Source organism: Lactobacillus sp. UMNPBX19, assembly GCF_002553805.1.
Classification (GTDB): Bacteria; Bacillota; Bacilli; order Lactobacillales; family Lactobacillaceae; genus Lactobacillus.
The window spans coordinates 57672-115342 of the sequence record NZ_PCYR01000001.1 but is presented as its reverse complement, the minus strand read 5'-3'; the positions used below and the strand labels follow the sequence as shown (position 1 = coordinate 115342).

The 57671-nt window shown below is 34.8% G+C and carries 58 protein-coding genes, 2 tRNA genes, 1 pseudogene and 1 other annotated feature (2 of these 62 cut by a window edge); of the genes and pseudogenes, 53 read left to right on the top strand and 8 right to left on the bottom strand.

Annotated features, from left to right (window positions below):
* Positions 1–833, top strand: the 3' portion of a protein-coding gene (locus CP370_RS00600; protein WP_087284064.1) for a HAMP domain-containing sensor histidine kinase. It extends 619 nt beyond the left edge of the window; only the last 833 of its 1452 coding nucleotides appear in the window; its start codon lies off the left edge, out of view; its stop codon occupies positions 831–833.
* Between the two features lie 41 nt (positions 834–874).
* Here CP370_RS00600 and CP370_RS00595 read toward each other — a convergent pair whose 3' ends face one another.
* Positions 875–3067, bottom strand: coding sequence for an LTA synthase family protein (locus CP370_RS00595; protein WP_004897657.1), 2193 nt, complete (start codon positions 3065–3067; stop codon positions 875–877).
* Between the two features lie 159 nt (positions 3068–3226).
* Between CP370_RS00595 and CP370_RS00590 the strand changes: the two genes are divergently transcribed.
* The 7 genes and pseudogenes from CP370_RS00590 to CP370_RS00560 all read left to right on the top strand — a co-directional run bounded on the left by CP370_RS00590 (position 3227) and on the right by CP370_RS00560 (position 8550).
* Positions 3227–3829 carry a VanZ family protein gene (locus CP370_RS00590; protein ID WP_087712846.1) on the top strand — a complete coding sequence of 201 codons (603 nt, stop codon included), beginning with the start codon at positions 3227–3229 and terminating at the stop codon, positions 3827–3829.
* A gap of 83 nt (positions 3830–3912) precedes the next feature.
* Positions 3913–5256, top strand: a complete 1344-nt coding sequence (locus tag CP370_RS00585; protein WP_004897655.1) for a glucose-6-phosphate isomerase — start codon at positions 3913–3915, stop codon at positions 5254–5256.
* Between the two features lie 150 nt (positions 5257–5406).
* Positions 5407–6738: pseudogene (locus CP370_RS00580) on the top strand (MFS transporter).
* The gene (locus CP370_RS00575; RefSeq protein WP_087712847.1) at positions 6731–7171 is read left to right on the top strand and encodes a hypothetical protein; all 441 of its coding nucleotides are present in this window, start codon (positions 6731–6733) and stop codon (positions 7169–7171) included. The pseudogene CP370_RS00580 and the gene CP370_RS00575 overlap by 8 nt, the downstream one beginning before the upstream one ends.
* Positions 7172–7323: 152 nt before the next feature.
* Positions 7324–7395, top strand: a tRNA-Glu gene (locus CP370_RS00570).
* Between the two features lie 5 nt (positions 7396–7400).
* A tRNA-Gln gene (locus CP370_RS00565) sits at positions 7401–7473 on the top strand.
* Between the two features lie 57 nt (positions 7474–7530).
* Positions 7531–8550: a serine hydrolase gene (locus CP370_RS00560; RefSeq protein WP_087712848.1), complete on the top strand. Its 1020-nt coding sequence runs from the start codon at positions 7531–7533 to the stop codon at positions 8548–8550.
* 37 nt (positions 8551–8587) lie between these two features.
* Here CP370_RS00560 and CP370_RS00555 read toward each other — a convergent pair whose 3' ends face one another.
* Positions 8588–9940, bottom strand: a complete 1353-nt coding sequence (locus CP370_RS00555) for a Mur ligase family protein (protein WP_087712849.1) — start codon at positions 9938–9940, stop codon at positions 8588–8590.
* A 159-nt stretch (positions 9941–10099) separates the two neighbouring features.
* Between CP370_RS00555 and CP370_RS00550 the strand changes: the two genes are divergently transcribed.
* The 19 genes from CP370_RS00550 (at position 10100) to CP370_RS00460 (ending at position 24260) form a co-directional block, all read left to right on the top strand.
* The gene (locus CP370_RS00550) at positions 10100–10699 is read left to right on the top strand and encodes a thymidine kinase (RefSeq protein ID WP_061400771.1); all 600 of its coding nucleotides are present in this window, start codon (positions 10100–10102) and stop codon (positions 10697–10699) included.
* 31 nt (positions 10700–10730) lie between these two features.
* Positions 10731–11819, top strand: coding sequence for a peptide chain release factor 1 (gene prfA / locus CP370_RS00545; RefSeq protein WP_087712850.1), 1089 nt, complete (start codon positions 10731–10733; stop codon positions 11817–11819).
* A complete protein-coding gene (gene prmC, locus CP370_RS00540) occupies positions 11812–12654 on the top strand; it encodes a peptide chain release factor N(5)-glutamine methyltransferase (RefSeq protein WP_087712851.1) in 843 nt (280 codons plus the stop codon). Before prfA ends, prmC begins: the two co-directional genes overlap by 8 nt.
* Positions 12654–13646: an L-threonylcarbamoyladenylate synthase gene (locus CP370_RS00535; protein WP_087712852.1), complete on the top strand. Its 993-nt coding sequence runs from the start codon at positions 12654–12656 to the stop codon at positions 13644–13646. The genes prmC and CP370_RS00535 overlap by 1 nt, the downstream gene beginning before the upstream one ends.
* A 113-nt stretch (positions 13647–13759) precedes the next feature.
* A complete protein-coding gene (gene upp, locus CP370_RS00530; RefSeq protein ID WP_004894147.1) occupies positions 13760–14389 on the top strand; it encodes a uracil phosphoribosyltransferase in 630 nt (209 codons plus the stop codon).
* Positions 14390–14480: 91 nt separating this feature from the next.
* The gene (atpB, locus tag CP370_RS00525) at positions 14481–15197 is read left to right on the top strand and encodes a F0F1 ATP synthase subunit A (protein ID WP_004894150.1); all 717 of its coding nucleotides are present in this window, start codon (positions 14481–14483) and stop codon (positions 15195–15197) included.
* Between the two features lie 18 nt (positions 15198–15215).
* Positions 15216–15428: a F0F1 ATP synthase subunit C gene (gene atpE / locus CP370_RS00520; protein ID WP_004894153.1), complete on the top strand. Its 213-nt coding sequence runs from the start codon at positions 15216–15218 to the stop codon at positions 15426–15428.
* 49 nt (positions 15429–15477) lie between these two features.
* Positions 15478–15978 carry a F0F1 ATP synthase subunit B gene (gene atpF, locus CP370_RS00515; protein WP_004894154.1) on the top strand — a complete coding sequence of 167 codons (501 nt, stop codon included), beginning with the start codon at positions 15478–15480 and terminating at the stop codon, positions 15976–15978.
* Positions 15978–16526 (top strand): F0F1 ATP synthase subunit delta, encoded by a 549-nt coding sequence (locus CP370_RS00510; RefSeq protein WP_012846388.1) that lies wholly within the window; start codon positions 15978–15980, stop codon positions 16524–16526. Before atpF ends, CP370_RS00510 begins: the two co-directional genes overlap by 1 nt.
* A gap of 14 nt (positions 16527–16540) precedes the next feature.
* Positions 16541–18052 (top strand): F0F1 ATP synthase subunit alpha, encoded by a 1512-nt coding sequence (gene atpA / locus CP370_RS00505; RefSeq protein WP_004897610.1) that lies wholly within the window; start codon positions 16541–16543, stop codon positions 18050–18052.
* Between the two features lie 17 nt (positions 18053–18069).
* Positions 18070–19026: a F0F1 ATP synthase subunit gamma gene (locus tag CP370_RS00500; protein ID WP_004894163.1), complete on the top strand. Its 957-nt coding sequence runs from the start codon at positions 18070–18072 to the stop codon at positions 19024–19026.
* Positions 19027–19048: 22 nt separating this feature from the next.
* A complete protein-coding gene (gene atpD, locus CP370_RS00495; RefSeq protein ID WP_012846387.1) occupies positions 19049–20491 on the top strand; it encodes a F0F1 ATP synthase subunit beta in 1443 nt (480 codons plus the stop codon).
* An 11-nt stretch (positions 20492–20502) separates the two neighbouring features.
* The gene (locus tag CP370_RS00490; protein WP_004897606.1) at positions 20503–20943 is read left to right on the top strand and encodes a F0F1 ATP synthase subunit epsilon; all 441 of its coding nucleotides are present in this window, start codon (positions 20503–20505) and stop codon (positions 20941–20943) included.
* 50 nt (positions 20944–20993) lie between these two features.
* A complete protein-coding gene (locus tag CP370_RS00485) occupies positions 20994–21227 on the top strand; it encodes a DUF1146 family protein (RefSeq protein WP_012846386.1) in 234 nt (77 codons plus the stop codon).
* 107 nt (positions 21228–21334) lie between these two features.
* Positions 21335–22324 carry a rod shape-determining protein gene (locus tag CP370_RS00480; protein WP_004894172.1) on the top strand — a complete coding sequence of 330 codons (990 nt, stop codon included), beginning with the start codon at positions 21335–21337 and terminating at the stop codon, positions 22322–22324.
* Between the two features lie 2 nt (positions 22325–22326).
* Positions 22327–22512, top strand: a complete 186-nt coding sequence (locus CP370_RS00475) for a DNA-directed RNA polymerase subunit beta (RefSeq protein WP_004894174.1) — start codon at positions 22327–22329, stop codon at positions 22510–22512.
* Between the two features lies 1 nt (position 22513).
* Positions 22514–22807, top strand: a complete 294-nt coding sequence (gene yidD / locus CP370_RS00470) for a membrane protein insertion efficiency factor YidD (protein ID WP_012846385.1) — start codon at positions 22514–22516, stop codon at positions 22805–22807.
* A 10-nt stretch (positions 22808–22817) separates the two neighbouring features.
* Complete coding sequence (locus tag CP370_RS00465) at positions 22818–23045, top strand: DUF2969 domain-containing protein (protein ID WP_004894179.1); 228 nt, start codon at positions 22818–22820, stop codon at positions 23043–23045.
* Positions 23046–23063: 18 nt separating this feature from the next.
* Positions 23064–24260, top strand: a complete 1197-nt coding sequence (locus tag CP370_RS00460) for an FtsW/RodA/SpoVE family cell cycle protein (RefSeq protein WP_087712853.1) — start codon at positions 23064–23066, stop codon at positions 24258–24260.
* A gap of 48 nt (positions 24261–24308) precedes the next feature.
* Here CP370_RS00460 and CP370_RS00455 read toward each other — a convergent pair whose 3' ends face one another.
* The 5 genes from CP370_RS00455 to rpsD form a co-directional block, all read right to left on the bottom strand.
* Positions 24309–24788, bottom strand: a complete 480-nt coding sequence (locus CP370_RS00455) for a universal stress protein (RefSeq protein WP_004897600.1) — start codon at positions 24786–24788, stop codon at positions 24309–24311.
* A 60-nt stretch (positions 24789–24848) separates the two neighbouring features.
* A complete protein-coding gene (locus tag CP370_RS00450; RefSeq protein ID WP_011161826.1) occupies positions 24849–25133 on the bottom strand; it encodes a hypothetical protein in 285 nt (94 codons plus the stop codon).
* Positions 25134–25417: 284 nt separating this feature from the next.
* On the bottom strand, positions 25418–26713 hold the full coding sequence (locus tag CP370_RS00445) for a replication-associated recombination protein A (RefSeq protein WP_087712854.1): 1296 nt from the start codon (positions 26711–26713) through the stop codon (positions 25418–25420).
* Positions 26714–26715: 2 nt separating this feature from the next.
* Positions 26716–27180: a YueI family protein gene (locus CP370_RS00440; RefSeq protein ID WP_087284088.1), complete on the bottom strand. Its 465-nt coding sequence runs from the start codon at positions 27178–27180 to the stop codon at positions 26716–26718.
* Between the two features lie 117 nt (positions 27181–27297).
* Positions 27298–27909 carry a 30S ribosomal protein S4 gene (gene rpsD / locus CP370_RS00435; protein ID WP_003647084.1) on the bottom strand — a complete coding sequence of 204 codons (612 nt, stop codon included), beginning with the start codon at positions 27907–27909 and terminating at the stop codon, positions 27298–27300.
* 278 nt (positions 27910–28187) lie between these two features.
* On the opposite strand from rpsD, the gene ezrA reads away from it, so the two are divergent.
* The 13 genes from ezrA to mreD all read left to right on the top strand — a co-directional run bounded on the left by ezrA (position 28188) and on the right by mreD (position 45197).
* Complete coding sequence (gene ezrA / locus CP370_RS00430) at positions 28188–29912, top strand: septation ring formation regulator EzrA (protein ID WP_087712855.1); 1725 nt, start codon at positions 28188–28190, stop codon at positions 29910–29912.
* A 90-nt stretch (positions 29913–30002) separates the two neighbouring features.
* Entirely contained in the window at positions 30003–31157 is a 1155-nt protein-coding gene (locus CP370_RS00425; protein ID WP_087712856.1) for a cysteine desulfurase family protein, read from the top strand.
* Between the two features lie 9 nt (positions 31158–31166).
* Complete coding sequence (gene thiI / locus CP370_RS00420; RefSeq protein WP_012846378.1) at positions 31167–32384, top strand: tRNA uracil 4-sulfurtransferase ThiI; 1218 nt, start codon at positions 31167–31169, stop codon at positions 32382–32384.
* 50 nt (positions 32385–32434) lie between these two features.
* Positions 32435–33136, top strand: a complete 702-nt coding sequence (locus tag CP370_RS00415; protein WP_012846377.1) for a pseudouridine synthase — start codon at positions 32435–32437, stop codon at positions 33134–33136.
* A gap of 12 nt (positions 33137–33148) precedes the next feature.
* A complete protein-coding gene (locus CP370_RS00410) occupies positions 33149–34243 on the top strand; it encodes a glycerophosphodiester phosphodiesterase family protein (RefSeq protein WP_232457431.1) in 1095 nt (364 codons plus the stop codon).
* 218 nt (positions 34244–34461) lie between these two features.
* On the top strand, positions 34462–37089 hold the full coding sequence (locus CP370_RS00405; protein WP_087712857.1) for a cation-translocating P-type ATPase: 2628 nt from the start codon (positions 34462–34464) through the stop codon (positions 37087–37089).
* A gap of 41 nt (positions 37090–37130) precedes the next feature.
* Positions 37131–37343 (top strand) — a binding site (T-box leader).
* Positions 37344–37381: 38 nt separating this feature from the next.
* Positions 37382–40021 carry a valine--tRNA ligase gene (locus tag CP370_RS00400; RefSeq protein WP_087712858.1) on the top strand — a complete coding sequence of 880 codons (2640 nt, stop codon included), beginning with the start codon at positions 37382–37384 and terminating at the stop codon, positions 40019–40021.
* A gap of 2 nt (positions 40022–40023) precedes the next feature.
* The gene (locus CP370_RS00395; protein WP_087284107.1) at positions 40024–41289 is read left to right on the top strand and encodes a folylpolyglutamate synthase/dihydrofolate synthase family protein; all 1266 of its coding nucleotides are present in this window, start codon (positions 40024–40026) and stop codon (positions 41287–41289) included.
* Positions 41279–41959, top strand: a complete 681-nt coding sequence (locus tag CP370_RS00390; protein WP_087712859.1) for an HAD family phosphatase — start codon at positions 41279–41281, stop codon at positions 41957–41959. Before CP370_RS00395 ends, CP370_RS00390 begins: the two co-directional genes overlap by 11 nt.
* A gap of 38 nt (positions 41960–41997) precedes the next feature.
* Positions 41998–42609, top strand: a complete 612-nt coding sequence (locus CP370_RS00385; RefSeq protein WP_087284112.1) for a RadC family protein — start codon at positions 41998–42000, stop codon at positions 42607–42609.
* Between the two features lie 137 nt (positions 42610–42746).
* A complete protein-coding gene (locus tag CP370_RS00380) occupies positions 42747–43748 on the top strand; it encodes a rod shape-determining protein (protein WP_004897587.1) in 1002 nt (333 codons plus the stop codon).
* A gap of 64 nt (positions 43749–43812) precedes the next feature.
* Positions 43813–44664 (top strand): rod shape-determining protein MreC, encoded by an 852-nt coding sequence (gene mreC, locus CP370_RS00375; RefSeq protein ID WP_087284114.1) that lies wholly within the window; start codon positions 43813–43815, stop codon positions 44662–44664.
* On the top strand, positions 44664–45197 hold the full coding sequence (gene mreD / locus CP370_RS00370) for a rod shape-determining protein MreD (protein ID WP_087284117.1): 534 nt from the start codon (positions 44664–44666) through the stop codon (positions 45195–45197). Before mreC ends, mreD begins: the two co-directional genes overlap by 1 nt.
* Before the next feature lie 48 nt (positions 45198–45245).
* Here the strand turns inward: mreD and CP370_RS00365 are convergent, their stop codons facing one another.
* Positions 45246–45374, bottom strand: coding sequence for a DUF4044 domain-containing protein (locus tag CP370_RS00365; RefSeq protein WP_087284121.1), 129 nt, complete (start codon positions 45372–45374; stop codon positions 45246–45248).
* Between the two features lie 97 nt (positions 45375–45471).
* On the opposite strand from CP370_RS00365, the gene CP370_RS00360 reads away from it, so the two are divergent.
* The 13 genes from CP370_RS00360 to CP370_RS00300 all read left to right on the top strand — a co-directional run.
* Positions 45472–45807: a DUF3397 domain-containing protein gene (locus CP370_RS00360; RefSeq protein WP_087712860.1), complete on the top strand. Its 336-nt coding sequence runs from the start codon at positions 45472–45474 to the stop codon at positions 45805–45807.
* Between the two features lie 180 nt (positions 45808–45987).
* A complete protein-coding gene (gene mraZ, locus CP370_RS00355) occupies positions 45988–46419 on the top strand; it encodes a division/cell wall cluster transcriptional repressor MraZ (RefSeq protein WP_011161838.1) in 432 nt (143 codons plus the stop codon).
* A 4-nt stretch (positions 46420–46423) separates the two neighbouring features.
* The gene (gene rsmH, locus CP370_RS00350; protein WP_087284240.1) at positions 46424–47371 is read left to right on the top strand and encodes a 16S rRNA (cytosine(1402)-N(4))-methyltransferase RsmH; all 948 of its coding nucleotides are present in this window, start codon (positions 46424–46426) and stop codon (positions 47369–47371) included.
* Positions 47372–47399: 28 nt separating this feature from the next.
* Entirely contained in the window at positions 47400–47762 is a 363-nt protein-coding gene (gene ftsL, locus CP370_RS00345) for a cell division protein FtsL (protein WP_004897582.1), read from the top strand.
* Positions 47762–49912: a penicillin-binding protein gene (locus CP370_RS00340; protein ID WP_012846365.1), complete on the top strand. Its 2151-nt coding sequence runs from the start codon at positions 47762–47764 to the stop codon at positions 49910–49912. Before ftsL ends, CP370_RS00340 begins: the two co-directional genes overlap by 1 nt.
* A gap of 24 nt (positions 49913–49936) precedes the next feature.
* Complete coding sequence (mraY, locus tag CP370_RS00335; RefSeq protein ID WP_012846364.1) at positions 49937–50896, top strand: phospho-N-acetylmuramoyl-pentapeptide-transferase; 960 nt, start codon at positions 49937–49939, stop codon at positions 50894–50896.
* Between the two features lie 7 nt (positions 50897–50903).
* Entirely contained in the window at positions 50904–52286 is a 1383-nt protein-coding gene (murD, locus tag CP370_RS00330) for a UDP-N-acetylmuramoyl-L-alanine--D-glutamate ligase (RefSeq protein ID WP_087712861.1), read from the top strand.
* Between the two features lie 2 nt (positions 52287–52288).
* Positions 52289–53401 carry an undecaprenyldiphospho-muramoylpentapeptide beta-N-acetylglucosaminyltransferase gene (murG, locus tag CP370_RS00325; RefSeq protein WP_087712862.1) on the top strand — a complete coding sequence of 371 codons (1113 nt, stop codon included), beginning with the start codon at positions 52289–52291 and terminating at the stop codon, positions 53399–53401.
* A gap of 18 nt (positions 53402–53419) precedes the next feature.
* A complete protein-coding gene (locus tag CP370_RS00320) occupies positions 53420–54268 on the top strand; it encodes a cell division protein FtsQ/DivIB (RefSeq protein WP_087712863.1) in 849 nt (282 codons plus the stop codon).
* Between the two features lie 64 nt (positions 54269–54332).
* Complete coding sequence (ftsA, locus tag CP370_RS00315; RefSeq protein ID WP_004897577.1) at positions 54333–55703, top strand: cell division protein FtsA; 1371 nt, start codon at positions 54333–54335, stop codon at positions 55701–55703.
* Positions 55704–55720: 17 nt separating this feature from the next.
* Complete coding sequence (gene ftsZ / locus CP370_RS00310) at positions 55721–57097, top strand: cell division protein FtsZ (RefSeq protein WP_087284134.1); 1377 nt, start codon at positions 55721–55723, stop codon at positions 57095–57097.
* Between the two features lie 18 nt (positions 57098–57115).
* A complete protein-coding gene (locus tag CP370_RS00305) occupies positions 57116–57550 on the top strand; it encodes a cell division protein SepF (protein WP_004897575.1) in 435 nt (144 codons plus the stop codon).
* On the top strand, positions 57550–57671 hold the 5' end (the start) of the coding sequence (locus CP370_RS00300; RefSeq protein ID WP_004894252.1) for a YggT family protein. It continues 175 nt past the right edge of the window; the window shows 122 of its 297 coding nt (coding positions 1–122); it begins with the start codon at positions 57550–57552; its stop codon lies beyond the right edge, outside the window. Before CP370_RS00305 ends, CP370_RS00300 begins: the two co-directional genes overlap by 1 nt.

Sequence of the window (57671 nt, the reverse complement as noted above, 5' to 3'; positions counted from 1 at the left end):
AAAAAGTCGCACAGGGAGACTTTAATGTCCATCTAAAACACAAGGATACTGATGAGATTGATGATTTAGCACGTAATTTTAATATTATGGTTAATGCTTTAAAAGAATCAAACGATGAAATTAAGGCACAAGAAAAGCGACGAGAGCAATTTATGGCTGATGCTGCTCATGAAATGCGAACTCCGCTTACTACAATTAACGGTTTGTTAGAAGGGTTTGAATATGATGCTATTCCTGAAGAAGCCAAACCTAAGTCTATTGCTTTAATGCACAGTGAAACAAAACGATTAATTAGATTAGTAAATGAAAACTTAGATTACGAAAAAATTAGAAATAATAAAATTAGTCTGATTCAATCAAAATTCAATGCAACTGAAGTTTTAGCAAATTTATTAACACAAATGAAGCAAAAAGCTGCTCAAAAGAATGATGAGTTGATTTTAAATTGTCCGCAGCAAGTTGAAGTTTATGCAGATAAAGACCGTTTCACTCAGATAATGGTTAATCTAGTTCAAAATGCATTACAATTTACTGAAAATGGAAAGATTACAATTTCTGCTAAGAGGATTGAGCATGGCGCCCAATTTAAAATAGCCGATACAGGAATTGGAATGAATAAGAAACAAATGAAATACATTTTTGAAAGATTCTATAAGGCAGATCCATCGAGAGCGAAAATTGGCTCGGGAGAATCTGGCTTAGGACTTTCGATTGTTTTATCTCTTATTAAACAGCATGGCGGTAAGATTAACGTCGATTCAGAACCTGGAAAGGGTGCAACGTTTACGGTAACCTTATATGATAAGGGTTATAAGGAATTTATTAAAGACTAACAAAAAGGGTAGTACTTAAAAATATAAGTACTACCCTTTTTCTATTTATCGAGATTATCTTTTCCTGGAGAACTGTTTTGATTATTTTTATTTTTTTCACTTGTAGCTGATTGAATATTCTCAGGAATATTATTGATTTCATCCTTATCAATTTCTGAAGCATCAGTTGTATAGAGCTCAGTAGTTGTCCCCTTGTGCTGAGAATAAAGAGAAGTAGATTTGTTACCTAATTCTTTTCTTAATTGCAACATTTTTTGATAGTTAATTTTGTAGTCGAATTCGTTCGGATTAGTTGGAATAAAGCCAGCTGGAGTGTAGAACCGTAGCAGATTATGATTATTTAACAAATCGGAATAGTGAAGAGAGGTGCGTCCATACTCAACTAATTTAGCAATTTCAGCTTTTTGCTTTTTATTAAATTTAGTGATCTTTTCCCCAGTTTGATGATTGTAAATTGTTCCCTTAATACCTTTACCGCCAATAATTATATATTTCGGAGTAACAATAGTACCGTTTCTAAACACAATTACTTGTCGATATTGTTTGGAGAATAAATCCTGACCAAATTGAATATAATTTTTATTTGAAATTCCTAAAAGATGAAGTAACGTTGGGAGAACATCAATTTCACCGCTGAGCTTGTTATCAATTATCCCCTTAATTCCATTCATATGGATCATGAAAGGAACTTTTTGAAGTTCTGTTGTGTCATAAGATGTCCATTTACTAAAATCTTTACCTAATACTGGTGCAAGAGCAGATAATTCATCATCTGAACTACCAACACCATAATGGTCTCCATAAAGGATAACCATCGTATTTTTATCAAGGCCACTCTTTTTTAGATAATCAAAGAATTCTTTAACTGATTGGTCAAGATAATGCGCTGTTTCAAAGTAATTATTGATGGTTGTATTTGAAGTATTTGTAGTAGTAAAGTTATTATCTTTATCTTCTTGATCAAGTTGAAATGGAATATGATTAGTAACAGTCAAATACTTAACATAGAATGGTTGCTGAATCTGTTCAAGATACTTAATACTTTCACTAAACAATAGCTTATCTTTTAGGCCATACCCGATTTTGTCGTTCTTTTTTTGAGAGAAATAATTTGCATCGAAGAAATAGTTATATCCTAAATTTTTATATACTTCATTTCGATTCCAAAAAGTTCCTGTATTACCGTGAAAAACAGCCGAAGTATATCCAGTCTGACGAAGAATTTGAGGTGCACCTTGGAAAGTATTTTCAGATCCTAATGATGAAAATAGGGAACCATCTGAAATGCCGTATGTGCCAGTTTCAAGCATATTTTCTGCATCACTGGTTCGTCCCAAGCCTACTTGATGATAAAAGTTACTAAAGCTAACGGTGTCTTTATTATGATAGAGTGAGTTAAGAAATGGAGTAACTTCTTGTCCATTAACTTTTAATCCAATTAGAAATTGTTGAAAACTTTCTAGATGTAGGACAATGACATTTTTCCCCTTGGCTTTACCAAAATATTCCGGATTTGCTTTTGCATAATGCTTTTTAGTAAAGTCGAGTACTTGATTAATATCTTCTGCATTAGCATTTTTCTTAACTTGGTTTGATTGTGCACTTTTTAAGAGATCATATACTGAATAAGTATCAAGCCCAAGATATTTAACTACGTAAGAGCGATCGAATGTATTTCTTAATAATCGTGGACGTGAGGTTTCAGCTAAAAACATATTTAAAGTTAACATGAAAACGCCAAATGATGAGACAGCAAATGGACGTTTAAATCCATACTTACGTGGATCAATTTTGATAACTTTAATAATCAATAAGATAATGATAATTATGAGATCCAGCCAAAGAAAAATATCGCTGGGATGCAGTAAAGCAACCGTACTCTTTCCTAGTCCCTGTGATACTTTTCCGGTATTTTGAATAGTTTTACTAGTTAAAAAGTCTGAAAACTGACGATAATAAATGACATTTGCAAAAAGCAAAATCGTATTTATTGTGTCTAAAACTAGCATTGCAATATAAGAGACTAATGGCTTAGAGAAATAGAGCCCTAAACTAAGAATAATAATGCATGTGCCTAAAGGCGTTAACCAGACGATGAAGTGCTGGTATGGGTCACTTAAGCCAAGCTTAAAGTCAAAGTAAGCCGCATACATATATTTTGCCCAAAAACAAAGTGTTAGGATTGTTAAGAAACCAATTCTAGTTTGCCAGAAATTACGTTTTGTTTTATTCACGCTTCACTACTCCTTTTAATAAGGAATATTTTACTGGTAATTTCAAAAAACGACAAACTTTTGTTAAAGGTTTGCGATTTTTTAATATTTTGAAAAAAATCATCTTTCATGGAGATCTTTACGTTATAATTAAGCCAAAATTACGGAGTCGGTTAGGTTATGCTTTTTTTACAACCCTTATATGAATATGTTTTTCACCATTATGCAGCGCATATTAATCACTTTGCCTTAATTAAGTTGATTTTGTATAGCTTAGATAAGACACTTTTTTACTTTATTATTTTTGTAATTATTCGATTGTGCTGGCTACTATTGGTGAGACATAGAAGAACCTTAAAGTCAGAAGCTTGTGTATGGGTTTTTAGTTTTTATATCATTTTGCTCTTAATGCTGACAGTATTTAGAGATACATATTTTCCATGGCAGTTGACATTTAACTTCCATCGTAGTCTAAACGATATAAACTTAGTATTTATGAAAGAAACGCTGAAATTGACTCATGGTCAGAGTTTACTTGACTTTTTTTATAATTCGCTTGGAAATGTTTTATGGTTCATCCCGTTTGGTTTCTTATTTCCTACAGTTATTCAGAAAGAAAGTATGGTGGGAACCATTTTGGCTGGGGGATGTTTATCCGTAATTATTGAATCTTTGCAATTTGTTTTAGAAACTGGTGTAAGCGATATAGATGACGTATTTTTTAATGTTTGCGGGACTATAATTGGATTTATATTATATCGAATTATTTATAGATTCTTATAAGAAAAAACTCTAGTTTTATGAAGAAGTAACTGCTAAAATAAAGTTTGTATGTGAAAAAGTTACAAAAAAAGGAAGTTTAAATAATGAGTAAAGTTGTTCACTTTGATGCAAGTAAATTAACTCCTTTTGTTCATGAAAATGAATTAAAGGAAATGCAAGCAATGGTAACTGCTGCAGATCAAGAATTACGCGAAGGTACTGGCGCAGGTAGTGACTTCCGTGGTTGGATTGATTTGCCAATTAATTATGATAAAGACGAATTTGATCGTATTAAAAAAGCAGCTAAAAAGATTCAAAATGATTCAGAAGTTTTAGTTGGTATTGGTATTGGTGGCTCATACCTTGGTGCCCAAGCTTCAATTGAGTTCTTAAATAGCTCTTTCTACGGTAGAGAAAAAGAAAAGTACCCAACTGTAGTATTTTGTGGTAATTCTCTTTCAGGTTCATACCTTTACGATTTGCTTGAATGGTTAGGAGATAAGGACTTTTCAATTAATATTATTTCTAAGTCTGGTACTACTACTGAACCTTCAATTGCTTTCCGTGTATTGAAGGATAAGTTAATCAAGAAATATGGTAAAGAAGAAGCTGCTAAGAGAATTTACGCAACTACTGACCGTGCTAAGGGTGCTTTGAAGACTGAAGCAGATGCAGAAGGTTACGAAGAATTCGTAGTTCCAGATGATATTGGTGGTCGTTTCTCAGTATTGTCAGCTGTTGGTTTGCTTCCAATTGCCGTAGCTGGTGGTGACATCGATGCTATGATGAAGGGTGCTGCAGATGCACGTGCTGCTTACACTGATCCAGATGTTTTAAAGGACAGTCCTTATCAATATGCAGCAATGCGTAATATCCTTTACCGTAAAGGTTACACTACTGAATTACTTGAAAACTATGAACCATCATTAAGAATGTTTGGTGAATGGTGGAAGCAATTAATGGGTGAATCAGAAGGTAAAGATCAAAAAGGTATTTACCCATCTAGTGCTAACTTCACTACTGATCTTCACTCACTTGGTCAATACATCCAAGAAGGTCGTCGTAACTTAATGGAAACAGTTATTCGTGTTGAACACCCAACACATGATGTAACTATTCCTGACGATAAGGAAAACCTAGATCAATTAAACTTCTTATCAGGTAAAACTATGAATTACGTAAATGATCGTGCTTACGAAGGTGTAGTTCTAGCTCATACTGATGGTGGTGTACCAGTTATGACTGTTGATATTGAAAATCAAACAGCTCATACTTTAGGTTACTTAATCTACTGGTTTGAATTAGCTGTAGGTATCTCAGGCTACTTAAATGGTATTAACCCATTTAACCAACCAGGTGTTGAAAGTTACAAGAGAAACATGTTTGGTCTTTTAAACAAACCTGGTTATGAAGACTTACATGATGATTTAACTAAACGCTTAAAATAAATCTACTTAGCATATTTTTATAGTATGCAGATCGAATATAGCTAGATAATAGTTAAAAAAGGGTAGAGGCTAATTGCCTCCACTCTTTTTTATTGGAGAAAAAATAAAAAAAAGACAGAAAATACATTGGCTGTCCTAGCAACAGCGTTCATGTCTTTTGTTGGAATTTTAACTGAAACAAGTTTAAATGTAATTTTTCCTGCGATGATGAAACAATTTAACGTATCCTTAGATACAATTCAGTGGACTACAACTGGATATCTATTGATGATTGCAATAATTATGATTAGTTCTTCTTATCAAAATGAGCGTTTTACTGCTAAGCAATTGTTTGTAACAGCTGCAATTGCATTTATGGTTGGAAGTATTATTTCAGCATTTGCATTAAACTTTTATATTTTATTGTTAGGGCGTCTGAGGTGTGGGTCTCTGTACACCAATGATGTTTAATTTGATTGTAGAAGTAATGCCGAGAGATGAATGGGGCCTATATATGGGAATTGCTGGTTTGGTAGTAGCAATGGCTCTGACTCTCGGTCCAGCTTTTGGGGAAAGCATTTCTTATTACCTTAATTGGCGGTGGATTTTTATAATTGCTACAATTTTCGCACTATTAGTTTTTATTACTGAAATTTTCGTGATTGAAAGCTACCATCTAGTAAAAAAAGAAATCTTTTAATTGGCTGGCTTACGCAATTTTAAGTGCAGGGATAAATCAATTGAGTAAGGGACTGAAAAATTGGTGTCTATGGGTTTTATTAGTATTAGCCACAATTTTATTCATCATATTTGTCAGAATTTCTAAACGTTCTACTAGTAAGCTACTTGACTTATCAGTTTTTGAAGATAGGGCATTTATTTTTGGAGCATGTGCTTATTTTTTGCTTCAGTTTATTAATATTGGAGTAAGTTTTGTCTTACCTAACTATATCTAAATCGTTAATAAACAAACATCTTTAATTGGGGGACTCGTTTTACTTCCAGGCAGTATTGTTGCTGGACTCCTGAATCCCTATTTTGGTTGACTATATGACCGCCTAGGAGCAAAAGTGCCATTATATGGTGGCGCGTTTTTAATGACGCTAGGGAGCTTTTTATTAGCTAATTGGGGCTTAAGCTTAACCACATGGATGATTATTTGTTTTTATGAAATTTTGATGTTAGGACATCGTATGTCCTTTAGCAATACGATGGCGCAAAGTTTAAAAATAGTCTATAAAAATTTGAAAGCAGATGCAACAGCTGTTTGTCAAACAGCACAACAATTAGCTGGTTCAATGGGGACTGCAGTTTCGGCTGCAATTATAGCAGTGTTTCAAAATAAGCAAACAGAGAGTTATGCTACTTTAACTGCTCAAGGAAGTCGAATCGCATTCTATTTCACTTTTGGTCTTGGAATTTTGATTTTAGTGTGATTGGTTTATGTTTCAACTAGATAAAGAAAAACCTACAAGAGAAGAAAGTGTAACTAAAGATGAATAATAATTTTTTAGCTATGGAAAAGACCATACACGATTTTGCTCAAGAGCTTTATTTTAGAAATGAAGCTGCAACGGATTTATTGGAAAAGGATGAACAAAAAGATTTATTACATTTTGATAGAAGCGGTGTTGAAGAATTACAAGAGATTGCTGGTATTTTGAAAGATTTTTGTCAGCCACAAGTTCGAGCTGTTTTAGAAGTTAGTGAAGATGCAAATAAAACTGACTTAGATCAGAAGTTATTGCAAAATCAATCCCATCAGTTACTTCAAAATTACGCTAACTTAGAAAAGTTAGTTGCTTATGCGGAGAAACAAGCAGAACAAAAAAATAAGAAATTGAGTAAGCAATGGGTGGAGTTAAAAGAAAATCTAGCTAAAATGAATATTAATCAAATAGAAGATATTGAGAAAACTACAAAAAGTATGTCATAAAGAGTGAAAATAAGTGATATAATTGAAAAGCTGCATCATGGTGAGTAAGACGTGATGCAGCTTTTTTTTCACTTTAAATTACTTTTCAAAGAAAAATGGCAATGTAACTTGACAGATTTACAATATTCAATTATATTTACATATGTTGAATTTGCCCGTTGGTCAAATGGTTAAGACGCCACCCTCTCAAGGTGGAGTTACGAGTTCAATTCTCGTACGGGTGATATACTGAGATATAGCCAAATTGGTAAGGCACAGGATTCTGGTTCCTGGATGTTTCGGTTCGAGCCCGAATATCTCAATACGTTACCGTCAGATCACTGATCTGGCGGTTTTATTTTATAATCCAGGTGGTAAGGATGATAGAATTTTTTAAGACTCAACATTTAGTTGAAAGTATGGTTAGTGAGCGGATTATTCCTGGAGTAAATTATGCTTTTATTAAAAAAAAGCAAGTATTTACCTCAACAGTTGGCTTTGCTAGTTTGATACCTAAAGTTGAGCAACTTAGTCCTTTTGCTCTGTATGACTTAGCTAGTTTAACTAAGGTGTTAGGAACAACTAATGTTTTTTTGAAGCTGAAAGAAGAAGGAAAACTTAATTTTACAGAACCTCTTAAAGATTTTATTCCTGAATTTAAAGATGAACGTATTCGCCTTAGTGATTTGTTAACCCATACTAGTGGAATTCGGGGATGGATTCCTAATCGTGATGAATTAGCTGCACCCGATTTATTGAAGGCGATTATAGGCTTACCTGTGACTGATGAATTTAAAACCAAAATGCGATATGCCGATACTAATTTTATTTTATTGGGATTAGTTCTTGAGAAAATCTATGGGCTACCTGTGCAAGATATCATTATGCAGGAGATTATTTTACCTGCCAAATTGAAAGAGACAACTTTTCATCCTAAGGCGAATGAGTGCGTTCCTACCGCTTTAACTGAAAGTGGAAAAATGTTACGAGGTATTGTGCATGATCCTAAAGCTCGCGTACTAGGAAAGGATTGTGGCTCTGCAGGCTTGTTTGCAAATCTGGAGGATTTAATAAAGATAACCCAAGCTTATTTAGGACTGCGTGATGATGCCTTACCTCTAGAGCAGGCTACACTAGCTAATTTGTTTCAAGTTGAAACGCCTAAGAAAGTACATCCTCGTTCTTGGGGATGGGATTTACGGTTTGATCCTGTTGACCAACACCCATTGATTTACCATACTGGCTTTACTGGAACATTTATGCTAATTGATCGGCTTAATCAAACCGCAATGATTGTTTTAACAAATCGAATCCATCCGAGCGGACATAATCATATTTTTCTTGCAATGAGGGAAAAGATTGTTGATACGTTTTTGAAAGAAAATGTCTATAAAAATTAAAAAGGGATAATGTCAATTGACATTATCCCTTTTTATATTACATACCTGCTTTAATAATTTTCTTTTCACCCATTGTTTTACGAAGTGAAAGCATAGCAGTATAAGTAGCTAAAATATAAACTTTCTTAGTTGGTAATTTTGAAATTTCATCTAATAAAGCTTCATTATTAGTGGCAGTTGTCATTAAACCCGGATCGAAGCCGGAAACTTCTAGTCTAAATCCCATATCATGCCAACGTTTTCCACCGACTATTACTTTTTTGATTTGATCTTTATTTAATCCTTCGTAATCTGCATCCCAGATCCAGGATGTATCGATTCCGTCTGCGTGATTTGCATTTAAAAGAGTAACTAAAGAGTAGTTATCTTTTTCAGTATTTAACATATGGAGAACTTCATCAAGTCCAACTGGATTTTTAACTAAGATGAGATCTATTTCTTTATCTGCATAATTAATCAATTCTTGGCGACCAAAGATTCGTTTGTTTTCAGCAAAACTTTGGGCTACTTCTTCTTCACTTAAACCAAATTCACGCGCTACAGAATAAGCAGCTAGAGCATTATATATATTGTAGGTACCACCGATACCAATGCTGTACTCTTTTTCACCCATTTTGAAATTTAAGCTATTTGGAGTTTGATCAATAATTTGATTTACACTATAGGTTAATTCTGGACGATGGTAGCCACAATTAGGGCAGAAATAGTCTCCTAAGTTTGCATAAATACGTTCGTGATAATGCAAGATATGATCACACTTAGGACATAAAACACCGTCAGTATTTACGGGAGCCTTGAAGTCATTTTCAGGTTTGTCTTCGGGAAGTTTGAAACCATAGAATACTTTTTTATTAGGTAATTCCACGGATGAAAAAATACTTGCATCCCCGTTAGCGATAATAGTTGCATCGGGAGCTAGTTTAATTCCATCGATAATCTTTTGGTAGGTAGTATAAATTTCACCATATCTATCCATCTGATCGCGAAAAATATTAGTTAAAACAAATACGCTTGGATGCAGTAACTCGGTTACCATTTTTACATTTGCTTCATCTACTTCTAGCACAGCAATTTTCTTTTTTGCTCTTTTATTCTTGTGAGCTAAAAATGCTGTAACAATTCCTTGTTGCATATTTGAGCCTGATGGATTAGTTAAAATATCACCATATTTCTTCTTTAATGCTTCCACGATTAAAGCAGTTGTCATTGTTTTACCATTAGTTCCAGTAACAATGATTGTCTCATAGCCTTTTGCTAATGAATTTAATACTTTAGGATCAATTTTCATGGCAAATTTCCCAGGAAAACTCGTCCCGCCCTTTAATACGTTATGAAGAAACCAGTAAGATGATTTACCAGCTACCTTAGCGATGCCTGATTTTAAATTCATATTATTATCCCTCACTTTAAAACTAAATTTTACTATAGCATATAGATAAAATGAAGACGACCTTTTTTATTTTTACCTGCACGATTTTTAAATTTACTTTATACTAATTAAGATAATACTAGTGAAGTTACATAAACTTAACAATGGAGGAATTTTGCAGTGGCCCAGTTGTTTTTTCGCTATGGTGCAATGAGTAGTGGTAAGTCGATTGAAATACTGAAGGTTGCCCATAATTATGAGGCACAAGGACGAAAAATTGCTTTAATGACGAGTAATGTAGACGATAGAAGTGGAGTAGGAACAGTAGCTTCTAGAATCGGTTTACATCGTAAAGCTGTGCCTATAAGTGAAGATTTAAATTTATTTAATTATGTTTCAGAATTGAATAAAAGTGATGTGGAGTCTGGCAATGGTAGGGTGGCTTGTGTTTTAATTGACGAGGCACAGTTTTTAAAAAGACACCACGTATTAGAATGTGCCAAAATTGTTGATGAATTAAAAATTCCTGTAATGGCATTTGGTCTGAAAAATGATTTTCAAAATCATTTATTTGAAGGTAGCGAAAATTTGTTGATTTTTGCTGATAAAGTAGAAGAAATGAAGACAATTTGTCACTATTGCGGTCATAAGGCTACAATGAATTTACGAATTAATTCTGGAAAACCTGTTTATGAGGGTGAACAAGTTCAAATTGGCGGAGATGAATCTTACTATCCCGTTTGTCGTTTTCACTATTTTCATCCCAATAAGCAAAGATAAAAGATAAAAGAATTAAGAAAGGATAATAATTATGGATAAAGTGATGGCTCAATTGGAAGGATTAGTTGCCCATTATGAAGAACTTCAAGAAATGATGGCTGATCCCGAAGTTATTAACGATACTAAGCGGTATATGGAAATCTCTAAAGAAGAAGCCGATATGCGTGAAGTAGTACAAAAATATCGTAAATATAAGTCAGATATTAAAGAAATTGATGATAATAAAGAAATTATTTCTACTGAATCTGATAATGACTTAGTTGAGATGGCGAAGGAAGAAAATTCTGAATTAGAAAAAGAAGTTGCTGAATTAGAAGATGAGATTAAGATCTTAATGCTTCCTAAAGACCCTAACGATGATAAAGATATTATTATGGAAATTAGAGGAGCTGCCGGTGGGGATGAAGCATCATTATTTGCAGGCGATCTTCTTAGGATGTACGAAAAATACGCAGAAACTCAAGGTTGGAAAGTATCTTTAATTGATTCTGATCCGACTGAAGTAGGTGGGTATAAGCGCGTTGCTGTTATGATCACAGGTGATAAAGTTTACTCAAAATTAAAGTATGAAAACGGAGCTCATCGTGTGCAACGTGTTCCAGTAACTGAATCTCAAGGCCGTGTTCACACTTCTACTGCGACTGTAGCCGTTATGCCCGAATACGAACAAGTAGACATCGACTTGGATCCAAAAGATATTCGTGTAGATGTTTACCGTTCATCTGGTGCTGGTGGACAGCATATTAACAAAACTTCTAGTGCCGTACGTATGACCCACCTTCCTACTGGTATTGTAGTTGCTATGCAGGATCAACGTAGTCAACAACAAAATCGTGAAAAGGCTATGCAAATTTTGAAATCACGTGTTTATGACTACTATGAAAGTCAAAATCGTGATCAATATGATGCTAAAAGAAAAGAATCTGTTGGTACAGGAGATCGGTCTGAAAGAATTAGAACCTATAACTATCCTCAAAACCGTGTAACTGATCACAGAATTGGTCTAACTTTAAACAAGCTTGATCGAATAATGAACGGCGAGTTGGATGAAATTATTAATTCACTCGTTCTTTACTACCAAACTCAGCAATTAGAAAAGATGGCTGAAGAAAATGCCTAAAAGTCTAAAAAAAATAAAAGAAACTGTGTTAAATGATAATTCTGAAATTCGTCCAGAGGATATTGATTACGTTCTAGGAGAAAGATTAGGCTATACACCTTCAGAATTTGAATTACACATTAATGATGAATTAACTCCGGAACAAGAAAAACAAGCATTAAAAGATATGAAAAAATTGCGTAGAGGAATTTCTCCGCAATATATTTTGGGATACGCTTGGTTTTATGGCTACAAAATTTTAGTTAACCGTGGAGTTTTAATTCCTCGGTTTGAAACTGAAGAGTTAGTTAAATGGGCACTTGAAAATATTGAATCTGGTAAAAAGATCCTTGATTTAGGAACTGGTTCTGGAGCTATTATGGTTGCCTTAGTAAAGCAAGCTCAGAAACAGGGAATTCAGAACTTGAATCTATACGCAAGTGATATTACAGATTCCGCTTTGCGTGAAAGCGAAGAAAATTTCTTAAAGTATGATTTAGATGTTAAAACCCGTAAGGCAAATGTATTAGTGGGCTTAGAAAAATTTGACATGATTATTTCTAATCCTCCTTACATTAAGATGAGCGAAAAGAATTTAATGGATGAAAATGTTATAAAAAACGAACCTGATACTGCCTTATATGGTGGAGAAGATGGTCTAGATTTTTATCGTAAGTTTGCAAAGCAAGTTCAGTCACATTTAAATCCTCAAGGACAATTTTTCTTAGAGTTCGGTTTTAGTGAAAAAGAGCAATTAAAAGAATTATTTGAGACTGAATTACCGGATTTTGAAATTGAATTTAGGGATGACTTAGCAGGTAAGCCAAGAATGGTTCATGGAAGGTGGAAGAAGTAATGGAAACGAAGATTTTCAATAAAGAACAAATTTCTGAAGCAGTTGCCTTGTTGAGAAAAGGAGAATTAGTAGCTTTTCCAACTGAAACCGTATATGGGCTTGGGGCATTAGCAACTAATGAAAAGGCTGTTAAGAGTGTATATGCAGCTAAAGGCCGCCCAAGTGATAATCCATTAATTGTAACTGTGTCTGATGAAGAGATGATGGAAAAATATGTTAATGAAGTGCCAGAACGTGCTAAAAAGCTAATTAAGCACTTTTGGCCTGGTCCATTAACTATTCTTCTTTTTGTCAAAGAAGGCACTTTACCAGATGCTGTAACTGGCGGGCTTCCAACCGCAGCATTTCGCTGTCCGAATGATGATATGACCCATGATTTAATTAGTGAACTGGGTAAGCCTATTGTTGGGCCCTCCGCTAATACTTCCACTAAGCCTAGTCCAACAACTGCAGAACATGTTTTTCATGATTTAAAGGGAAAAATAGCCGGGATTATTGATAATGGTCCAACCGAAATTGGTTTAGAGTCAACAATTGTTGATTTGTCCGTTGAAAAGCCAACGGTACTTCGTCCTGGTGAAATTACGCCCGAAGAGATTTCAGCGGTTCTAGGAGAAGAAGTTTTGATGAATAGGGGAACTACGCAGACTAAGGGTGTGCCAAAAGCTCCTGGTATGAAATATCGTCATTACGCTCCTAGTGCTCCTGTTTTAATTGTTGATAAAGAAGAAGACTTTTCGAAAATCCAATGGGATGATGAGACTGGTGTAGCTGCTTTGGATGAAGTTCTTGAAAAGATCGATAGTCCTAATAAATATAGTTTAGGTAAGACCATTGATAAGGCAGCCCATAATTTGTTTGGTGCTTTAAGATATTTTGATGATGAAAATAAGATTAAGCGCATTTATGTCCAAGGTTTTGACCATGGTGCAATTAGTGCTGCTTATATGAATCGTTTAAACAAAGCTGCTGCTGGCCACCATTTTCATTAAAAATAAAAAGGCATGTAGAAAAACATGCCTTTTTTCGTATGATTTAGGAAACATTTATCTAATAATTTGTTAAAATAATGGACGAAGTATTATTTTTAAAATAGGAGGCCATTATGGGTAAGTTTACCGTTTTGAATCACCCGTTGATCCAACATAAGTTGACAATTATTCGTAAGAAAGACACAGGTACAAATGAATTTCGTCAAATTGTTGGTGAAATCGGTGGACTCATGGTGTATGAAATGACACGCGATTTGCCATTGAAGAATGTTGAGATTGAAACTCCAATTGGAAAGTCAACTCAAAAAGAATTAGCAGGTAAGAAACTAGTTATAGTACCAATTTTACGTGCTGGTCTTGGAATGGTTGATGGTGTTCTTCAAATGATCCCATCTGCAAAAGTAGGACATATCGGAATGTATCGTGATGAAGAAACTCTAAAGCCACATGAATATTTCTTCAAGATGCCACCAGATATTGAAGAACGTGAATGTATTATTGTTGATCCAATGCTTGCAACAGGTGGTTCAGCAAATATGGCTATTGAAGCATTAAAGAAGCGTGGTGCTAAGAATATTCGTTTAGCTGTTCTAGTAGCTGCTCCTGAAGGTGTGAAGACTGTACAAGAAGCAAATCCAGATGTAGACATCTATGCAGCAGCAGAAGATGAAAAATTAATGGATAACGGTTACATCTACCCAGGTCTAGGGGATGCAGGAGATAGATTGTTCGGAACTAAGTAATTTTACTCAAAAATATTTTGAAATTGAAATTTTTGGGTGTTATCATTTTTAGTGTGTTTGAGGTATTCAGCACAAGAAGGGAGGTCACGAAGTGAATGAGAAATCTGTAGTCGTTAATGTATTCGGCTTAAATTTCAATGTAACTAACTGCTTAGGGGGAACGTTAGTCGCAATTGCGGTTTTCTTTCTTGTTTGGTATTTAGGACGTAATGTTTCTTTAAAACCTAATAAAAAGCAAAATCTTTTGGAATATATGATTGATTTTACAAATGGGATTGTTAAGGACAACGTTGCTGACGTAGATGCACAAAAGCACCTATCTCTATATGCCTTTACCCTATTCATGTTTATTTTCTTTATGAACCAGTTAGGTTTGTTCTTTGAGTTTTCAATTAATGACCATATCCTTGTCAAATCACCAACAGCTAACCCATTAATTACTATGACCATGGCAATGATGACATTGCTTTTGTCTTATAACTTTGGTGTTCAGAGGTTTGGTGCTAAAGGTTATTTTGCAAATTATGCAAAACCAGTTGGATTTTTACTTCCAATCAATATTATTGAGGAATTCACTAATTTCTTGACGTTATCACTACGTCTTTACGGTAATATTTATGCCGGTGAAGTATTATTAACTTTAATCGGTAATCGTTTTGCAAAGAGTGCGGGTTGGTTTACCGTCATCGCTTCGGTTCCACTAACTTTAATCTGGCAAGGCTTCTCTGTCTTTATTGGCTCTATCCAGGCATATGTATTCGTAACTTTGTCAATGGTATATATTGGGAAAAAGGTTACTGAAGAATAATTTTACGGAGGTTTTTCTATGAAATATTTAGCTGCCGCAATTGCCGCTGGTTTAGCTGCTTTGGCTGCTTCCTACGGTAACGGAAAAGTTATTTCAAAAACTATTGAAGGTATGGCAAGACAACCTGAATCTGCTAACAACCTTAGAGCAACTATGTTTATTGGTGTTGGTTTGATCGAAGCTGTTCCTATCTTAGCTATCGTTATTGGTTTCTTAATTCTCTTCCTGTAATTTGCGTTTTAAGAACAAGATCGTAATTACGAGAAAGAAGGGTTGAGACATGCAATTTATGTTTGCAGCCTTAAAATTAGAGTTAGGTGACACGCTTTACTATCTTTTGATCTTTGCAGCTTTGCTCCTCTTAGTTAAGCACTTTGCTTGGGGCCCTGTAACAAAGATGATGGAAGAACGTCGTCAAAAGGTAATAAGCGACCTTGATCAAGCAGAAAGTGATCGAAAGAAAGCTGAATTGCTTGCTAATCAACGTGAAGCTGCCTTGAAAGACTCTAAACAAGAGGCAACACAAATTCTTTCTACTGCAAAAAGCAATGCGGAAAAGACTAAGAATAATATTATTAGCCAAGCTGATCAAGAAGCTGCCGCAATTAGAAAGAGAGCATCAGAAGATGCTGCCCAAGCAAAAACTGATGCACTCAATGAAGCAAGAGATCAAGTAGCTGACATTTCTGTTGCTATTGCTGAAAAAGTAATTAGCAAGAATTTATCTGCTGCTGATCAGAAAGACTTGGTAGATCAATTTATCAAGGGGCTGAATGACTAATGGCTTTAAGTAGAGAAGAAATTGCTTCCAGATACAGTAAAGCTTTATTTGCTTATGCACAGGATGCTAATAGTCTGGATGCAGTACATGAAGATATGAATGTATTGCTTCAAGTAGCTAAAGCAAATCCTGATATGTTGCGTTTGTTAAGCGATCCCATTATTCGAAAGGATCAAAAAGAGGAATTCTTATCAAGTTTTAGTGATAAGTTTTCAGTTGAAACTAAGAATTTTTTGGATTTCTTATTAGAATATCGCAGATTTGAATCCTTAACTGCAATTATTGAGGCGTTTAATACTCTTTATGATGAGTATAAGAATATTGCTTCTGGTACTGCAGTAAGTGCTATTAAGCTTAATGAAGATGAATTAAGTCGAATAAGCCAAGCCTATGCTAAGAAGTATGGCTTTAAAGAATTGATTCTAACAAATAAAGTTGATCAAAGTATCTTAGGAGGTATTATCCTCAAAGTCGGGGATCGCATTATTGATGGTTCTATAAGAACTCGATTGCAACAAATTCGTGAGCAATTAATTGAAAATAGATAAAAGAGGTGAAACCATTGAGCATTAAAGCGGAAGAAATTAGCGCTTTGATCAAGCAACAACTTGAGAAATATGATGATAAGCTCAACGTCAACGAAGTTGGTACTGTTACCTACGTCGGTGACGGTATCGCCCGTGCTCACGGTCTAAATAACGTATTATCAAGTGAATTATTACAATTTTCTAATGGTTCATACGGTATTGCGCAAAACCTAGAAGCCAATGATGTTGGTATCATCATCTTAGGTCGCTTTGACGATATTCGTGAAGGTGATCAAGTTAAGCGTACTGGTCGAATTATGGAAGTTCCTGTTGGCGATCAATTAATTGGTCGTGTTGTGAACCCATTAGGACAACCAGTAGATGGTTTAGGTGAGATTAAGACTGATAAGACTAGACCTATTGAAAGTAAAGCTCCTGGAGTTATGGATAGACAATCCGTTAATCAGCCTTTACAAACTGGTATTAAAGCTATCGATGCTTTAGTTCCAATTGGTCGTGGACAGCGTGAATTAATTATTGGTGACCGTAAGACAGGTAAAACTGCTCTTGCACTAGATACAATCATTAATCAAAAGGGCCAAGATGTTATTTGTATTTACGTTGCCATTGGTCAAAAGGAATCAACAGTTAAAAACTCTGTTGAAACTTTAAAACGATTTGGTGCTATGGACTACACTATTGTAGTAGAAGCTGGTCCTAGTGAACCCGCACCAATGCTTTATATCGCTCCATATGCAGGAACTGCAATGGGTGAAGAGTTTATGTACAATGGTAAGGATGTATTAATCGTATTTGATGACTTGAGTAAGCAAGCCGTTGCATACCGTGAAATTTCCTTACTTCTTCGTCGTCCACCTGGTCGTGAAGCTTATCCAGGTGATGTTTTCTACTTACACTCTCGTTTACTAGAACGTAGTGCTAAGTTGAATAAGAAACTTGGTGGCGGTTCAATGACTGCCTTACCATTTATTCAAACCCAAGCTGGGGATATTTCAGCTTATATTCCAACTAACGTTATTTCCATTACTGATGGACAGATTTTCTTGGAAGCTGATCTATTCTTTGCTGGTACACGTCCTGCCATTAATGCCGGTGAATCAGTTTCCCGTGTTGGTGGTAGTGCACAGATCAAGGCTATGAAAAAGGTTGCAGGTACATTACGTGTGGACTTGGCATCATATAGAGAGCTTGAAAGCTTTGCTCAATTTGGTAGTGATCTTGATCAAGCTACTCAAGCCAAGTTAAATCGTGGACGTCGTACTGTTGAAGTATTAAAGCAGCCACTACATAAGCCACTTCCTGTTGAAGATGAAGTATTAATTCTTTATGCTTTGACACATGGCTTTTTGGATGCAATTCCTGTACCTGATATTCAACGTTATGAACTTGAATTATATGATTACTTTGCAAGTAACTATAACGACTTACTTGATGTAATCCGCACTACAGGAGATTTACCTGAGGAAGATAAGCTTAATGAAGCTTTAAAGAACTTCAACGAAGGTTTTTCAATCAGTAAGAAATAGAAGAGGAGGTTTTTTCATTGGCAGAATCTCTCCTTGAACTGAAAAAAAAGATTGCTTCAATTCAGAAAACAGGTCAAATAACTGAAGCTATGAGAATGGTTTCAGGTGTTAAATTGAATAGAACTGAAAAACTTGATCAAGAATATACTATTTATAACGATAAAGTTAGAGCAACCGTTTCTCATCTGATGAGTTCACAAATTGTGAATCAATTAGGTAAAGAGACAAATGAATACAGTGAATTTGGCGGTCAATCTAATATTGATTATAGTAGTTTCTTCGATTTAGGTACTTTAGCATCTTTAGTTCAACCTCGTAAAGAAATTAAATCGACTGGTTACTTAGTAATTAGTGGAGATAGAGGTTTAGTTGGTTCTTATAACAGTCAAGTTATTAAGAATATGATGAGTATCTTTAAGGATGCTGATGCCCAAAATAAAGATGTTAAAATTTTGGCAGTTGGTAGCGTTGCCGCACAATTCTTTAAGAAGCAAAATCTTAATGTGGTATATGAATATAGTGGTGTAAGCGATGTCCCAACTTACAATGAAGTTAGAGATATTGTTCAAACCGCTGTAAAGATGTACTTAAATGGGGTTTATGATGAACTTTTTGTTTGTTATACTCACCACGTAAATACGTTGACTTCTGCTTTTAGAGTAGAAAGCATGTTACCAATTTCTGATATTGATATTAATCATAAAGAAACAATGCCAAAAGACTACATTATTGAGCCGGATATTGATTCAGTATTGAAGACAGTTTTACCTCAATTTGCTAAATCAATGATCTTTGGAGCTATTTTGGATGCTAAAACTGCTGAGCATGCAAGTTCAATGACAGCGATGCAGAGTGCATCTCAAAATGCAGATGATGTTGTTTCTGGTTTGAAGACTAAATTGAATCGAGCAAGACAGGCACAAATTACTACCGAAATTACTGAAATTATCGGTGGTGCAAATGCCTTAGAATAAAATAGAAAAGGAGGTAGATGTTTTGAGTAAAGGCGAAATTGTCCAAGTTATTGGACCTGTCGTTGACGTGGAATTCCCACTAGATAAAGATTTACCTGATATTAATAACGCCTTACGTGTCACAAACAGCAATGGTGATACTCTTGTTCTTGAAGTTACACTAGAACTTGGTGACGGTGTTTTAAGAACTATCTCAATGGAATCTACCGACGGTTTAAGACGTGGTATGGAAGTTGAAGACACAGGTGCTCCAATTTCTGTTCCTGTTGGTAAAGACACTTTAGGACGTGTCTTTAACGTATTAGGTGATCCAATTGATGGTGGTCCTGCTCTAGGTAAAGATGTAAAACGTGAAGGTATTCATAAAGAAGCACCTAAGTACGATGAACTAAGCACAAGTGAAGAAATTCTAGAAACTGGTATTAAAGTTATTGACTTACTTGAACCATATGTTCGTGGTGGTAAGGTTGGTCTATTCGGTGGTGCCGGTGTTGGTAAGACAACTATTATTCAGGAACTGATTCATAATATTGCCCAAGAACACGGTGGTATTTCTGTATTTACTGGTGTTGGTGAAAGAACACGTGAAGGTAACGACCTTTACTTTGAAATGAAGGCATCTGGCGTTTTATCTAAAACTGCTATGGTCTTTGGTCAGATGAATGAGCCACCTGGTGCCAGAATGCGTGTTGCATTAACTGGTTTGACTATTGCGGAATACTTCCGTGATGTTGAAGGTTTGGACGTATTATTATTTATTGATAATATTTTCCGTTTCACTCAGGCAGGTTCTGAAGTTTCTGCTTTACTTGGTCGTATGCCAAGTGCCGTTGGTTACCAACCAACTTTGGCAACTGAAATGGGTCAATTGCAAGAACGGATTACTTCTACTAAGAAGGGATCTATTACTTCAATTCAAGCCGTTTATGTGCCAGCTGATGACTATACTGACCCAGCTCCTGCAACTACATTCGCTCACTTAGATGCTACTACTAACCTAGAACGTCGTTTGGTTGAACAAGGTATTTACCCAGCTGTTGATCCACTTGAATCAACTTCTAGTGCCTTAGATCCAGAAATTGTTGGTGAAGAACACTATGAAGTAGCTGTTAAGGTTCAACATATTTTGCAACGTTACCAAGAATTGCAAGATATTATTTCTGTTTTAGGTATGGATGAATTATCAGATGATGAGAAGTTAATTGTTGAACGAGCAAGAAAGATTCAATTCTTCCTTTCACAAAACTTCTTTGTTGCTGAACAATTTACTGGTATTCCAGGTTCATATGTACCAATCAAGGAAACAATTAAAGGCTTCAAGATGATCATTGATGGTAAATTGGATGATCTTCCGGAAGATGCTTTCCGTAACGTTGGTCCAATTGAGGATGTTATTAAGCAAGCTGAAAAGATGGGAGTTACTCCTAAAAATCCTGAAGCAAAAGCAATGTTAGAAGCAAAGTAGGGTGATGCGTTATGGCGGATCCAGAAAAAATTATAAAAGTTAGCGTTGTAACACCTGATGGTATTGTCTATTCGCATAATGCTACGATGGTAGCAATGCGCGCAATTGATGGAGATCGTGCAATTATGTATGATCACCTTCCAATTGTTACTCCTTTAGCTATTGGTGAAGTTCGGGTAAAAAGAACGCATGAAATGAATGATCGTATTGACCATATTGCTGTTAATGGGGGCTATATTGAATTTTCAAATAATGAAGCAACCATTATTGCGGACAGTGCTGAACGTGCTCGCAATATTGATGTTAAGCGTGCACAATCAGCTAAGAAGCGGGCTGAACAACATATGCAAGAAGCTAAGGAGAAGCACAACGAAAGAGAAATGCTAGAAGCTGAAATTGCCTTACGTCGTGCAGTTAATAGATTACATGTACGTGAAAATTACGGTAAATAGAAATGAGAAAGACGAACGATGAGTTCGTCTTTTTTTATGGAGAAAATTATATGATGAAACAAGTAGGAGTTCATGCAATTGTCAGTCTAATCACATATTTAGTGACGATTGCATTTTCGTTCAGAGCAGTGAGAGGCCTAAGAGTGGATCAGTTATTTAAGAAGGGACACACATTTGAAATTCAAGTATTTTTACTATTTGTGTCGATTGCCTTAGGTTTTATAGTTGGACAATTTATTTTGGCATTAGTGGATCAATCCTTAGCATTAAAAATGCTTTTTTAATGATTTTTATAAGAAATGCTTTTGAAAAGCACTTCTTTACACTTGTCCTTAAAGTAAAGCGGTATTTATGTTACAATTTTTAATGATTAAATACTGGAGGCACTAGCGTGGCAAGAGATATAGGAATTGACTTAGGAACTGCAAATGTTCTAATAAATGTATCCGGCAAAGGTATCGTTTTAAATGAACCTTCTGTTGTTGCTGTAGATACTGATAAAGATAAAGTTGTCGCAGTCGGTACTGAGGCATATAAAATGGTAGGGCGTACACCAGGTAATATTAGAGTAATTAGACCATTGAAAAATGGTGTAATTGCAGATTTTGATATTACAGAAGAAATGCTTAGCTACTTTATTGAAAAATTAAACGTAAAAGGTTTTATGTCTAAACCTAATATTCTAATCTGTGCTCCTACTGGAGTTACTTCAATTGAGCAAAAAGCTATTATTCAAGCTGCTGAGAAATCAGGTGGAGGCCGAGTATATCTAGACTTTGAACCTAAAGTAGCAGCTGTGGGAGCAGGACTAGATATTTTTAGACCACAAGGAAATATGGTTATTGATATTGGTGGTGGTACTACTGATATTGCTGTCTTGTCAATGGGAGAAATCGTAACTTCCCGCTCACTTCGTTGGGCCGGGGATAAAATGAATCAGGCCATTGCCAGCTATATTAAACGTAGTAAGAATCTTTTAGTAGGACAACACACTGCTGAGCAAATTAAGATTCAACTTGGGACCGCTTTTGAAGCTGATCCAACTAAGACGATGACTGTTCGTGGTCGTGATATGGTTGACGGATTGCCAAAGCAAGTTACAATTAACGAGCTAGAAGTTCAAAAGGCTCTTGAAGATGGTTTAATGTCAATTGTGGCTGCAACTAAAGAAGTTTTGGAGCAAACTCCACCTGAATTGTCTGCTGACATTATCGATCGTGGTATTATGTTAACAGGTGGTGGAGCCTTACTAAAGAATATTGATAAATTAATTACTTATTATCTCCAAGTTCCAGTTTTAAAAGCTGATGAACCATTAGAAGCTGTTGCAAATGGAACAGGTGTGTTGCTTAAAAATATTGAGAATCATCAGAGACACTAATTATGAAGAGAGCAAGTTTTAATTTTTCATTAGTAAATAAACATTTAAAAAAATTGGGAAAGATTATTTTATACTTGTTTGCAACCATGCTCCTTGGAGCTTTTATTGGATGTGGTGTTGCAAGTGGCAATCCTTTTGCAATTTTCTTTCCTACAACATGGATTCATTTTTTTGAGTTTTTAAGTTAAAATGAATAAATTGTTAATTAGGTTAGTAAATGTTTATAAGAAATTTATTTCTCCAATTTTGCCACCAACATGTAGGTATTATCCTACTTGTTCAAGCTATATGATTGATGCTTTAAAAAAGCATGGAGCAATTTTAGGCTTAATAATGGGACTAGCGCGGATATTACGCTGTAATCCTTTTATTAAGGGAGGAGTAGATCCAGTACCGGATTATTTTACCCTGCGTCGTAATCCTCATCCTGAACGATATGAAGATGAAATTATTGCGCAGGCATTTCATTCGAATAAAAAGTAGGAGAATATATATGTCTAGAAAATTGGAAAGTATTGATATTGAAGTTAATGAAAGAAAAGGCACTTCAGCACCTACCTGGGAAGTTGTTATTCCTGGTAAACGTTCTATTGGAATTATTGAACAAGAAGAAGAACGCTACCATGTAGTATCTTCTAAAACAAATCACAGTCTCTATTCCAAGACTTTAGAAAGTGCTATTAATGAATTACTTTCATACTTTACTTTGCATGAGAAATAAACAAAGTAGGGATATACAATGACAAAAGTTGAAAATAAAGCAGATTGGTATGATCGCATCGCATGGGGTGTAGTAGTTCCAGTCTTTTTATTAGCCGTCATCAGTCTATACGGTATTTGGGTTGCAACTGTGAATGATCCTAAAATGGGGAGCCCAGTAAAAGCAGTTATTACTCAAGCAGTTTGGTATCTGGTATCAATTGCACTGGTGATTTTTGTAATGCAATTTGATGCAGAACAACTTTTTAAAATTGCTCCAATTGCTTATGGGATTGGAATAATTTTATTAATTGCAGTTTTATTCTTGTATAACCGGCAAGTATTTGCCGATACTGGTGCGAAGAGTTGGTTTAAATTAGGACCATTAACTTTTCAACCGTCTGAAATTATGAAACCTGCCTTTATCTTAATGTTAGCAAGAGTAGTAGAGCGGCATAATGAACAGTATGCCCATACTTTTAAAACAGACTGGCTTTTGATTGGTAAAATATCTGCATGGTTAATTCCAGTCGCAGTTTTGTTAAAGCTACAAAATGACTTCGGTACCATGCTTGTGTTCTTTGCAATTGTTGGTGGGGTAATTTTAGTTTCAGGAATTACTTGGAAAATTATCATCCCAGTATATGGTGTTGTGTTTATTATTGGTGCAGCAGCAATCTTACTGGTTACTACCCCCGGTGGACAAGCATTTTTAGGAAGTGCATTTAACTTTAGGGCCTACCAGTTTCAAAGAATTAACTCTTGGTTGAATCCATCTCAAGATACTTCTTCAGGTGCTTATCAATTGTGGCAAAGTATGAAGGCGATTGGATCAGGTCAAATTTGGGGACATGGTTTTGGTAAAGTCAGTGTTTATGTTCCTGTTAGAACTTCTGATATGGTTTTCTCAGTTATTGGTGAATCATTAGGTTTCGTAGGATCTTGTGCTTTGATTTTGATTTATTTCTATTTAATTTTTCAAATGGTCAAAATTACTTTTGAAACAAAGAATGCATTTTATTCTTATATTTCTACGGGAATTATCATGATGATTTTATTTCACGTTTTTGAAAATATCGGAATGGGAATTGATCTTTTACCATTGACTGGTATCCCACTACCATTTGTATCTCAAGGGGGATCAGCCTTATTAGGAAATATGATTGGAATTGGCTTGATTCTATCGATGAAGTGGCACCATAAAGATTATATTTTTAGTACCGCTGGAGACTTTTAAAAGTATAAAAAAATACCTCATCATTTTTGATGAGGTATTTTTTTGCTCTTAATTTTTTCTATTTTTCTTAATATCTTCGTTTTGTGCAGCTGGTTGACGAATTACAAGAACATCACAAGCTGCAGTACGGGTAACATACTCCGTAATACTACCAATTAGTAATCTTTCTACGGCATTTAAACCAGTAGCACCTAAAATTATTAAATCGATATTGTGTTCTTCTGGAAATTCATGAGCAATGATATTCTTTGGAGAACCAAATTCAATTGAATAGTGAACATCTTTAACTCCAGCATCTTTAGCCCGGTTATAATATTCTTCAATTTTGGTTTTTGCCTCTTCAGATACTTGTTCAACCATTGCTGAATCAAAGCTAGAAACATCTTGAAATGCACGAGTATCTACTACGTGTAAAATTTCAAGAGTAGCACCGTTTCTTTTGGCTACTTCAACAGCTTTGCTAAATGCAACGTCAGCTTCTTTTGAACCATCTACGGCAACTTGGATATGTTGGTATTGTTTTAACATGTTGATCACCTCTTCATCAATATTTTACCAAAATTTTATTTAAATAGAATAATAATAAAACTATTCATTTAAATTCATGAAAGTAAATGAAAAGATGGAAAGCGCCATTGCAGCAATAATTAAGGTAATGAAATTAAATATTTTAGGTAAGGTAAATAAAATAATAATCCCAATAAAACCAGTTAAAATTAACACTAAACTAGTAATTGAGAACAGCATATTAATTTTTTTATTTCCGATAAAAGTGAAAATAATGAATTGTCCTTTATTTTTACTTCTAATTAAATACCAAGCTGTAATAAACACTAATAAAATAAAAATTAGCATTAGAACTTTTAATACCACTTATTAAACCTCACTTAATAAAAAAAGCGGCTTACGCCGCTTCCTTGAATTTCAATAAAATCTGAGTTGACTGCAACATAATGACGCTTGTTGAACCCGCAGTGTTCAAAATTTGAATCTATGTCGCAGTGAATATGGATCCTAGGACAAGCTAGTATTCCGATTCAGATGTTATTCATAAATTCCAACGTCTTTAGTTTGATCGGTCAACTTTGTAATTAGGTTGATCAACTCAGATCACTATCTATTCTAGCAAAGATATGATCAATGTCAATAAATTAGATTTACTTTTGCAGTCCATCTTTTTGCATTTTTTTTAGGCGCAGATATTGTCTTTTTAATGCATCTTCAACTTTAGAATTACCCTTCGGATTAAAGTAGGAGACATTTTTTAGGTTGTTAGGTAAGTATTGCTGGGCAATCCAATCGCCTTGAAAGTCATGGGGATAAAGATAAGAAACACCATGATTTAAGGTAGCCGCTCCCTTGTAGTGTGCGTCCTTTAGACTATCAGGGATAGGATCATTCTGCTTATTTTGAATGTCACTTATTGCTGAATCAATTGCAGTAATTGCACTATTACTTTTGGGCGATAGGCAGAGTTCAATGACAGTATTTGACAAAATAATTCGCGCTTCTGGTAGACCTACCATTTGAGCGGCTTGTACTGCATTAACTGCACGACTGCAGGCTGGGGGATTAGCGAGTCCAATATCTTCATAGGCAATTACCAATAATCGTCTACAGATTGCTACTAAATCACCAGATTCGCAGAGATTCCCTAGATAATAAAGTGCTGCATCAGTATCCGAACCTCGAATTGATTTTTGAAATGCAGATAATAAATCATAGTGGCCATCACTAGTTGCATCATAGTTTTGATATTTAAATTGGATGGAATCTTGCATTTCAGCTTTATCGATTACTAGTTTATTATCAGTGTTCTCCTGTTTTTCTTCTTTTGTCGATAGAACTGCTAATTCTAATGCATTAAGTGTTGCTCTTAAATCACCATTTCCTTTTTCAATGAGAAGATTACGCGCATCTTTTGTTAACTCTACATTGTATTTACCTAATCCTGTTTCGGAATCTTTAAGAGCACGATCAATCGCATGCGAAATGTCCATTTTTTTAAGACGATGTAATTCAAAAATCTGACATCTGGATCGAATAGCAGGAGAGATGGAAATATAGGGATTTTCTGTTGTAGCACCGATTAAAATAATATTCCCTGATTCTAAAAGAGGTAATAGAAAGTCTTGCTTTGTTTTGTCTAAACGATGTATTTCATCTAAAAGTAAGATGACAGTTCCACTCATTTTTCCTTCTTCAGCAACGATTTGAAGATCTTTTTTTGTGTCAGTTGCTGCATTAAGTTTCCTAAATGCATATTTAGTAGAACCTGCGATTGCGCTGGCAATACTAGTTTTTCCAATACCAGGAGGTCCATAAAGAATCATTGAGGATAGAAGTTTAGCTTCGACCATTCGTCTAATTATTTTCTTATTTCCTACTAAATGTTCTTGACCAACAACTTCATCTAAGTTTTTTGGGCGCATACGATAAGCAAGAGGTTGCATAATTAGTCCTTTTTTCTAAATAATTTGTCCCAGAAATTTTCTTTTTTTGGTTTTGATAATTGTTCATGTGGCACTTCTGGAGCATATACTTGGTTGATGTCAATTCTATAATGATTAATAGCAGTTTTTGAAACTACTAAAACGCCAGTGGAGTCTGGTTCGTTTTTGGCAGTTTCGTCATTTATTAAAGTGAACTTAATATCTTTTTGTGAACACAAACTCATTAATTTACTAATAAATTTATTTTGAGGCATTTTACCATTGATTAAGATAGTGTAATTTTTAAAGTCATTTAAATGGTCTAAAAACAAAGCATCTAAGTCCGGATTGTTGGTTTCTTTTACAGTCATTCTTACTAGAACTCGTTCACGTAAAGAACCTAAATATCTTCTCCGTTCATCAGGACAAGTTTGAGGAGTAATTCCTTTAGCAGCATGTTCAAGACGGGTATTTAAATCTTCAGTCATATTTCTTTTTCCTTTTTATAACAAAATATTACATTCTTAGTGTAGCAAGTGGAAAAGAAGAAAACAAAAAAGTCTTTCCAAAAGAGGAAAGACTTTTTTGTAATGAAGCAATAAATATTAAAGCTTCTTGTTGTACCATTCAACGATAAGAGCTTCATCAACTTCTGGTTCCATTTCGTCACGTTCTGGAAGACGAACTAAAGTACCAGTCATCTTGCTGTCGTCAAATGAAACAAATGGTGGACGTGATACAACTGCATCTAAAGCGTCCTTAACTTGTTGCAAGTTCTTTGACTTATCTCTTAAGCTGATTTCTTGACCAACTTTAACTTCGTATGAAGGAATGTCAACACGCTTGCCATCTACTAAGATGTGACCGTGGTTAACAAGTTGTCTAGCTTGTTCTCTAGTTGAAGCTAAACCTAAGCGGTAAACGATGTTGTCTAAACGTCTTTCAAGTAAAGCCATAAAGTTAACACCGTGCTTACCTTCACGAATCTTGCCGGCACGGATAAATAAGTTTTGGAATTGACGTTCATTTAAACCAAACATCCAACGTAACTTTTGCTTTTCCTTTAATTGTTGACCATATTCAGAAACCTTAGCACGGTTATTAGGACCATGATCACCAGGTGCGTAGTTACGACGGCTAATTTCCTTACCAGTACCTGAAAGTGAGATACCTAAGCGTCTTGAACGTTTCCAACTTGGACCAGTATATCTTGACATAAAAAATCCTCCATAAAAAATAATAATTTTTTGGAGTAAAATATGAGAAATAAGTTCAACATTCGTGCATCTCAAGTTGCATGTTTCGCCCAGTGCAGCGCGGGTTACTCGTTCACTAAACGCCTCAAGATGTTGACGTTCTTGTCACTTATTGCTGCAAATATTTTACACGAAGACTATTATAGTAAGAAATATGTTTTAAAGCAAGTAAAAGTAGAGATTTTCTAGCTGGTATTAAGATGAAGTCTGGTATAATTAATATGAATATGGAGGGTATTATGTCATCAGGGTTATCTATTCTTATTATTGTAATATTGATTGCTATAATTGCTGCGATTGCTACAGTTGTTATTCTTAATAAGTATTTTAATCATCAGATTGCGGAATTAGATGCGCTAACTGATGAATTAAAAGATATTAGCGTTGAAGAAGATATTAAACGTTTAGAGAAAATGGAATTAGCCGGAAAAAGTTTGGAAACTTTTAAAAGATGGCAGAAAGTATATCAAAAAGTTGATACTAAGGACGTTGGAGAATTAAAGCATCTTCTTGAACAAGCGGCTGGGCTTAATGCAAAATTTAATTTAATAAAAACTCGCCAATTAATTAAAGAGGCAACAGAATTATTGCAGACTAATCAAGATAATGTAGAACACAGTAAGCAAGTATTTACTAATTTACTCGAAGCAAATCGAGATAATCAAAAACACTATGCTGCTTTATCAAAAGACTACCAACAACTACGTAAAAAAATATTATCCCAATCTTTTAATTATGGGAATGCAATTGATCAGATTGAAGAAGACCTAACAACCTTAGAAAGTGATTTTCAAACTGTAAAGAATTTATCTGGTGAAGGAGATCATGAAGAAGCAAAGAAAGTATTAGTTAAAATCGATACAAATCTTACTACTTTAAAGACTGATCTTCCTAAGGTAGAGAACTTTGATCAAGAGTTAAAAAATGTTTTTCCCGATCAACTTAACGAACTCAGCAATACTTATCGTCAAATGATAAAAGATAAGTACAAAATTACTGAAGTGGATGTACTAGAAGAAATCAAGAGCTTAAGAGAACTAGTTGATAGTACTAAAAAGAGTCTTACCAAATTAGAGCTTAAAAAGGTTGAAAAGAATAATAAAGAGATAAGTACACGAATTGATAGCTTATATGACATTCTTACAAAAGAATTTAAAGCTCGACCATTTGTTGATAAAAATCAAGATAAAATTGTTCAAATTCTTTCCCATGTTGGAAATGCATCTAATCAACTTGTAGCTAAGTTAGAGCATGTGGATCAAAGTTATGAATTGACACATGGAGAGCTAGCTGAAGCTAGACAACTAAAAAGTCAAGTTAGCCGAATGAATTCTGACTTTGATGTTGACTGTCAAAAGCTAGCTGATGGTGACGGTGTTTACTCTCAAATTGAGAATAAATGGCTAACTATGTTAGATAATTTGAAAGAAATTGAAAAGACTGAGAAAAAACTCTCAAATGATATAGATGGGCTATTTGATGCAGAAAAAATTGCTAATGATTCTATAATCCACTTTAAGCAAGAAATTTCTTTAGTTTATCGAAAAGTTGAACGACGTCAGCTACCCGGAAAGCCTGAAAGTTTTATTCAGATGTATACTTTAGTATTAAATGAAGTTAAGCATACAGATAATGAATTGAATCAAGTTAGAATAAATATGGAAAAAATATCTAGCGAACTGATTCAAATTCAGGAAGATATTGAACGTTTAAAGAAAGAAGCAGATGAGATTTTAAATTCTGCTGATTTAGTTGAATTGACTATGCAATATTCAAATAAATATCTTTCAAATCCTGAAATTAAACGTGCACGTAAAGAAGCTTATGATTTATATCAGAATAAATATGAGTATAAAGAAGCGTTGGACGTAATTGCGACAGCGCTAGAAAAGGTAGAGCCAGGAAGCTATCAAAGAATTGAAAAAGAATACTATAGCGAACAAGAAGCAGACGAAGAAGAGTAAAAGATTGAAGCAATAGTGTTTTTAAGTTAAGATTTTATATGATTATCAAACGACCATCTTCTATGGTCGTTTTTTAGGGGAGAAAGAAAATTGATCTATTTTGATAATAGTGCTACAACAGCTGTCTATCCTGCAGCTTTAGAGACATATGATAAAGTAACAAAGGATATTTGGGGAAATCCTTCAAGTTTGCATAAAATGGGAGATCGATCTCATCAACTTTTAGAAGCCTCTAGAAAACAAATTGCTAATTTATTGAATGTTAAGCCATATGAGATATTTTTCACATCTAGTGGAAGTGAATCTGACAATTGGGCAATCAAAGGTACTGCTTTAGCTAAAAAAGAATTTGGTAACCATATTATTACATCAAGTGTTGAACATGCAGCAGTTTCAAATTCAGTACGTGCTTTAGAAAATTTGGGATTTCGTGTAACTGTTTTACCAGTTGATAAGAATGGACAAGTAAATCCTGAAGATTTAAAAGAAGCATTAGATAAAGAAACAATTTTGGTTTCAATTATGGGCGTTAATAATGAGATTGGTACAATTCAACCTATTAAAGCTATTAGTAAAGTTTTAGAAAATTATCCTAACGTTACTTTTCATGTTGATAATGTTCAAGCTTTGGGAAAAGATGTTTGGGATGAGGTATTTACTGATCGAGTAGACCTAATGAGTCTGTCAGCTCATAAATTTCATGCACCTCGTGGCGTAGGTATTCTTTATAAAAAAGAAGGTAAAATGATTAAGCCGTTAATTGATGGCGGTGGTCAAGAAAAGGCCTTACGTTCAAGTACTGAAAATTTACCTGCAATTGCGGCAACTGCCAAAGCCATGCGTTTATATTTAGCTGATGAAAAGAAAAATGCTGAGCAAGAATTGGCAGTTAAGAATAAAATAGTTTCCTATCTAAATGGAAAACCAGGAATTCATATTTTTTCACCAATTAACGATAATTTTGTTCCAAGTATTTTATGTTTTTCATTAGAAGGTATTCGCGGGGAAACTTTAGTTCATACGCTTGAGTCTGAAGATATCTATGTTTCAACCACTAGTGCATGTTCTTCAAGAAGTGGTGTAGAGAGTGGCACTTTGAATTCTATGAAGGTAGATGATAATTTAGCTACCGGTGCAATTAGACTAAGTTTTGATCCAAGTAATACAATTGAAGAAGCTGAGCAATTTATTTCAGTTTTTGATAAAATATATAAGCACTTCGCTGAAATTAATCATTTGAAATAAGGTGAAATTATGCAATATACAGAAGTAATGGTTCGCTATGGTGAACTATCCACTAAGGGAAAAAATCGAAAAGACTTTATCGGAAGACTTGCTGGTAATGTAACTAGAGCTTTGCAAGATTTTCCAGAAATTGAGATCCATCCTAAACATGATCGTATGCATATTGTCTTAAATGGTGCACCATTTGAGAAAATTGATCAACGTTTAAAACTTGTTTTTGGTATTCAAACATATTCTCCAACTATAAAAGTTGATAAGAATCTTGATGCAATTAAAAAAGCATCCCTTGAATTGATGCAGGCAACTTTTAAGGATGGTATGACATTTAAAGTTAATACTAGACGCAGTGACCATGATTTTGAATATGACACTAATCAGTTAAACATGATGATTGGTGATTACCTATTTGATAATATGGATAATTTAAAGGTTCAAATGAAAAAACCTGACTTAGTCTTAAGAATTGAAGTTCGTCAAGACGCAATCTATATTTCAAACCAACTTCTTCATGGAGCAGGTGGTATGCCGGTTGGAACTGCTGGAAAGGCCGTCATGATGCTATCAGGTGGGATTGATTCTCCAGTAGCTTCTTACTTAGCAATGAAGCGTGGAGTTGAAATTGATATGGTGCACTTCTTTAGTCCTCCATATACTACTGAAAAGGCACTTGCTAAAGCAAAAGAGTTAACTGGAATTTTAGCTAACTATTCTGGAAAGATTAACTTTATTGCTGTACCTTTTACTGAAATTCAAGAGCAAATTAAAGAAAAGTTACCAGAAGGCTACTTAATGACCATTCAACGCCGCTTTATGTTGCAATTAGCAGATCGTATTCGCGCAATGCGTGGTGGGTTAGCAATCTTCAATGGTGAATCAGTTGGTCAAGTGGCATCTCAAACACTAGAATCAATGGTTGCAATTAATGATGTGACTTCAACGCCGGTTCTTCGCCCAGTGGCTACAATGGATAAAACTGAAATTATTAAGCTAGCTGAGCAAATCGGAACATTCGACCTTTCTATTGAACCATTTGAAGACTGCTGTACAATTTTTGCTCCGCCGCGTCCAAAGACTAAACCAAAATTGGATGAAGCTCGTAAGCTAGAAGATAGACTTGATGCTGAAGGAATGATTCAGCGCGCAATTGATGGAATGGAGATTACACCAATTTATCCAAATCAAAAGTTCTTGGATGATAAGGCTCAAGAAGACGCAGACTTGTTATAAAAAAGTGCTAGCAGAATGCTAGCGCTTTTTATTTTAGAAAGAAAAAATATATGAGAATTGATAAGTATTTGGCTAACATGAATGTTGGTTCACGAAAAGAAGTTCATAATCTCATTAAAAAGAAGATTGTGACAGTTAATGGAGAAGTTGTAAAGACACCCAAGGAGCAAGTTAAAGAAGAAGACCAAGTAGCAGTTAATGGAGAAAAAGTGGCATATCAGCAATACCATTATTTTCTTCTCAATAAACCTAAAGGTGTTATTTCAGCAACAGAAGATAGAAGTCAAAAAACTGTTCTTTCTTTACTTAAACCTAAAGATCGTTATAAAGACATAGCGCCAGTAGGTAGACTGGATAAGGATACAACGGGTTTATTATTGTTAACAAATGATGGTGCTTTAGCCCATGAGTTGCTAGCTCCTAATAAACATGTTACTAAAAAATATCGGGCAAAAATTGCTGGAGTAGCTGATGAAGAGACAGTTAAAATTTTTGCTATTGGTATGACATTAGGTGATGGGACAAAACTAAAACCAGCAGAATTAAAGATTTTAATGCAAGATAAAGAGTCCGATCAATCAGAAATTGAGATTGAAATTCAAGAGGGAAAGTATCACCAAATTAAGCGAATGTTTGGAGCAGTGGGGATGAAAGTAATAGAATTAGATCGAATTTCCATGGGAAAATTGGTCCTGCCAGCTAACCTAAAACGCGGCCAATATCAGGAAATTACTCTAAAAGAAATTAAGTAGAGAATTAGAATTATGAACAAACATATTTTGGTTGGTTTCTTCATCTTAATTTTTACGTTTACTTGTGGCTTTTTAAATATTGCCCACCGCGGAGACAATGAACAAGGAAAGTTTGCAGAGCATAGTTGGGTTGCCTATGATCGCGCAGTATGTGCAAAAGTAGACTATTTAGAATTAGATTTACAACAGACTGCTGACAATGTTCTCGTAGTAAGCCATGATGAAAATTTAAGTAGAGTTTTTGGAATTGATAAAAGCATTGCAAATCTGTCTTATCATGATCTAATTACATATAAAAATCAAAATGGTGAGTCCATTCATCGTCTTGCCGATGTCTTTCAACGTTATCATAGTTCTAACGTGAAATTTATGATTGAACCAAAAGATAGTAGTGATAATGAGATTAATAATCTACTTAGTTTAATCAAAAAATATCATTTACAAAATCGAGTGTTGTTAGAATCGTTCTCAGAGCGAGCTCTTTTAAAAATTCATAAAAGTGAGCCACAAATTCCTTTAACTCAATTAGCTGGTGATTTTAAAATATCCCCAATGCTGCAGTATTATGCAAATAATTTTTATGCTAAGACAGCTGCGGATTATTTAGGTGAGCATAATAAAAAGTATTTACTCTGGGGCATTGATACAGAAACTCAAATGAAGAAGTATTCGCGCCCAGAAGAAAATGTTTCAGGAATATTGACAGATTATCCAGTTAAATTGGCCGCTATTTTACATGAAAATAATGTCTTTAAAAGATACTATGAAGCAGCCGCTTACCCCAGTGAATCAATTTCAGGTTATATGTATTTGAAAAATGGTAAAAAAGTTTATGTTGATCAAGTTAAAATGAAAGACAATCAACTTTTTTATCATGTAAAACCTAATATTTGGATTAGTTATGATAATTTAAAAAATTCCAATAAGTTTGCTCCTAAAGCACAAGTGGGCAAAATTAAGTTAGAACATGATGCTCAAGTTTATACCGATCCAGCTTTTGAAAAGAAAACCGAGAAGAAATTACGTAAAGATAGTGCTTGGAATTATTTTGCAGTAAAAAAATGCATGGGAAAACTGCCTATAACTTGGGTGGTGCACAGTGGGTAAGCCAATAATTTTTATTGCTAGCCTAATAAAAACATGATAAACTTATAATCAACATATAGGGAGTAACCGGCATAAGGGTGTACTTACGGCGTCAAAACGAAATTAATTTTTCCGCTGTAAGTTTAAATGGTGAGACTATTGGCTAAACGTTTTTTGTTCAGACAATGGTCTCTTTTTTTATGCCAAAGTCTGGTTTTCTCAGTAGATGGAGGGTTTAAGTGAAAGCATATTATCGTGAGAGTAAAGAAGAAGTTCTAAAAGAGCTTGGAGCTAATGAGCAGCAAGGTTTAACTAGTAAAGCCGCTCAAGAAAAATTAGCTCAAGTAGGACCCAATGCTCTAGTAGAAGGTAAGAAAAAAAGTGTTGTAGAAGTCTTTTTAGAACAATTTAAAGACCTAATGGTTATTATCTTGATTGTTGCAGCTGTGATTTCTGCATTTACTGGTAACTTAGAAAGTACAGCAGTTATTATTGTTGTTTTGATTCTAAATGCTATTTTAGGAACAGTGCAACATGTTAAGGCGGAAAAGTCGCTAGAAGCATTGAAGTCCCTATCTGCACCTGTCGCTAAGGTTTTAAGAGATGGTAAGAAACAAGAAATTGCCGCAAAAGATGTTGTTCCTGGCGATATACTTTTACTTGAAGCAGGGGATTTAGTTACTGCGGATGGTAGAATTTTAGATAATTTTTCATTGCAGGTAAATGAAAGCTCCTTAACCGGTGAGTCAACTAATATTGATAAGTTAGACACTACTTTTGAAAAAGAAGTTCCTTTGGCTGATCGAGTGAACATGGTATATTCTAGTTCTCTTGTAACTTATGGACGTGCAAATGTTTTAGTTACAGCAACTGGTATGGATACTGAAATTGGTAAAATTGCTACCTTAATGAATGAAACTAAGGAGCGAAGAACGCCATTACAAGTTTCACTTGATCAATTTTCATCTCGTCTTGCAACTGCAATTTTGATTTTCTGTGCCTTGATTTTAGGATTGCAAATGTGGCGTGGTCAACCTTTGCTAGATGCATTACTATTTGCAGTAGCATTAGCCGTAGCAGCTATTCCTGAAGCTTTAAGCTCAATTGTAACCATTGTACAGGCTATGGGAACTCAAAAAATGGCTAAAGAGCATGCAATTATCAAAAATTTAGCTGCAGTTGAATCATTAGGGTCAGTTTCAGTAATTTGTTCTGATAAAACTGGAACTTTAACGCAAAATAAGATGACTGTTGAAGACATTTATATTGGCGGTAAAGTTCTTAAGCCTGAAGAGTTGAACTTAAGTAATCAGTTGCATCGTTATTTACTATATGATGTTGTTTTAAACAATGATGCAAGTCTATCTGATGGTAAAAAAATTGGTGATCCAACAGAATCAGCCTTATTAGAAATGTACCGTAAAGTTCCAGGAATTGATCTTGGTGACGGAAAATTAGGCTTATCTGAAAGTGAGTTAAGAGAACATTTAGATCGTTTAGAGGAAGTGCCTTTTGACTCTGATAGAAAATTAATGAGTACTAAGCACTTAATTCACACTGTTCCTACAATTTTTGTAAAAGGAGCAATCGATGTTTTACTTAAACGTTGTGTGAATATTCGTTTTGGGGATGATGTCCGCCCAATGACTGAAGAAGATCGAAAAGATATTTTGGCTCAAAATAATCACTTTTCAGAAAATGGACTAAGAGTGTTAGCATTTGCCTATAAGGAAAGTGATGAAGAGTTATCTACTGATAGCGAAAAAGACTTAACTTTCATTGGTTTGGTTTCAGAAATGGATCCACCTAGAGAAGAAAGTGTTGCAGCTGTTGCACGTGCTAAAGAAGCCGGGATTAGAACTGTGATGATCACTGGTGACCACAAAGTAACTGCAGTAGCAATTGCGAAAAAGATTGGTATTTTCACTGATGGGGATCTTGCATTAACAGGGTTAGAGTTAGATGCATTAAGTGATGAAGAATTAGACCAACAAATTGAAAAAGTAGCAGTTTATGCCCGAGTTTCACCAGAAAACAAAATTAGAATTGTTAATGCCTGGCAAAGAAAAAATCATATCGTATCAATGACAGGTGACGGAGTTAACGATGCACCTGCATTAAAGAAGGCAGACGTTGGTGTTGCAATGGGTATTACTGGTACTGAAGTATCAAAAGATGCTGCAAGTATGATTTTGACTGATGATAACTTTGCGACAATTATTAAAGCTGTTGCAAATGGTAGAACAGTTTATGAAAATATCCGTAATGCGATTGGATATTTATTATCTGGTAACTTATCAGCTATCATTACTGTTTTATTTGCTTCAATCGCTGCGTTACCAGTTCCATTTGTTGCAGTTCAACTTTTATTCATTAACTTAGTTACTGACTCTCTTCCAGCTTTAGCTATTGGGATGGAACCAGGAAATCCTGATATTTTAAAACGTAAACCACGTGATCCTAAAGCTAGTTTGTTAGATAAAAAATTCGTTACACAAATTAGTATTCAAGGTTTCTTAATTTCATTAAGTGTTATTGCTGCTTTCTTACTTGGCTTAAGGGATACACCAGCAATTGCATGTACTATGGCCTTTTCAACTTTAACATTTGCGCGTTTACTTCATGGATTCAACTGCCGTTCACAACACAGTATTTTTAAGATTGGATTTAAAAATAATTGGTACAGTTTGGCAGCTTTTGCATTAGGAACTGTACTTTTAGCCTTAATTCTTTTTGTACCAGCATTACATGGACTATTTGCAGTTCAACCATTAACTGCTCAAGAAGTATGGCTAATTGTGATTTTGGCAATTATTCCAACTATCTTAATTCAATTAGTGAAAGTGATTAGAGAAAATAGAGATTAATTCTTAGCTTTCTTCTTATTTTCTTTCATGCTATAATCGTAAACAAAGCAAGAATCAAGAGGAGTAATTTCGCATTACAGAGAAAAGTCAATATGCTGAGAGACTTAAAGAATATTACTAGTAGCTTGATTAGCTGATTAATTGAATTTTTTAGTAGGTTAATCCGGACACTTCAGCGCCGTTATCGCTTATAAGAGAGGTATAGGTTCTATACCTAATCGTAGGTGGTACCGCGGAAAAATTTCGTCCTAGACAAATATTTGTCTAGGACTTTTTTATTGGAGGAATTTAAATGGCAGATTTAGCACCTAAATATAATCCTAATGAAGTTGAAAAAGGAAGATATCAGGAATGGCTTGATGAAGATCTTTTTAAGCCATCTGGCAATAAAAAAGCTCATCCCTATTCAATCGTTATCCCACCACCAAATGTAACTGGTAAGTTGCACTTGGGACATGCATGGGATACAGCAATTCAAGATACATTAATTCGTTTTAAGCGTATGCAAGGTTATGATACTTTATACCTTCCTGGTATGGATCATGCTGGTATTGCAACTCAAGCTAAAGTTGAAGCCAAACTTCGTACACAAGGAAAAGATCGTCACGAAATGGGACGTGAAGCTTTTGTTAAGCAAGTTTGGGACTGGAAAGATGAATATGCATCAATTATCAAGAGCCAATGGGCAAAGATGGGTCTTTCACTAGATTATTCTCGTGAAAGATTTACCCTTGATAAAGGTCTTTCAAGAGCTGTTAGAAAAGTTTTCGTTCAACTTTATAATGAAGGACTCATTTACCGTGGTGAATATATCATTAACTGGGATCCAAAATTGGAAACTGCTCTTAGTGATATCGAAGTTATTCACAAAGATGATAAGGGCGCATTTTACCACATTAAGTATCCATTTGCAGATGGTTCTGGATTTGTTGAAATTGCAACTACTCGTCCTGAAACTATGTTTGGTGATACTGCAGTAGCTGTTGCACCAGGGGATGAACGTTACAAAGATATTGTTGGTAAGGAATTAGTATTACCACTTGTTGGACGCCACATCCCAATTATTGAAGACCAACACGTTGATCCAGAATTTGGTACCGGTCTTGTTAAGATCACTCCAGCTCATGATCCTAACGACTTCCAAGTAGGTAATCGTCATAACTTAGAAAGAATCAATGTTATGAATGATAACGGAACTATGAACGAAGAAGCTGGCAAGTATGCTGGTATGGATCGTTTCGAAGCACGGGATGCGCTAGTTAAGGATCTTAAAGAAGAAGGCTTCTTAATCAAGGTGGAACCAATTGTTCACTCAGTTGGTCACTCAGAGCGTTCTGGTGTTCAAGTAGAACCAAGACTTTCTAAACAATGGTTCGTTAAGATGAAGCCATTAGCTGAAAAAGTTTTGGAAAACCAAAAGACTGATGACAAGGTAAACTTTGTTCCTGAAAGATTTGAACATACTCTTGAACAATGGATGAGCGATGTTCATGACTGGGTAATTTCTCGTCAATTATGGTGGGGCCACAGAATTCCAGCTTGGTACAACAAGAAGACTGGTGAAACTTACGTAGGTCTTGAAGCTCCTAAAGATAGTGAAAACTGGGAGCAAGATCCAGATGTACTTGATACTTGGTTCTCAAGTGCATTATGGCCATTCTCTACTTTAGGTTGGCCTGATGAAGATTCAGAAGACTTCAAGCGCTACTTCCCAACTAATACTTTAGTTACTGGTTACGATATCATTTTCTTCTGGGTATCAAGAATGATTTTCCAAAGTTTACACTTTACTGGTAAGCGTCCATTTGATGATGTTGTTTTGCATGGTTTAATTCGTGACCCACAAGGACGTAAGATGAGTAAGTCTTTGGGTAACGGTGTTGACCCAATGGATGTTGTTGATGAATATGGTGCTGACGCTCTTCGTTGGTTCTTACTTAACGGTACAGCTCCTGGTCAAGATACTCGTTATGATCCAAAGAAGATGGGTGCAGCTTGGAACTTTATCAACAAGATTTGGAACGCAAGTCGTTTCGTAATTATGAACTTGCCAGAAGATGCTAAGCCGGCTCATATGCCAGATACTTCTAAGTTTGATTTGGCAGATAGTTGGATTTTTGATCGTTTGAATCACACTGTTAGTGAAGTAACTAGATTATTTGATGAATATCAATTTGGTGAAGCTGGTCGTGAACTTTACAACTTTATTTGGAATGACTTCTGTGATTGGTACATTGAAATTTCTAAGGTTGCATTAAACGGTGATGACGAAGAATTAAAGGCTAGAAAACAAGAAAACTTAATCTGGATTCTTGATCAAATCTTACGTTTACTTCACCCAATTATGCCATTTGTAACTGAAAAGTTATGGCTTTCAATGCCTCACGATGGTAAGAGTATTATGGTAGCTAAATATCCAGAAACTCATAAGGAATTTGAAAACAAAGCAGCTGACAGTCAAATGGCCTTCTTAATTGAAGTAATTAAGGCTGTTAGAAATATCCGTATGGAAGTTAATGCACCTATGTCATCCCCAATTGATATCATGATTCAAATTGATGATGATAAGAATAAAGCTGTTTTGGATAATAACGCTGAATATGTAGAAAACTTCCTTCATCCAAAAGCTTTATCTGTTGCAGCTGATATTGAAGCACCAAAACTTGCTAAAACTGCCGTAATTCCAGGAGCTCAAATATTTGTTCCATTAACTGAATTAGTTAATGTAGATGAAGAACTCGCTAAGATGGAAAAGGAAGAAAAACGTCTTGAAGCTGAAGTTGAAAGAGCTGAAAAGAAACTTTCAAATCAAGGATTTGTAGCCCATGCTCCTGAAGCAGTTATAAATAAAGAAAAAGAAAAGAAGGCTGACTACGAAAGTCAACTTGCTGGTGTTCGTGAAAGAATGAAAGAATTAAAGGAAAGTAAATAGAAGTGAAATTTACTAATATCGACCAGGTAATTAAGAGAATATATTCTTTACCCAAACTTCATCCTAAAAATGATCTGAGTTATATCCGAAGGATTTTGAAACAGCTAAATAATCCTCAAGATAGTGTTAGGGCAATTCATGTTACCGGAACAAATGGTAAAGGGTCGACATCCTATTATTTGAGTAATCTATTGCAAAAGGCCGGTCAAAAGACTGGCCTTTTTGTGTCTCCTTATATATATGAATTTAATGAACGAATTCAATTAAATGGTAAAAATATAAGCAATAATGATCTCATTAAAACAGCTAATGAAATTGAGACGGCAATAGAGATACTAAAAAAAGACGATCCTAATTTTTCTTTAGTAACATTTGAATATGAAGTAGCTTTGGCCTTTCAATTTTTTGCTCAAGAAAACTGTGACTATGCAGTTATTGAAGTAGGAATTGGAGGAGAGCATGACAAGACAAATGTAATTATTCCCGAAGTAAGTGTTATTACAACAATTGGATTAGATCATGAAAAAATAATAGGGCCAACTTTAAAAGATATTGCTGAAGAAAAAAGTGGTGTAATAAAATCTAATAAACCCGTGGTCTTAGGAAATGTTCCCCAAAATGTATTAGAGATTTTACTTAATAAGGCGCAAAGTGAAAATTCAAAATCATTTTTATTAGGAAGAGATTTTCAAATAAAAATAATTCCCGATGTGATTGAATATCAAGATTCAAAGAATCTCTATAATTTTGCATTACGGCCTTTGGTAGAAGCTTATGATATTGGGGTAGCAGTTCAAGCAATTCAATTGTTGCAACTTGATTTAGATAGAAAAAAGATTGAAGAAGCAATTAATGAAACCCGTATTCCTGGTAGATATGATGTGATTCAAACTAGTCCTGAAATCATTGTCGACGGAGCACATAATTTACAAGCGATGGAGAATCTTTTAAACTTAGTTCGAAAGAAGAAAAAAGGACAAATCTACGTGTTACTTGGAATGATGAAAGATAAAGACCTGGGTCCAGTCACAAAATTATTTAAGGATGAAAAAGTCACTTTAACACGAATTGATTATCCTAGAGCTGCTAGATTAGAAGACTTTCCAAAAGAGGCACAAAAAGAATTTGAATATAAAGAAAATTTTGAAGAAGCTTATACAAGCTTGAAGAATAAGTTGCAGGCAGATGATATGCTATTAGTGACAGGATCTTTTTATTTAGTTGGTGCAGTTTTAAATTACTGCAAAAGAGGTAAAGATGAAAGTTGAAGATATTGCTGATCCTATTGAAGGTATAATTTTTGATATGGATGGATTATTAGTTAATTCCGAAAAGTTGTATTGGGATGCTAATATCGTGGCTGCTAAAGAAGCAAACTTAGATATTCCTGATGATAGTTATCTGAAACTAGTTGGTTCTTCAGTTAAGGAAATGGAAGATTTTTATCATAGACATTTCAAAACTGAAGCCGATCGAGATAAATTTATTAAAAGAACTGATGATTTAGTCTGGAAATGGACTGATGAAGGTAAACTTAAACTTCAACCAGGAGTACGAGAAGCATTAGCGGTATTTAAAGAGAAAAATATCAAATTATCAATTGCATCGAGTAATTATGAGAATGTAATTGTCCATAATTTAGATGTTTTAAAAATAAAAGATTACTTTGATTTTTATCTAAGTTATAAAGATGTTGAATCTGGAAATATTCAAGCTAAGCCAGCACCAGATATTTATCTATTGGCTGCTAAAAAAATGCAATTACCTAAAGAGAATCTACTAGTATTTGAAGATTCAAGCACAGGTGTTGCAGCAGCAAGTGCTGCGAGTTTAAAATGCGTAATGGTTCCAGATTTAAAGCAACCAACAAATTTAGATAAAGATAAGGCGACATTAATTTGCAAAGATTTTTATGCTTTTCTTGAAAAAATTAAATAGTTTTTTCGTAATAAATATCAAAGGAGTAATTGATATTTATGAAAAAAGAAGAATTATTGCAGACTGATGTTGATTTAATAAAGAAATTAGCTGAATTGTTAGAGAAAAAAGATATTCTTACATTTAATAGTTTATTTAGAAAACTAGATGAGGTAGGAATCAGTAGCTTTAAGGAACTATGGCAATTTGCTGCTAGTCCAAGTTGCAATGATGAGGTAGCAATTTTACTTCAATTGTTATTGGAGCGCGTAAAGAGCGTCAATAATAAGAAAATTGAGAGCTTTTACTCGAGTTCACAAGTAGGATGCTATATCGCGGATAAATTATGTGGCCGTCCGCAAGAAGAGCTATATGGAATTTATTTGGATTCAAAAAATAAGATAATTGCTGAAAAATTAATTTTTCAGGGAACGGTAAATAGAGCAGTTGCTCATCCCCGAGATATCTTTCGATGGGCTGTCATTTATAATAGTACTGCCTTTTTTGTAGCACATAATCATCCTAGTGGGGATGAACAGCCATCGCAACATGATTTACGCTTTACAAAAAAGTTAGTAGAAGCAAGTAAATGTATGGGAATTGATTTTTTAGATCATTTTATTGTGACAGATAATACCTATTTAAGCTTTCGAGAGACTGAACTTCTTTAAGTCTTCCTTAAGTATTAGGCAAATTTCCTTAAAGCAAATTTTTACATCAGTGTTTCTATGCTATAATATCTAAGACTAAATAAAGATACGATTTAGGCTAAAATAATTAAAGAGATAAATTTAAGGAGAGATTTTGCGTGTTTGGATTAGGATCTAAAAATATTGGGATTGATTTGGGAACTGCCAACACACTCGTTTATATTGAAGGTAAAGGTATTGTTTTACGTGAACCTTCTGTTGTTGCTAAGAATACTCAAACGGGTGAAGTTATTGCAGTTGGTTCCGAAGCCAAAGAAATGATTGGTAGAACTCCTGGATCAATTGTTGCTATTCGACCAATGAAAGATGGAGTAATCGCAGATTACGATACAACTGCTGCTATGCTTAAGTATTTCATGGAAAAAACAGTTGGTAATTCAAAGCCAGCTGCAATGATTTGTGTACCATCAGGTGTAACTGAAGTTGAAAAGAGAGCTGTTATTGATGCAGCTAGAGTTGCTGGTGCACGTGAAGCATACGTAATTGAAGAACCATTTGCTGCAGCTATTGGTGCTGGCCTTCCTGTTATGGATCCAACAGGTTCAATGGTTGTTGATATTGGTGGGGGAACTACTGATGTGGCAACTATCTCATTAGGTGGTATTGTTTCATCTCGTTCTACCAGAATGGCAGGAGATAAGTTTAATAGTTCAATTGCAACTTATATTCATCAAAATTACAACTTATTAATTGGTGAAAGAACTGCTGAAACTATTAAGATTCAAATTGCTTCTGCTTCAGTTGAAAAGGCAAAAGAAATTGAATCAATGAATATTCGTGGACGTGATTTAGTCACAGGATTACCAAAGTCAATTGATATTAATGCAGAAGATGTTGCAAAAGCTATTCAAGAAGTAGTTCAAAATATAATTGTAGCAATTAAAGAAACTTTGGAAGAAACATCTCCAGAAATTGCTGCTGATGTTATTGACCATGGTATCGTATTAACCGGTGGTGGAGCTCTTTTGAAGAACTTACCGGAAGTTATTTCAGATGCTACTAAAGTTCCAGTCTTTATTGCTCAAGATCCACTTGATTGTGTTGCAATTGGTACCGGTGAATCTCTCAAAAATATTGAAGTTATGCGTAAGAGACGTTAATTTAGAGACCGGCGTAAAAGCCGGTCTTTTTCTATTAACTTTTAAATTAGGAAGATAGTAGTAGATGAAAAAATTTCTCAAAAACAAAAAGTTATTGACAATTTTTGTCCTAGTTATTTTAGTTTTAAGTATGTTATCTATTTCTGTTCGCTTACGTAATAGAAGACAATCACCTTTTTTAGTTCAAAAAATTGGTAATGATACTGTTTCCATAGTAACCCGAGTAGTTAATTGGCCAATTAACTTAATTTCTAATGGGGCGGCTAATGTAGAAGATCTGTTTAATACTCAAGCTGAAAACGATCATTTAAAAAAGCAAGTTGATAATCTTGCTCAAACTAAGGCTCGAAATAGTTCGCTTGAAGCTGAGAATACTCAGTTAAAGCAAGCTTTAAAATTAAAGAAAACTTTGACGGACTATACAATTATTAATGGTTCGGTAATTTCTCGTGCTGCAGATACTTGGTCAGATTTATTAATTATTGATCAAGGTTCAAGAGTAGGTGTTAAGAAGAATATGCCTGTTATGGCAGGTGAAGGTGTAATTGGACGGGTTGTTGAGGTAAATAGTACTACTTCAAAGGTCGAACTGATTACTACAACTGATAAATCAACAAATAAATTTGCTGTAGAAGCTGATGCAGCTAATGGCAAAAAAGTTCATGGAGTAATTTCTGTTGTTGGAAATAATCAAATAGTATTTACCCAAGTAGTTGACGGTCAAAAGTTGAAGAAAGGAACCCGAGTTTATACTAGTGGAATGGGTGGTCTATCTCCAAAAGGTCTCTTAATAGGAACAGTTAAGAAGACAACCCGGGATACTTTTGGCTTATCAGATGTTGTCGAAATTCAACCAGCAGGTAACCTTAACGATCCATCAGTTGTATCTGTAATTAAAAGAAAGGTTGAAGGGTAATGGCAGAATTACGTCGATGGTATGTTGCCATTGCTTTGTTTGTGGCATTAATTCTAGATGGAGTATTAGCTTATAATTTACAAACTTTTATCTTTCATCGAGGTTTTTCTGGAAGTTGTTGGTTAACAATTATTGGGATTACCTTAATTTCTCTATGCGATGATAAAAATGATGCTGATATTTGGCTCTGCTTAGGATTAGGCCTTATTGCGGATCTATACTATTTAGGAATTATTGGAATTTATACTGTAGCTTTTCCTTTAATCTGTTTTATTATTCAGCAAAGTGCTCGCTTTCTTCCAGAAGTATTCTGGTTTAGATTATTAATCTGTTTAGTTACTTATTTATGCGTAAGTGCTTATGTGTTTTTGATGTTTAATATGGTAGGCATGATCCAATTGTCTTTTGCTAGTTTTTCACGTAGTATTTTGCCTAATTTACTATGGTGCTTAATTCTTGTTTTATGTACTTATTGGTTCTGGGTAAAATTAGCTGAAGAGTATCCATTTTTGAAAAAAGAATACTATTTCTAAACAAAAAAGAGTCGCTATTAAGCGGCTCTTTTTAATATACAAAAGATTTTAAAATTGAAAGACACCAGTTCCAATTAAAGCAGTAGCTACTACCCCAAGAAGGGTGATAACTGCCATAAACCAGGCCATAATAATAGTTAACTTTTGAAATCCGGATTTTTTCTTATGTTTTCTCATATGTCCCTCCTAAATTAATAATTCTAGTGTACCATGTTTTAATTGTAATTTTATATTTAATTGAAATAGTTTAAAATAAACTTATTGGAGGGTTTTCATGAATTTTTTGCTTATCTTTTTAATTCCTTTATGTGGAATTGTCGTTGCTGCTTTTTTAGTAAAATTATTTCCTAAGGCTCAATTTAGTGGTTATGACATTTTTCCTTTTTTCTTTATTGTTGCTTGTCAGTTATTAACTCAAGAAACAAAGCAGCCATCTTTTTTACCGTATGGATTTTTACTTTACTTTATTTTAGTTGTAATTGTTTCAATTTATACTGCAATTAAAAACAAAAACATTTCAGTGGGTAAGACATTTGGAATGTTATGGCACTATTTAGCAGCATCATCTATTGTTTGGTACGTTGGTCTCTTAATTTTGCTTTTACTATAAAAAATTCCCCCACTTTTTTAATAAACCTTAAACTGTCCTCAATCATGATGATGAGGGCATTTTTTGTTGAATAAAATTATAATCATCATAAAATAACGTAATATATAAATAAAAAGTGCAAAACTTGTGGTAGAAAGTGGGGAAGTGTGGTAAATTATTCATTGGAAAGGGGGCTAGACCATGTTCATGGGCGAGTATCATCATAATCTCGACAGCAAAGGCCGGCTAATTATACCAGCCAAATTTAGAGTTGAGATTGGTGATAAGATGATATTTACTCGTGGAATGGAAGGCTGTATTTTTGGCTATCCAATTGAAGAATGGCAAAAAATTGAGGCTAAGTTAGCCAAACTTCCACTGACTAAGAGAAGTGCACGTAAGTTTACGCGACTTTTCTACTCAGGTGCGATGGAGAGTGAGTTTGACAAGCAAGGACGTGTTAATCTGACCATGACACTGAAAGAGCATGCCGCACTCATTAAGGAATGTGTAATTGTTGGTGTTTCCAATAGAATTGAAATTTGGTCAGCAGAACGCTGGAATGATTTCTCAGAGGAAGCCAACGAAAACTATGACGATATCGCAGAAGACTTGGATGACATCGAGTTATAAAATTATGAAATTCAAGCATAAAAGCGTGCTTTTGCACGAAACAATAGACAATTTAAATCCAAAAGATGGTGGTCTTTATGTAGACGCAACTTTTGGTGGTGGTGGTCACGCCCGTTATCTACTCAGTAAGTTAAATAAGGGTACTGTGATTGGATTTGATCAAGATGAGTATGCAATTTCTATGGCAAAAGAGAGTTTTGCCAAGGAGTTACAGGTAGGAGCAGAACCTCGATTAATGTTGGTTCATGATAACTTCTGTCATTTGAAAGAAAATCTGGTAGAGCTGGGGATTTCAGATGGAATAGATGGTATTTATTACGATCTCGGAGTTTCGTCTCCACAGTTTGATCAACCTGAACGGGGTTTTTCTTATCGTTTCGATGCTAGATTAGATATGAGGATGGACCAAAGCCAAGAGTTAGATGCTTATACAATGGTAAACACGTGGTCACAAAAAGAATTAAGTGACGTTTTGTATAAGTATGGAGATGAAAAGTTTTCTCGTCAGATTGCTAGAAAAATAGTTGATCGAAGAAAAGAGAAGCCAATTGTAACTACTTTTGATTTAGTAGATGTGATTAAGGATGCCATTCCAGCATATGCACGACGAAGTGGGGGACATCCTGCGAAGAAGAGCTTTCAAGCTATTCGAGTTGCAGTTAACAATGAATTAGAGGTATTACAAGAATCTCTTGAAGAAGCAATTAAGCTATTGAAACCAGGTGGTCGAATTAGTGTAATTACTTTTCAGTCTCATGAAGATAAAATCGTCAAAAAGATATTTAAAAAGTATTCTGAAGTCGAAATACCACGGGGAATGCCTATGGTACCGGCTGACAGTAAACCAACATTGCGATTGATTAGTCGCAAACCTATCATGGCAAGTAGCGATGAGTTAGAGGAAAATAATCGCTCACACAGTGCCAAGTTAAGGGTTGCAGAGAAATTATAATTTTTAGTTAATATTTAAGGAGAAAAAGATGGCTGATAGCTCAGCAAGAAATTTAAATTATCAACAAAGTCAACAGCAGACTGAGCAGCCAAAGAAAGCAATTGTTCTTAATCCTAAAAGCGTTCCTTGGACAGCATTTGAAAAAAGTTTAGTCGTTCTAGGTTCACTCATTACATTAGGTTTAATGATTTTATTGGTTTCAGCTAGCATTTCCGCTACTAGTGCTCAACATAAATTAGCAAATGTTGAGCAAACAATAATTTCTCAAAAAAGTCATAACACTGATCTTCGTCAGAAGATTGGTGAATTAACGTCAACTACTAGAATTAATAAAATTGCCCGTGATCAAGGCTTGCACTTGGTTGAGAGTAACATTAGGAATGTCCGTTAATGAAAAAGTTTAATAACTTAAATAGAAATAGATCCAAAGCCCACGGCTACCGCTTTACGGTGGGGAGAATCCTCCAGCTAGTCTTGGCTTTGGTTTTTCTTGTATTTATAGGTAGATTTTTATATATAGGGATTTCAAATCAGGTTGCTGGCGAAAACCTAAATAAGCGTGTAAATCAGATTTATAGGCGAAATGAGGTGTTAAAGGCAACCCGAGGAACAATTTATGATAAAAATGGTTTAACTCTTGCTGAAGATGCGCATGTCTTTACTGTATATGCCATCTTAGATAAGAGTTCAATTGATTATCATAATAAGCCAATGTATGTTACGAATAAACGCAAAACAGCACAAAAGTTGGCTGAAGTACTTCCTTTAAGTGAAGAAAAAATATATTCATATTTGACTCCGAAGCATAAGGCTTTCCAGGTTGAATTTGGTTCAGCTGGAACAGGTTTAACTTTATCTCAAAAGGAAAAAATTGAAGAGATGAAGTTGCCAGGAATTAAATTTATCGAAACTCCATCTAGACTTTATCCCAATGGAAACTTTGCTTCTCACATTATTGGTTTGGCACAACCCCAAAAGAATCAAGGAAATAGTACTTTAGTTGGTACGATGGGAATTGAAGCATACTTTGACAAGCAATTAGCCGGTAAAGATGGGTATCGCGAAGCTTTTGTAGATGCAGAAAATTATCAATTGCCTAATAGTCAAAAGAATGCACGTGCTACAAAAGATGGAGACAACATTTATTTGACACTTGATTCACGATTGCAAACCTACTTAGAGGTTTTAATGTCGCAAGTGCAAGATAAATATAAGCCAAAAGCTTTAACAGCAGTTGTAGAAGATATTAAAACTGGTAAAATTCTGGCTGCTTCTCAGCGTCCTACCTTTAATCCTCAAACTAAAAAGGGATTAGATACATCATGGCGAAATATGTTAGTGCAGGATTCCTATGAACCGGGATCAGTTTTCAAAGTTTTAACTTATTCAAGTGCAATTGAAAGCGGTCATTACAATCCTAATGAACAATTCAAGTCTGGAGCAGTCGCTGTTCAGGGCTCAACAATTCATGACTGGAACAATAGTGGGTGGGGAATCATTCCGTTTAGCCAAGCCTTTCCTCATTCCAGTAATGTTGGTTTTGTAAAAATTGAACAAAAGATGGGTTCAAAAACTTGGAAAGAATATTTGAATAAATACCGAATCGGTAAAAAGACAGGCGTAACGCTTCCTGGAGAAACCGCAGGTATTTTAAACTTTTCTACTCCGTTGAATCAGGCTGTTACTGCATTTGGACAAGGGGTTACTGTTAATGCAATGCAAATGATGCAAGCATATAGTGCCTTGGCCAATAATGGTCAGATGGTAAAACCTCAATTTGTCGAAAAAATAGTTTCACCTTCTGGTAAAGTAGTAGAAAAGTTTCACCGTACAAAAGTCGGAACACCTATTTATTCTGCTAAAACAGCTAAAACTGTTCTAAAAGGAATGCAAGATGTTGTAAACGCATCTTACGGTACTGGTGCAGCTTATAAAATGCCAGGAAAGAGCATCGCTGTAAAAACTGGTACGGCACAAATAGCTGGACCTCATGGTGGATATTTGACTGGGGATAATAATTATATTTTCTCAGTAGTTGGGGTAACACCTGCTAATAACCCTCGTTATTGTGTTTATTTAACCATGAAGCAGCCACAAAAAATGTCCAAACCAGCTGAAACAATTCTTTCTTCTATTTTTAAACCAATTATGAATCGCTTGATTTCACTTTCTGATTCTTCAGCAAAGGTTAATGAAAAAGTAACCGTCCCCGCTTTAACTGGTAAAAGCGTTGAAAAAGCAAAAGAAGATGCTAATAATGCAGGAGTTTCAGTTGAAGTGATTGGAACTGGAAAGAATGTTAGTCGGCAGTCAGTAGGAGCTGGTGTAAAAGAAGATACCGATACAAAGATTTTCTTGTATACTGGAGGACAAGTTACATGTCCAAATATGGTTGGCTGGAGCGAAGATAAGGTTAATAGCTTCATGACGACAACTGATATTCCAATTACGATTAATGGAAAAGGAAAAGTTACTAAACAGTCTATTCCGGCTGGGAAAGTAATTGATAAAAATAGTAAGCTATCTGTAAACTTAAAATAGTAAAAGTTAAAGGAGTAATACAAAATGCAGTTTTCTTTGATACCGTTCATTAGCAGCTTTGCTCTTACGGTTATCTTCTTACCGTTGTTTATTGGTTTCATGCGAATGAAACATGAAGGACAAGTTATTAGAGATGAAGGCCCTAAGTGGCATGAGAAAAAATCAGGTACACCAACTATGGGTGGAGTGGTCTTTATGCTTGCCGGTGTTATTTCTACCTTATGGGTGTTGATTTGGCAAAAAGATTTAAATAAGACTGCATGGATTTTAATTATTGCTTTCTTAGGATACGGAATTATTGGCTTTTTAGATGATGGAATTAAGCTATATTTCAAACGTAACTTAGGCTTGAGAGCATGGCAAAAATTATTAGGACAAATTATTATTGCAGCTTTAATTATTACACTAGCCTTTAGTGATCATTTTGCCTTTGAATTATATATACCTTTTGCAGGAATGGTAAGAAATTCCTTCCTCTTTAGTTTGTTTGTTCTTTTCTGGTTGGTTGGTTTTTCTAACGCAGTTAACTTATCTGATGGGTTAGATGGATTAGCAACTGGTTTATCCATTATTGCTTATGCTACTTATGCTTGGATAGCTTACCAAGAAAGAAATTGGGTTATCGTTGTATTTACTCTCAGTGTAATTGGTGGTTTAGTAGGTTTCTTCATTTTCAATCATAAGCCAGCTAAAATTTTCATGGGAGATGCAGGTTCATTAGCTTTAGGTGGAGGATTAGCTACTGTATCGATTTTCCTTCATTGTCCATGGTCATTGCTTTTAATTGGAATTGTTTTTGTATTAGAAACTTTAAGTGTGATCTTACAAGTTATTTCCTTCCAAACTACTGGAAAGAGAATTTTCAAGATGACACCAATCCATCACCATTTCGAAATGCTTGGCTGGTCTGAATGGAAGGTTGATATTGTATTTTGGATTGTTGGTTTAATTGGAAGTATTATTTATTTAATTATCTGGGGTTAATTTTAAAATGAAAAAAATTAAGACATACGAAAATAAAAATATTTTGATTTTAGGCTTAGGAAAGAGTGGTTTTTCCGTTGCTAAACTTCTTTTAAAGCTTGGCGCTAAGCTAACTTTAAATGATAAAAAAGATTTATCTAATGATGATCGTGCTGCTGAATTAGATAAGTTAGGAGTTAGAGTTATTTTTGGATACCATCCAGTAGAGATTTTTGATGAGGAAAAATTTGATTATCTTGTTAAAAACCCCGGAATTCCTTATGAAAATCCAATGGTAGAGAAGGCCGAAAAATTAGATATTCCAGTTATTACTGAGCCTGAAATTGCACTTAATGTTAGTGAAGCACCATACGTTTGTGTTACTGGCTCAAATGGAAAGACAACTACGGTCATGCTTACCCAAAGAATTATGGATCATCATTTATCTAAAAATGGTGGTCATGCTTATGCAGTTGGTAATATCGGTGTTCCAATTTCAGAAGTAGTTGAAAAAGCAACTTCTAAAGATCTCCTAGTAGTAGAAATGTCTAGTTTCCAATTACTTGGGGTAACTGATATTAAGCCTAAAGTAGCTGCCATTGTTGATATTTATAATAATGTTCACCTTGACTACCATAAGACTTTTGACAATTATGTTGAAGCTAAGCTTAGAATTACTCAATCTCAAGATCAAGATGATTATTTTATTGCTAACTTTGATCAAAAGAATATTTTAGAAAAAGAGCTTGATAAGACAAAAGCTAAGGTTCAGACATTTTCGGAAACAGATAAAACTGCCGACTATTTTATTGGTGATGAATATCTTGAAAGCAAAGACGATCATCACATTATGAAGATTAGCGATATCAAGATCCCAGGTATTCATAACCAACAAAATTGTTTAGTAGCCATTGCTATTTCTAAATTAATGAGTGCAGATGATAGTGACATTCAATATGCATTAAGTACTTTTACTGGTGCAACTCACCGTTTGCAATATGTAATGACTTATAATGATCGTAAAATTTATAACGATTCAAAATCAACGAATATTGAAGCTGCTACTGTAGCTATTCCATCATTTAAAGAGCCGGAAGTTTTGATTGCGGGTGGATTAGATCGTGGATTTATGTTTGATTCACTAGTTCCACTATTTAAAAAGCATGTAAAATCAATTGTACTTTATGGCGAAACTAAATATCTTTTAGCTGACGCTGCTCGTAAAGCGGGTATTAAAGATATTGTAATTGTTAATACTTTACAAGAAGCTGTTCCGCGAGCATATGAATTAAGTGAAGCAGGAGATATTATTTTGTTTTCACCAGCATGTGCATCTTGGGATCAATTTAACACTTTTGAGGAACGTGGAGACTTTTTTGTAAAATTTATTAAGGAATTAAAGACTAAATAAAAATGAGAGTAATTTTTTCTGGTGGCGGAACTGGTGGCCACATATATCCAATTATGGCGTTAATTGAACGTTTGAAAGAACGTAAGTTAGTTACAAATGATGAAATTTTGTTTGTTGGGACTGATCGAGGATTAGAATCGAAGATTGTTCCTGCGGCAGGAGTTCCTTTTAAGACTTTAAAAATTAAAGGATTTGATCGAAAGCATCCTCTAAAGAATTTCGAAACAATCGAATTATTCATTAAAGCTACAAAAGAAGCAAAACAAATTATTAAGAATTTTAAACCTGATGTAGTAGTGGGAACTGGTGGATATGTATCAGGCGCCATAGTTTATGAGGCAGCTAAAATGCATATTCCAACTGTCATTCATGAATCTAATTCAGTAGTTGGACTAGCAAATAAGTTTTTAGCTCATTATGTTGATAAAATTTGTTATACCTTTGATGATGCTGCAAAGCAATTTTCAAAGAAAAAGAAATTAGTAAAAACTGGTAATCCACGCTCACAACAAGTTCTTGGTTTAAATAAAGAAAACATTGATATTGCTAAGAAATGGGATTTAAATCCTAACATGCCAACTGTACTGATTTTTGGTGGCTCACGCGGTGCTTTAGCAATTAATCAAATCGTTGAAAAGTCTTTGCCAGAGCTTGAAACAAAACCATATCAGGTTATTTGGGCAACTGGGCAATTGTATTATGGCGATGTTAAGAAAAAATTAGCCGGTAAAGAAGTGAATTCAAATATAAAGATTGTTCCTTATATTGATAATATGCCAGGCTTATTACCACAAATGACATGCGTTGTAGCACGATCTGGGGCAACTAGTTTGGCTGAATTTACCGCCCTTGGTGTGCCTGTAATTTTAATACCTAGTCCAAATGTAACGCATAATCATCAAATGAAAAATGCGCTTGATATGGAAAAAGCAGGAGCGGCTTTAGTTATTGCAGAAAATGATTTAAATCCTAATAACTTTGTTTCATCAATCGATCATATTCTACTCGATACAAATTATGCAAAGAAGATGAGTGAAGCATCTAAGAAATTAGGTGTTCCAGATGCATCTGATCAAGTAATTTCGGTGATGGAAAGTCTAATTAAAAATAAATAGTGAAAGGGAGTGAGGCATGTGGCTAAAAGAAAAATAACCAAAAAAGATCCTAAAAAAGAATTGTCAGGATGGATTGATTATAAAAATAAGACAAACACTAATGAAAAAAGACGGGTCTCTGCCTCACTAACTAAATTGCAAGCTGAACGTCGGCATGCTTTATTGACTCGATTAGGTTTTATAATTTTCTTTTCACTGTGTTGTATTTTAGCTTTAGGATACTATATTTCTCCAAAAGCAAATGTAGCAAGCGTACAGGTTAAAGGAGCGCCTGAATTAAATAGTAGGCAAGTAGTAAAGACTGTAGGTATTTCTCCTGAAAACAAGGTTGTCTTTTGTCTCCTAAAAGGAAAAGAATACAGTAAAAAACTATCAGCTACTTTCCCAGAAATAGAGAAAGTACAAGTGGGCGTCCAAAAAGCAAATCATTTGATTTTAAATATCAAAGAGCGACCAGTAATCGGATATATTCATGAAGGTGACGGCTATCGCAAAATCTTGGCGACTGGAAAAGTAGGTAGCCAAATTATCGCAAGTAATAAAATTAATAAAAATAAGCCTTTGTTTACTGGATATAATCAAAAAGTCTCTCTTAGTGAAGATATCAAGGTTTATGCCAGTCTTCCAACAAATATCCGTGACCAAGTTAAAATGCTGAGTGGTGAAACACGAAGGCCAACGCAGATTATTTTGGTAATGAAAGATAATAATATAGTTATTGGAAATCTTTCTACCATTAAAAGTAAGATGCGCTACTATGACAAAATTAAAAGTCAGATAAGAGAACCATCTGTAATTGATTTTGAAATTGGTGCTTATAGTAGACCGCTCACACAGGCAGAAAAAGTCAAATTAGGACTGACTTGATATTAGTGAGAACTTAAACCATATGTTAAAATTTATTGTATAGTTATGTTTTGGGGGCATTACCTTGGATAAAACTGATTTACTCGTAGGCTTGGATATAGGAACAACAAGCGTAAAAGCAGTAGTCGCTGACACTGCATCTAATGAAATGCAAATTATTGGTGCTGCAAATGGTCCTACTAAAGGAATGCGGCACGGAAAAATTGTTGATATTGATCAAACTGCTGAAAGTATTAGTGCTGTTTTAAAGAAAGTAGCGCAAAAGACAAATTCAAAGATTTATCGCGTAGTAACTGGAATTCCAGTTGGATTGCTTCAATTAGAAAATGCTGTTGGATTAATTAACATTGAAGAAAATGGCAGAGAAGTTACTGATAATGATGTAAAACGTGTTTTAGTAACTGCTATTGATACAGCATTAAAAGATGGACGAGAAGCAATTGCTTTCTTACCTAATAAATTTTTAATTGATGGAAAAACTGATGTAGATGATCCGAGAAAAATGATTGCTCATTCACTGGAGGTACACGGTATATTATTGACGGCACCTAGTGCAGATTTACATAATATTCGCAAGGCTATCGAAAGAGCAGGGTATCAGAATAATTTCTTTGTACCTACACCGTTAGCAATTGCCAGTGTTGCTCTTGATGAAGGAGAAAGAACCTTTGGTACAGTTCTTCTGGATCTAGGTGGAGGATCAACTACTGCTACTGTTATTCATGAAAATAAGATTAAGTATGCGACAATTGATTTAGAGGGTGGAATTGATATTACCAATGATATTTCAGTTGTTTTAAATACTTCGAAAAAAGAAGCTGAAAAAATCAAACTACAATTTGGTTATGCAGATCCAAGCTTAACTTCTAGTGATAATCAATTTCCAGTTAATGTAGTGGGTGAAAATGCGCCAAAAATGATTGATGAAGAGTATTTAAGTGAAATAATAAATGCTCGTCTTGATCAAACTTTCAGTCGAATTGGAAAAGGATTAAAATCTCATGATGCCTTCAAGTTGCCAGGTGGAGTTGTGATTACTGGTGGAAGTAGTGCACTCCAGGGAATTGATGACATTGTAAAAGAAGATTTTGGCGTAAAGGCTAGAATTTTTCAACCAGATCAAATGGGACTACGCAATCCAATGTACGCTGCTAGCTATGGAGTAGTAAATTATGCTTATAGTTTGGCTGATATTGATTACTTGGTTAACAGTGTTATTTATGGAAACCAGATTACTTCTCCGGTTTCTAACCAATCTTCGTCTCAAGAAAATATGAAATTTTTCAAAAGACGTCTAACTCCTAGTGAAATGGAGCCCAAAGAAGATTATAATAAGACTAGTGCTACATCAACGGTCTCTACGTCTGAAGAGAATGATGATAATAAGAATAATAAAAAAGGAATCAAAGAATTCTTTAAGAAATTTTTTGATTAAATAAGGTGGTTTAGTAAATGGATTTTACTTTCGATTCTGATGACAACAAAAACGCAGTCATTAAAGTAATCGGTGTTGGTGGTGCCGGTGGTAACGCTGTAAACCGAATGATTGATGAAGGAGTACAGGGAGTTTCCTTTATCGCAGCTAACACGGACGTACAAGCTCTTAATAGTAATAAAGCAGAAAATAAGATTCAACTTGGACCTAAACTTACTCGTGGGTTAGGTGCAGGTTCTCATCCTGAAGTTGGTCAAAAAGCTGCTGAAGAGAGCCAACAAACAATTGAAGACTCTTTAAAGGGCGCTGACATGATCTTTATTACTGCTGGTATGGGTGGTGGTACTGGAACTGGTGCTGCTCCTGTAATTGCAAAGATTGCACGTGAAACTGGAGCGTTAACTGTTGGGGTTGTTACTCGTCCCTTTACATTTGAAGGTCCAAAACGTTCAAAAAATGCGGCAGAAGGAATTGCTCAATTAAAGCAATATGTTGATACCCTGGTTATCATTGCTAATAATCGTTTATTAGAAATGGTTGATAAGAAGACACCAATGATGGATGCGTTCAAAGAAGCTGATAACGTTCTTCGTCAAGGTGTCCAAGGTATTTCAGATTTAATTACTTCAACTGACTACGTTAACCTTGACTTTGCAGATGTTAAGACTGTAATGGAAAATCAAGGTGCTGCCTTAATGGGAATTGGTCGTGCTAGCGGAGAAAACAGAACAGTTGAAGCTACTAAACTTGCTATTTCATCTCCATTACTTGAAGTATCAATTGATGGTGCTAAGCAAGTTCTGCTTAACATCACTGGTGGACCAGATTTAACTTTATTTGAAGCGCAAGATGCTTCTGATATTGTTTCAAAAGCTGCTGGAGATGGTGTAAATATTATCTTTGGTACGTCAATCAATGCAAACTTAGGTGATGAAGTAGTAGTTACTGTTATTGCAACAGGAATTGACTCAAAGGCTGAGGAAGAAGCTTCAAAACAACCAATGCGTCGTCCTTCACGTCCAGCACGCCAAGAAGTAGTAACTCCAGAACCTACAAAGAGTGAACAACCAGAAGTATCTAAGCCTGCTTCAGCAGATGATACCGAAATTAAGGTTGAAAATACTATTTCTCACCAAGCTCCTACTCAATCTATGCCTGAAGTAAAAGCAGAAAAGAAAGAATCTCAAGATACTTTACTTGACCCCACAAGCGTTTGGAAGCAAGATAGAAAAGAGAACAATCGTCCAAAACCTGTAGAAAATAAAGAAAAAGATGACGATGAATTTGATTCATTTAGTTCAGACGACTCCACTAGTATTTCTCAAATTGAAACTAGTGTAGATGATGAATCAGATAATGATATTCCATTCTTCAAACATCGTCGTCAAGATTAATATTTGGAGGAAGAAATTATGGCTTTCGATAAATTAGGTAGATTTTTTGGTATCTCTGAAGATGATGAAATGAATGAAGTGCCATATACTGAATCAGAGGAACAGCAAGAAGAAATCCCTCAAACTCAAAAAAATGAGAGAAGAGCAAATGTTGTTTCTATTAATTCTGGTGTTAGTGCTACGAGTAAAATCGTTTTATACGAGCCTCGTGTATATTCTGATGCAAAAGAAGTAGCTCAAAATCTTCTAAATAACAAGGCTGTTATTATTAATTTTGCACGTATGGATGATGAACAGGCACGCAGAATCGTTGATTTTATTACTGGTACTGTTTATGCCCTAAATGGTGAAATTCAACGTGTGGGGGATAAGATCTTCTTAGCAACTCCACCAAAATTTGAAACTGATGGTAAAATTGCTGAATTGGTTGAAAAGAAAGATAAAATGGATTAATGATATTTTCAATTATAGGCTGGATATTACGCATTATTTCTGATTTATTAAATATCTATAGCTTTCTAATTGTTATCTATACTTTACTAACTTGGATTCCACGACTACTTGTAACTAAAGT

Coding starts and splice junctions, on each gene's coding strand:
- CP370_RS00460 (WP_087712853.1), top strand. CDS start 23,064: ATGACAAAAGTTGAAAATAAAGCAGATTGGTATGATCGCATCGCATGG.
- ezrA (WP_087712855.1), top strand. CDS start 28,188: ATGTCATCAGGGTTATCTATTCTTATTATTGTAATATTGATTGCTATA.
- murG (WP_087712862.1), top strand. CDS start 52,289: ATGAGAGTAATTTTTTCTGGTGGCGGAACTGGTGGCCACATATATCCA.
- murD (WP_087712861.1), top strand. CDS start 50,904: ATGAAAAAAATTAAGACATACGAAAATAAAAATATTTTGATTTTAGGC.
- mraY (WP_012846364.1), top strand. CDS start 49,937: ATGCAGTTTTCTTTGATACCGTTCATTAGCAGCTTTGCTCTTACGGTT.
- CP370_RS00400 (WP_087712858.1), top strand. CDS start 37,382: ATGGCAGATTTAGCACCTAAATATAATCCTAATGAAGTTGAAAAAGGA.
- CP370_RS00535 (WP_087712852.1), top strand. CDS start 12,654: ATGGAAACGAAGATTTTCAATAAAGAACAAATTTCTGAAGCAGTTGCC.
- CP370_RS00445 (WP_087712854.1), bottom strand. CDS start 26,713: ATGCAACCTCTTGCTTATCGTATGCGCCCAAAAAACTTAGATGAAGTT.
- CP370_RS00475 (WP_004894174.1), top strand. CDS start 22,327: ATGAAGAGAGCAAGTTTTAATTTTTCATTAGTAAATAAACATTTAAAA.
- yidD (WP_012846385.1), top strand. CDS start 22,514: ATGAATAAATTGTTAATTAGGTTAGTAAATGTTTATAAGAAATTTATT.
- CP370_RS00390 (WP_087712859.1), top strand. CDS start 41,279: ATGAAAGTTGAAGATATTGCTGATCCTATTGAAGGTATAATTTTTGAT.
- CP370_RS00440 (WP_087284088.1), bottom strand. CDS start 27,180: ATGACTGAAGATTTAAATACCCGTCTTGAACATGCTGCTAAAGGAATT.
- CP370_RS00575 (WP_087712847.1), top strand. CDS start 6,731: ATGAATAATAATTTTTTAGCTATGGAAAAGACCATACACGATTTTGCT.
- ftsL (WP_004897582.1), top strand. CDS start 47,400: ATGGCTGATAGCTCAGCAAGAAATTTAAATTATCAACAAAGTCAACAG.
- CP370_RS00510 (WP_012846388.1), top strand. CDS start 15,978: ATGGCTTTAAGTAGAGAAGAAATTGCTTCCAGATACAGTAAAGCTTTA.
- CP370_RS00305 (WP_004897575.1), top strand. CDS start 57,116: ATGGCTTTCGATAAATTAGGTAGATTTTTTGGTATCTCTGAAGATGAT.
- rsmH (WP_087284240.1), top strand. CDS start 46,424: ATGAAATTCAAGCATAAAAGCGTGCTTTTGCACGAAACAATAGACAAT.
- CP370_RS00340 (WP_012846365.1), top strand. CDS start 47,762: ATGAAAAAGTTTAATAACTTAAATAGAAATAGATCCAAAGCCCACGGC.
- mreD (WP_087284117.1), top strand. CDS start 44,664: ATGGCAGAATTACGTCGATGGTATGTTGCCATTGCTTTGTTTGTGGCA.
- CP370_RS00555 (WP_087712849.1), bottom strand. CDS start 9,940: ATGAATTTAAAATCAGGCATCGCTAAGGTAGCTGGTAAATCATCTTAC.
- CP370_RS00585 (WP_004897655.1), top strand. CDS start 3,913: ATGAGTAAAGTTGTTCACTTTGATGCAAGTAAATTAACTCCTTTTGTT.
- CP370_RS00465 (WP_004894179.1), top strand. CDS start 22,818: ATGTCTAGAAAATTGGAAAGTATTGATATTGAAGTTAATGAAAGAAAA.
- mraZ (WP_011161838.1), top strand. CDS start 45,988: ATGTTCATGGGCGAGTATCATCATAATCTCGACAGCAAAGGCCGGCTA.
- CP370_RS00385 (WP_087284112.1), top strand. CDS start 41,998: ATGAAAAAAGAAGAATTATTGCAGACTGATGTTGATTTAATAAAGAAA.
- CP370_RS00590 (WP_087712846.1), top strand. CDS start 3,227: ATGCTTTTTTTACAACCCTTATATGAATATGTTTTTCACCATTATGCA.
- ftsZ (WP_087284134.1), top strand. CDS start 55,721: ATGGATTTTACTTTCGATTCTGATGACAACAAAAACGCAGTCATTAAA.
- prmC (WP_087712851.1), top strand. CDS start 11,812: ATGCCTAAAAGTCTAAAAAAAATAAAAGAAACTGTGTTAAATGATAAT.
- rpsD (WP_003647084.1), bottom strand. CDS start 27,909: ATGTCAAGATATACTGGTCCAAGTTGGAAACGTTCAAGACGCTTAGGT.
- CP370_RS00560 (WP_087712848.1), top strand. CDS start 7,531: ATGATAGAATTTTTTAAGACTCAACATTTAGTTGAAAGTATGGTTAGT.
- mreC (WP_087284114.1), top strand. CDS start 43,813: ATGAAAAAATTTCTCAAAAACAAAAAGTTATTGACAATTTTTGTCCTA.
- CP370_RS00490 (WP_004897606.1), top strand. CDS start 20,503: ATGGCGGATCCAGAAAAAATTATAAAAGTTAGCGTTGTAACACCTGAT.
- CP370_RS00360 (WP_087712860.1), top strand. CDS start 45,472: ATGAATTTTTTGCTTATCTTTTTAATTCCTTTATGTGGAATTGTCGTT.
- prfA (WP_087712850.1), top strand. CDS start 10,731: ATGGATAAAGTGATGGCTCAATTGGAAGGATTAGTTGCCCATTATGAA.
- CP370_RS00455 (WP_004897600.1), bottom strand. CDS start 24,788: ATGTTAAAACAATACCAACATATCCAAGTTGCCGTAGATGGTTCAAAA.
- thiI (WP_012846378.1), top strand. CDS start 31,167: ATGCAATATACAGAAGTAATGGTTCGCTATGGTGAACTATCCACTAAG.
- CP370_RS00410 (WP_232457431.1), top strand. CDS start 33,149: ATGAACAAACATATTTTGGTTGGTTTCTTCATCTTAATTTTTACGTTT.
- CP370_RS00415 (WP_012846377.1), top strand. CDS start 32,435: ATGAGAATTGATAAGTATTTGGCTAACATGAATGTTGGTTCACGAAAA.
- atpE (WP_004894153.1), top strand. CDS start 15,216: ATGAAATATTTAGCTGCCGCAATTGCCGCTGGTTTAGCTGCTTTGGCT.
- CP370_RS00485 (WP_012846386.1), top strand. CDS start 20,994: ATGATGAAACAAGTAGGAGTTCATGCAATTGTCAGTCTAATCACATAT.
- atpF (WP_004894154.1), top strand. CDS start 15,478: ATGCAATTTATGTTTGCAGCCTTAAAATTAGAGTTAGGTGACACGCTT.
- CP370_RS00365 (WP_087284121.1), bottom strand. CDS start 45,374: ATGAGAAAACATAAGAAAAAATCCGGATTTCAAAAGTTAACTATTATT.
- upp (WP_004894147.1), top strand. CDS start 13,760: ATGGGTAAGTTTACCGTTTTGAATCACCCGTTGATCCAACATAAGTTG.